The sequence below is a fragment of the Streptomyces sp. NPDC054796 genome (genome assembly GCF_053611545.1).
On sequence record NZ_JBSHAO010000048.1, the window covers coordinates 1 to 56806 of the forward strand.

The following is a 56806-nucleotide window of genomic DNA, read 5'->3' on the forward strand; positions in this document are numbered from 1 at the left end:
CGGCGTGAAGCTTTCGTTTTCGGCTTTCCGCCGTCGTTCGTCTCGACCTGCGGGGACACCCCACCGCGTCCCCGTCCCGCCGGTGGCCCACTGCCGCTCCGGGTGGGCCGGGGCCCACCCCCGGCGCGGGACCTGCGGTCCCCACTTCACGGGCTGACCGTCCCGCGCAACTCCCCCGTTTCCTTCCGCAGCCTCGCGAAGCGGAACCGTTCAGAGATGACCGACCGGACGGTACGCTGACGGCCCCACCCCGCCCCGCCCCCCGCCCGCACACCCATCCGCACAGAGGTGGAGGTCGTGATGCACTCAGTCGTAGGGACGCGCGCCCGCTTCCGTCCCCGGCCACCGGCCAAGGAGGAGGCCACTGCCGTGCTGCACCGCTCGGCGCGGCCCCTGCTGGACCGGCTGCCGGAGCTGGCCGACCGTGTGACGGCGCTCATCGAGAAGCACGAGCCCGCGTACCGCGCACCCGCCGTCGACCCGGTCGAACTGCGCCGCGAGGTCCACCAGTCGCTCAGCTACAGCGTCGGCTCGCTCATCAGGCCGCGCGAACTGCGCGAGGACGCGCACCGCTGTTCGCGCCGCATCGGCGCGGCGGGCCCCGCGCGCGGCCTGCCGCTCGACGCCGTGCTGCACGCCTTCCGGCTCGGCGGCGGCGCCGTGTGGCAGGACCTGCTGGAGATCGCGTCGCGCCAGGACCCGCAGAACATGCGGCTGCTCGTCCATGTGGCGGAGGACGTCTGGGAGTTCGTCGACGAGCACTGCACCGTCGTCGCCGACGCCTACCGCGCGGCCGAGCGCGAGCTGTCCTGGCGCCGCGTCAACCGGCTGCGGCTGATGACGGAGGCGCTGCTCCAGGGCAGAACGCGGGTGGCCGACCTGCCCGAGGTGGCAGCGGCGCTCGGGCTGCCCGAGCACGGGCGTTACGCGGTGGCCGCGATCTCGGGGCCGGGGCGTACCGCGTTACGCGCTCTCGCCGACAGACCTGGCCAGGGAACCGGGCGCGGACCGCAGCCGCAACACGGGCCCGCCCCCACCCCCGCCGTCCCCCTTCTCTGGCACCCCGCACCCGGCGGCGAGGGCGACGAGGGCACCGACTTCGTCATCGCGCTCCTGGACGGCCCCGGGCTCGCCGGGCTCGACGGCGACGCGGGCCCCGAGGCGCTGGCCCGCACCCTGCGCGCCCTCCACCCCCGGCCGGGCGGCCACCCCGCCCGCCCTGCCCCCGACCCCCGCGTCACCCCCCTCCGTACCGGCGTCGGCGCGGCGCTCCGTGCCGGCGTCAGCACGCCCGTCGAGGGCCTGGCCGCTGTCGGGGAGGCCAGGGCGCTCGCGGAGACCGCGCTGCGCTCCTGTCCGGCCGACGGCGAGATCACGCTGCTGCACGACAACCTGCCCTCGGCCCTGGTCGTCTCCTCGCCCGAGCTGGCGTCCGTGCTCACCGAGCGTGTCCTGGGGCCCGTTCTGCGCCTGGAGCACACGGACCGCGCGCTGCTCCTGGACACGCTCACGGCCTGGCTGGAGTGCGACGAGTCGGCGCAGCGCGCGGGAGAGCGGCTGAGCTGTCACCGCAACACGGTGCTCAACCGGCTGCGCCGCTACGAGAAGCTGACAGGGCGTTCGCTCAGCAGCCCGCGCGAGACCGTCGAGCTGTCCCTCGCGCTCACGGCCCGGAGGCTGCTGGCGGCAGGTGGCTGAGGTAGCCGTCGAGCAGGGCCTCGCCGAGGGTGGTGCGGCTGTGCAGGACGCGGTTGCCGTGCCTCCGTGAGGCGACGAGTCCCGCCTCGCGGAGCACGGAGGTGTGACGGCTGGCCGTGGACAGCGACAGGCGCAGCGCGATGGCCAGTTCGCTGGTGGTCTTCGGCTGCTCCAGTACCTCCAGCAACTGGGCGCGCGAGGCGCCGATGAGCTGCGAGACGGGCAGTTCCTCCGGCTGCCCCTGCGCCGCAGCGCCGTACCGCGCGTCCCGTCCGTCAGCTTCCGTGCCCGGCCTGCGCGGGGCGCGCGCGAGCCAGCCGGGCGCGGGGGAGAGGGGGTGGACCAGTACGGGCCGCAGGTCCTGGTCGGCGAGCGTGATGGGTGCCCGTACGCAGAAGAAGGACGGGATCAGGGTCAGCGCGCGCCCCTCCAGGCGCAGTTCGCGCGGTACGGGGTAGGGGGCCGCGAGGGCGCCCTCGTCGGGGTGCCAGTTCAGGAGGGACCCGTAGCTGGTCAGCAGTCCGGACGGGCCCTCGGACAGCGCGGCCTCGGCGCGCCGGGAGCGGTCGGCGCTCACCTCGCCCCGGATGGCGGGCAGATACGGCTGGACGGCCACCGCGTAGTAGCGGCGCAGCGCCTCGCCGAGCCGCCGCAGCGCCTCGGGGTCGCCTTCCGCGATGCGCTGGGCCCCGGGCGGCAGGCGGCCCCCGCTGGAGTCGTAGAGCCGGGTCATCTCGGCGCCCATGCGGGCCTTGGGCGTGCTCAGCACCGTGTCGATGCCGGTCTCCAGCGCGGCTTCAGGGCTGCCGGGTACCTCACCTGGCGGAAGGGACTCGGGGGTGAGGAAGTCGGGGAAGTAGACGGCGTGCGGATACAGGCGCATGAGGGACGAGGTCGTGCGGAGCAGTCCTTCGCGGGCGAGCGCCGCCCTGACCTCGTGGCGCCAGGGGTCGAAGGCGAGGGCGGCCTGGCGGTTCTGGAGAAGGTGCAGGCTGAGGGCGATCTCCCACATCGGGTCCGGGGTGTCCGCGAGTCGCAGCCTGTTCAGTTCCGCGCTGCTGAACTCGATGCGCAGCACTCGTGCTCGCCCTCCCTCCACGGTCCCGCTTCGCCCGGGTCTCTCCGCCGTGTCGTCCCACGGTAGGGAAGGAAGAGCGGAATCAGGGGTTCCGTTTGCTTTCTCCACGAAACCGCCGCGATTCGTCCGCGACCGCGCGAGGCTTTCCTTGCGGTGGCGGAGCCGTCCTCGGGGGAGGCGGTTCTCGCCACCCCTTCTCTGTGCCCCCTCTCTGTGCCCCTCCGCCGTGTCCCCGTCGCAGCACCCCCTTCTTCGCGCCCCGTCTCCGCGCCTCACCCGCCGCGCCGTTCTTTTTCGCGCCTCGCCGCTCGCGCACGGGTACTTCCCCGCCCTCCTCCTGGCCATTCGCCCGTTTCCTGGAGGGCACAGCGCGGGCCGACACGCCTCCGGGACCTGTGCCCCTCTTCCCGCGCCCCCGCCGATGCGGGACGCTCGCCTGTGAACAATTTCCGGCGGGGGGCCAGCGAGGAGGCATCAAGTGGTTGACGCACACCGGACGTTCGTCATCATCGGCGGAGGGCTCGCCGGGGCGAAAGCCGCGGAGACCCTGCGCGCGGAGGGGTTCACCGGCCGCGTCATCCTGATCGGCGACGAGCGCGACCACCCCTATGAACGGCCACCGCTGTCCAAGGGCTATCTCATGGGGGCCGACGAGCGCGACAGCGTCTTCGTGCACGAACCGGCCTGGTACGCGGGCGCGGACATCGAACTGCACCTCGGCCAGCCCGCCGTCCAGCTCGACCGCGAGGCCAAGAGCGTCCGCCTGGGCGACGGCACCCGCGTCCACTACGACACGCTGCTGCTCGCCACGGGCGCCGAGCCGCGCCGTCTCGACGTGCCGGGCACCGGGCTCGCCGGGGTGCACCACCTGCGGAGGCTCGCGCACGCCGACAAGCTGCGCGGACGCCTCGCGGCCCTCGGCAAGGAGAACGGGCACCTGGTCATCGCGGGCGCGGGCTGGATCGGCCTGGAGGTCGCCGCAGCCGCGCGCTCCTACGGTGCCGAGGTCACCGTCGTCGAGCCGGAGCCGACCCCGCTGCACACCGTCCTCGGGCCCGAGCTGGGCACCCTCTTCGCCGATCTGCACCGCGAGCACGGCGTCCGCTTCCACTTCGGGGCCCGGCTCACCGAGATCGCGGGCCGGGACGGGATGGTCCAGCACGTGCGCACCGACGACGGCGAGGAGCACCCCGCGCACGACGTGCTCGCGGCCATCGGCGCGGCGCCCCGCACCGCGCTCGCCGAGGCGTCGGGCCTGGAGCTGGCCCCGAGCCCAGGCGGCGGCATCGCGGTGGACGCCTCGCTGCGCACCTCGGACCCGGACATCTTCGCCGCGGGCGACGCCGCCTCCGTCCAGCATCCGCTGGTGGGGGAGCGGCTGCGCGTCGAGCACTGGGCGAACGCGCTGAACAGCGGCCCCGCCGCGGCCCGCGCCATGCTCGGCCGGGAGATCAGCTACGACCGGGTGCCGTACTTCTTCTCCGACCAGTACGACGTGGGCATGGAGTACAGCGGCTACGCGCCGCCCGGCTCGTACGACCAGGTGGTCTGCCGCGGTGACGTCGGCAAGCGCGAGTTCATCGCCTTCTGGCTGCGCGACGACCGGGTGCTGGCCGGGCTCAACGTCAACGTCTGGGACGTCACGGGTCCCGTCCAGGAGCTGATCCGCTCGGGCGACGCCGTGGACCCGCACGCCCTCGCCGACCCGGCGGTGCCGCTCACCGCGCTCAAAAAGGGGTAAAGGGGATAAATTGCCGTAGTCGGGAGTCGGAACCCGGTCCGGGGTACCCCGGACCGGGGACTCCGGACGGACGGCCCCACCCGCGGCCGGACTCCTCCGCACGGAGGGGCCCGGCCCACGCATGGGTCCGGGCCGTACCGGTAAGGCCCCCGAGCGACCCCAGAGCAGAAGAACACGCGGCGAAGGGCAGTGAACAGCGATGGCGAAGCAGACCGTGGCCGAGCAGTACGTGGACACCCTGGTGCGGTCCGGGGTGAAGCGGCTGTACGGGGTCGTGGGCGACAGCCTCAACCCCGTCGTGGACGCCATCCGCCGCAACTCCGCGATCGACTGGATCCAGGTGCGGCACGAGGAGACCGCCGCGTTCGCGGCCGGGGCCGAGGCCCAGGTCGCGGGCCGCCTCGCCGCCTGCGCGGGCTCCTGCGGCCCCGGCAACCTCCACCTCATCAACGGCCTCTTCGACGCCCACCGCTCCATGGCCCCGGTGATCGCCCTCGCCTCGCACATCCCCAGCAGCGAGATCGGCACCGGCTTCTTCCAGGAGACCCACCCGGACCGGCTCTTCAGCGAGTGCAGCCATTACAGCGAACTGATCTCCAGCCCGGCCCAGATGCCGCGCGTCCTCCAGACCGCGATCCAGCACGCGGTGGGCCAGCAGGGCGTCAGCGTGCTCGCCCTGCCGGGCGACCTCGCGGCCGAGCAGGCACCCGAGAGCCCCGAGGAACACGCGATCGTCACCTCCCGCCCCACCGTCCGCCCGGGTGACGCCGAGGTCGACGCGCTGGCGCGCATGATCGACGACTCCGAGAAGATCACCCTCTTCTGCGGCAGCGGCACCGCCGGGGCCCACGAGGAGGTCATGGAGTTCGCCGAACGCGTCAAGTCCCCGGTGGGCCACGCGCTGCGCGGCAAGGAGTGGATCCAGTACGACAACCCGTACGACGTGGGCATGAGCGGACTGCTCGGCTACGGCGCCGCCTACGAGGCCACCCACGAGTGCGACCTGCTGATCCTGCTGGGCACGGACTTCCCGTACAACGCGTTCCTGCCCAAGGACGTCAAGATCGTCCAGGTCGACGTGCGCCCCGAGCACCTCGGCCGCCGCTCCAAGCTGGACCTCGCGGTGTGGGGCGACGTACGCGAGACGCTGCGCTGCCTGACGCCCAGGGTGCGCGCCAAGGCCGACCGCTCGTTCCTCGACCGCATGCTCAAGAAGCACGCCGACGCGCTGGAGGGCGTGGTCAAGGCGTACACCCGCAAGGTCGAGAAGCACACCCCGATCCACCCCGAGTACGTCGCGTCCATCCTGGACGAGGAGGCCGCCGACGACGCGGTCTTCACCGTCGACACCGGCATGTGCAACGTCTGGGCGGCCCGCTACCTCACCCCGAACGGCCGCCGCCGCGTCATCGGCTCCTTCACCCACGGCTCCATGGCCAACGCGCTGCCCCAGGCCATCGGCGCCCAGTTCGTCGACCGGGGCCGCCAGGTCGTCTCCATGTCGGGCGACGGCGGCTTCTCGATGCTGATGGGCGACTTCCTGACGCTGGTCCAGTACGACCTGCCCGTGAAGGTCGTCCTCTTCAACAACTCCTCGCTCGGCATGGTCGAGCTGGAGATGATGGTCGACGGCATGCCCGCCTACGGCACCGGGTACCGCCACACGGACTTCGCGGCGATCGCCGAGGCGGCCGGTGCGAAGGGCGTACGGGTCGAGAAGCCCAAGCAGATCCGGGGCGCGTTGCGGGACGCGTTGCAGCACAAGGGGCCGGCGCTCGTCGACATCGTGACCGACCCGAACGCGCTGTCCCTCCCGCCCAAGATCACCCGCGAGCAGGTGAGCGGGTTCGCCCTCTCGGCGGGCAAGACGGTGCTGGACGGGGGCGTCGGCCGCATGATCCAAATGGCCCGCTCCAACCTCCGCAACGTCCCCCGGCCGTAGGGCTCGCCCCTGCACGGGGGTGTTGCGCGGGATGGTTGGCCGGTGTGGTGGGCGCCGCAGGGTCCCGCGCTGGGTTTTCGCGGGTTCGCCGTTGTTTTCCGGGTGCGGGTGGGTGGCTTCGGCGCGGCGTGTGGTTGCGGTGCGTTCGCGGCTGGCGCCGCGTGATTCCGGGTTTCCACCGTGGTTGTGGGCGCGTGGGCGCGTGGGCGCGTGGGCGCGTGGGCGCGTGGGCGCGTGGGCGGGGGGTGTCCGGTGCCGCGCCGTAGCCACCGGCCCGCAGCACGCGCCCGCAACCCCAAGAGGCACCAGCCAAGGCGCACCCCTACAAGAACCGGGCACCCCGTGTGGCGGTCAACCTCGCACCCCGTGTGGGGGCGCAGCCCGGTGAAGGGGTGACCCACCGTTCCCTTCCGCACCCCGCGAAGGGGCCCCGTACACTGCACTGCGTGGCTGGAAGGATCAATGACGAGGACGTGAAGGCGGTCAGGGACGCGGTCCCGATCGACGCCGTCGTCTCCGAGTACCTTCAGCTCCGCAACGCGGGCGGCGGCAACCTCAAGGGCCTGTGCCCCTTCCACGACGAGAAGTCCCCCTCCTTCCACGTCAGCCCCAGCAAGGGCCTCTACCACTGCTTCGGCTGCCAGGAGGGCGGGGACACCCTCGACTTCGTGATGAAGGTCGATCACCTCTCCTTCTCCGAGGCCGTCGAGCGGCTCGCCGCCACCGCGGGCATCACGCTCCGCTACGAGGAGGGCGGCTACGGCCGGGCCAGCCAGCAGGGGGAGCGCACCCGCCTCGTCGAGGCCCACAAGGTGGCAGCCCAGTTCTATGTGGAGCAGATGAGCGGGCCCGAGGCCGAGATCGGCCGCCGCTTCCTCACCGAGCGCGGCTTCGACCAGGACGCGGCCCACCACTTCGGCATCGGCTACGCCCCCGCCGGCTGGGACCACCTCACCCGCTTCCTGCGCGGCAAGGGCTTCTCGGACAAGGAGATGATCCTCTCCGGGCTCGCCCAGGAGGCCCGCAACGGCAGGCCCATCGACCGCTTCCGCGGACGGCTCATGTGGCCGATCCGCGACATCACCGGCGAGGTCGTCGGCTTCGGCGCCCGCAAGCTCCGCGACGACGACAACGGCCCGAAGTACCTCAACACCCCCGAGACCCCGATCTACAAGAAGTCCCAGGTCCTCTACGGCATCGACCTCGCGAAGAAGGACATCGCCAAGGGCAACCGCGCCGTCGTCGTCGAGGGCTACACGGACGTCATGGCGTGCCATCTGGCCGGGGTCACCACCGCCGTCGCCACGTCGGGCACGGCCTTCGGCGAGGGCCACATCAAGATCCTCCGGCGGCTGCTGATGGACAACTCGCAGTCGGAGGTCGTCTTCACCTTCGACGGCGACGCGGCCGGGCAGAAGGCGGCCCTGCGCGCCTTCGAGGACGACCAGAAGTTCGCGGCCCGCACCTCCATCGCGATCACCCCCGGCGGCATGGACCCCTGCGACCTGCGCCTGGCCGAGGGCGACGAGGCCGTCGCGAAGGTCGTCGAGTCCCGCTCCCCGCTCTTCGAGTTCGCCATCCGCACCTTCGTCGACCAGCACAATCTCGACACGGCGGAGGGCCGTTCGGCCGCGCTGGAGCAGGCGGCGCCCATCGTCGCGCAGATCAAGGACGTCTCGATCCAGCACGAGTACGCGGTGCGGCTGGCCGGGCTGCTCGGCATCCTGGACACGCAGTTCGTCGTGCGCCGCGTCAGCCAGCTCGCCCGCTGGGCCCGCGAGCGCGGGAACACCCCGCCGCGCGGCCAGGCGCCCGCGCACGCCCCGGGCGCCGGACGGCCGGCGCCCCCGGCCGCCGCGCCGCAGCAGGGCCCGGCCCTGAACCTGCGCAGCCCCGCGCACCGCGTGGAGCGCGAGCTGCTGAAGCTGGCGCTCCAGCGGCCCGAGCTGGTCTCTCCGGCCTTCGACGCCTACGGTGCCGACGAGTTCACCGGGCCGCCCTACGCCGTCGTGCGCCAGGCCATCGAGGCCGCGGGCGGCGCGGCGGGCGGCGAGTCGGACAGCGGCTATCTGGCCCGGGTGCGCGAGGCGGCGCCCGACGACTCGGTGCGCACCCTCGTCACCGAGCTGGCCGTGGAGCCGCTGCGCAGCGCGCGGGGACGCGATCCCGACGAGGTGTACGCGGGCATGCAGCTCGTCGCCGTGCGCCTCGCGGCGGTCAACGCGCGCATCGCCGATCTGGAGAGCGCGGCCCGGCGTCTCGAAGCCCAGCGGGACTACGAGCAGTCGGCTTCCGTACGGCAGCAGATCTGGACCCTCCAGCAGTACGGGCGTGCCCTCCGGGAGCGGGGCGCGGCGGCGCTCTGAGCGCCTCGGCGGCGTAGCGTCCCGCCCCGGCCGTCGCCCCGGCCGCCGGACGGCCGGACTCCGTGCGCGCCCGCAGGCGCCCCCGAACCGTCTCGCGGACCCCGCTTCCGCGCCCGGGAGCGCGTGGCCGCGCCGGAGGCATGTGCCAATCGGCGCACTCGGGGCCGGTTCGTAACCGTTCGTACTCATTGGGTCACGGTTCATCCCAAAAACTGGGCGCACGACCCTCGTGGCAGGAGTGTGTCGTACTCCACACTGGTTTGCGGTGCCTGAGTCCTCGGAGCGCGGCGGTGCTGGCCAGGAGGGGCCGGAGTCCCCCGCGGATCCGCACAGCAGATACGGACGGAGTGCGGCCCGGCCGCGGCCGTCCCCGTCGCGCACGCCGCCCCCCGAACCGGCAGCGATCACACTGGAGGTCGCCCCCGTGCAGACCCAGACCCTGACCGGCGCGGCCTCCGCCGCCCCAGAGGTTTCCACCGCTTCACCGGCGTCATCCGTGTCCCCGGCGGCCCACGCGGCCGCCGCTGCCCCCGGCGTCACCGTCGCACCCCCGCACTCCGAGGCGCCCACCGAAGCGGAACCGGCGGACACGGAAACGGAGGCGGCCGGGGCCGGGTCCGTCGAAGTCCTCGGGGCCGTACCGGCCCAGCCGGGCCCGCCCGAGCTGGAGCGCACGGCGGCTCCGGACCCGGAGGGCGAGCGGGAGCGGGAGCACGAGCGCGAGCCGGAGATCCCGCGGCAGGAGTCGCCCGGCGCTGGCCCCTCGGCCGACCTGTTCCGCCAGTACCTGCGCGAGATCGGCCGGATCCCGTTGCTCTCGGCCGCCGAGGAGGTCGAGCTGGCCCGCCGCGTCGAGGCCGGACTCTTCGCGGAGGAGAAGCTCGCCAACCACTCCAACCTGGACAGTCAACTCGCCCTGGATCTGGACCAGTTGGTCGTCCTCGGCCGGATGGCCAAGCGCCGTCTCATCGAGGCCAACCTGCGGCTCGTCGTCTCCGTCGCGAAGCGCTATGTCGGGCGCGGTCTGACGATGCTGGACCTCGTCCAGGAGGGTAACCTCGGGCTGATCAGGGCGGTCGAGAAGTTCGACTACGCGCGGGGCTACAAGTTCTCCACCTACGCGACGTGGTGGATCCGCCAGGCCATGTCCCGCGCCCTTGCCGACCAGGCCCGCACGATCCGCGTCCCCGTCCACGTCGTGGAGCTGATCAACCGCGTCGTCCGCGTCCAGCGCCGCATGCTCCAGGAGCGCGGCTACGAGCCGACGCCCGAAGAGGTCGCCGTCCAGCTCGACCTGACCGAGGAGCGGGTCACCGAGGTCCTGCGCCTGGCCCAGGAACCGGTGTCGCTGCACGCGCCCGTCGGCGAGGAGGACGACGTCAACCTCGGCGATCTCATCGAGGACGGCGACGCGGCCTCACCCGTCGAGTCCGCCGCGTTCCTGCTGCTGCGCGAGCACCTGGAGGCGGTGCTGTCCACGCTCGGCGAGCGCGAGCGCAAGGTGGTGCAGTTGCGCTACGGGCTCGTCGACGGGCGCCCGCGCACGCTGGAGGAGATCGGCCGCCTCTTCGGCGTCACCCGCGAGCGCATCCGCCAGATCGAGTCCAAGACGCTGAACAAGCTCCGCGATCACGCCTTCGCCGACCAGCTCAGGGGCTACCTGGACTGATGGAAGGCGGCCGGTCCTGCCGAGACCGACGGCAGCGGCCCGCCGCCCCCGTCCTCGCCCGCGCTAAACGCCGCCGCCGTACGTTCCGCCGTACGTCCCGTCGTACGCGCCGCCCGTCTCCCCGGGATGCCCCGGCATCCGCTGGTCCGGCACCTGCTGCTGCCCCGGCCCGTGCTGCTCCCGCGCCTGGCCGACGACGGGGCCAGGACCGAACGCGCCGGGGTGGGTCTGTTCGCGCACCGTCACATACTGCTGCCGCACGGCCTGGCCCACCGGCAGCTCCTCGCCCGGCTCGAACGTCTCGGCCGCCGCCGCCGGCCACTGCGGCGGCTGTCCGCCGCCGCTGAGCGCCCACGCCGCCTGGCGGGCCGCGCCGAGCGCGGTGTAGTCGGCGGGCTGCGGCACGACGACCTGGGCCCCGAACAGCGCGGGCGCCGCCTCCCGCACGGCGGCCAGCCCAGCGGCCTGCCCCAGCAGGAAGACGCGCCGCACCTGTACGCCACGGCCGCGCAGCACGTCCAGCGCGTCGGCCAGCCCGCACAGCATCCCCTCGACGGCCGCGCGCGCCAGATGCTCGGGCTTCATGCTCTCGCGGCGCATCCCGTGCAACGAGCCCGCTGTGTGCGGGAGCTGCGGGGTCAGCTCGCCCTCCAGATAGGGGAGCAGCACCATCCCGTACGCGCCCGGCGTCGAGCGCAGCGCCAGCTCGGAGAGCCCGTCCAGGTCCGTGCCCAGCAACTCGGCCGTGCCGCGCAGCACGCGCGTCGCGTTCAGCGTCCGTACGGCGGGCAGGTGCATGCCCGTGGCGTCCGCGTACGAGGTGATGGTCCCCGACGGGTCGACGAGCGCCTCGTGGTGCACGGCGAAGACGGACCCGGACGCGCCCAGCGAGATGACCGCGTCGCCGATGCCGACGCCGAGCCCGAAGGCGGCGGCCATGGTCTCGCCCGTGCCCGCCGAGATCAGCAGCCCCTCGGGCGTGGACCCGGCGGAGTCGGCCGGGCCGACGACCTCCGGGACCCTGACCTGGTGCCCGAGCGCCAGCTCGATCAGGTCGGGGCGGTAGGACTCCATGGCGGCCGACCAGTAGCCGGTGCCCGACGCGTCGCCGCGGTCCGTGGTCCTGCGGGCCGGGCGGCCGAGGAGCTGCCAGACCAGCCAGTCGTGCGGCTGCATGAGTTCGGCGACGCGCGCCGCCGCCTCCGGCTCGTTGCGCGCCATCCAGCGCAGCTTGGAGACGGGGTGCGCGGCCTGCGGCACGGCGCCCACCGCCTGCGCCCACGCCTCGCGCCCGCCGAGCGCGTCCGCGAGGTCGGCGGCCGAGGTCTGCATCCGCTTGTCGTTGCCGAGCAGCGCGGGCCGTACGGGAGCGCCCGTCGCGTCCATGGCGATGAGGCCCTGCTGCTGCGCGGAGACCCCGATGGCCTGGACGTCGGCGAGCTGGCCCGTGCTGGCCGCCTTGCCGAGCGAGATGAGCCAGGACTGCGGGTCGTCACGCTCACCGGAGTGCTCGGCGTACCCCTGCTTGACGACGGCACCCGTATCGGCGTCGCAGACGATGATGCGTGTGTGATCGGCTGAGCTGTCCAGACCGGCGACTATCCCCATGCCCGGAATGATGCCTTACGTGTGCGCGCCGGCGGGGGCCGGGCTGTTGACGGGCCCGCCCGAGCCCTGGTCCGCCCGCCGGCCGCCCCCTGTCCGCGCGGCCCGTGAGGATCTAGCGTGGCGACGTGGCCAGCTCTCCTCTCTCCCGCCCCGGCGACGGCACCCCGTCGCCCCCCTCGCGTCCGTCCCCGGTGTCCCCTGTCGCTGATGTCTCCGCCCGGGAGCCCAACCCGTTGCGTGCGTGCACCCTGGACGAACTGCGCCGCCGCACGAGCATGAAGTGGCGCACGTACCCGCCCGACGTGCTGCCGCTGTGGGTCGCCGAGATGGACGTGCCGCTGGCCGGGCCCGTCGCCGAGGCACTTCGCGACGCGATCGCGCGCGGCGACACCGGCTACCCGGCGGGCACGGACTACGCCGAGGCGCTGTCCGCCTTCGCCGGGCGCCACTGGGACTGGGGCTTCCCGCCGGAGCGGACGGCGGTCGTGCCCGACGTGATGATGGGCATCGTCGAGGTGCTGAAGCTGATCACGGGGCCCGGTGACACCGTCGTCGTCAATTCGCCCGTCTACACGCCCTTCTACCAGTTCGTCTCGCACATGGACCGCCGCGTCGTCGAGGCACCGCTGACGGCGGAGGGGCGGCTCGATCCGGACACGCTCGCCGCCGCGTTCGCGCGGGCCACGGCCGGGTCCGGGCCGACGGCCAGGTCCGGGTCCGGGAGTGCCGCGTATCTGCTGTGCAGCCCGCACAACCCGACGGGCACCGTCCACACGCCGGACGAGCTGGCGGCGGTGACCGAGCTGGCCCGCGCGCACGGTGTCCGCGTCGTCGCCGACGAGATCCACGCGCCCGTCGTGCGGCCCGGCGCCCGCCACGTCCCCTACCTCTCCGTACCGGGCACGGAGCGCGCCTTCTCACTGATGTCCGCCTCCAAGGCGTGGAACCTCGCGGGCCTGAAGGCGGCCGTCGCCGTGGCGGGGGAGGACGCCGCGGCCGACCTGGCCCGGATGCCGGAGGAGGTCGGCCACGGCCCCAGCCACCTCGGCGTCATCGCCCACACCGCCGCGCTCCGGCACGGCGGCGACTGGCTCTCGGCCCTGCTGTGCGGCCTGGAGGAGAACCGGAGACTGCTGGCCGGGCTGCTGGAGCGACGGCTTCCGGAGGTCGGCTACCGCCCGCAGGACGGAACCTTCCTCGCCTGGCTGGACTGCCGCGCGCTGGGCCTGGGCGACGACCCGGCCGCGGCCTTTCTGGAACGGGGCCGCGTAGCCCTCAACCCAGGCCCCGCGTTCGGCACCGGCGGCGCGGGCCACGCGCGGCTGAACCTGGCGACCTCGCCCGAGGTCCTGGAGGAGGCGGTCAGCAGAATGGCGTCCGCGGTCTGACGGGCCCGACTGCCGGGCGGGGCCCGACCCGGTAGGCGGGCTGACGGTTCGGCGCGGGGCGTGGGGGCGGTCGCCGGGGGGACGCCAGGACGACCGGGCCGGCTAGAAGCCGTTCGGCGGGAAGCCCCAGCACTCCGGGTGCGCGGCCAGGTCGTGTGCCAGTGCCTCAGTGGTCGGGTCCACCACGTCCCACAGGTGCGCTGAGGGGTGCTCGGCGTGCAGTCCGCACGCGTCGCCCTTGCACTCGGCGTCGCACCAGGTGAGCGTGGCGAAGCGGTGGCCCGTGTCCGACCACAGGAACCACACGGCGCATTCGGGCTCGGGGCTGTCCCACATGTGGTTGGCGTGTTCGCCCTCGGTGTGCGCGCCCAGTTCGCATACCGCGTACCCGCTGGCGACCCCTGCGAGGTCGTCGGGCGGGTCGTCCGCAGCGAGGATCTGCGTGAGCGTTTCGCGGGCGGGCAGTTGCCGCACGGCTGTGCACTGCAACATGGGTCGTCCTTGGTGGTGGTGCGGAGGCGCGGATGCCCCGTCCGGTGGGCGGGCGGCTCAGGGGGCTGGGCTGGGTGCGACGGTGGTGAGCTGTAGCGTGCGTCCGCCGACGAGGGGTGCGGTGAGGATGACGGTGCGGCCGTCGTGTTGCAGGGCTTTGCCGATGCGGGTGTGGCGGGCGTGCCACCAGTGCCGGGGCACAAGGACGGTGGACACGCAGTCGCGGGTGGTGCCGTCCACCGTGATGCGTTCGCCCTTCTCGCGCAGGCGCAGGGGGTGGCAGGCGTGGGCGGTGAGGAGGGTGGCGAGGTTGCCTTCCATGATCTCGATGGTCTGGCCTCGTGGCATGGGGCGCGGGTAGCTGGTGAGGCAGGCGGTGCCGTGGGGGAGTTCGTACATGAGGCGTACGGCGCGGTCCTGGATGCGGCGCATGACGAAGTGCTGCTGCTGGCCGTCGAGTACGGCGACGGGGAAACCTGCGGTGGTGGCCCAGCCGTGGGGGTCGTAGAAGACGTCTTCGGGGTCGGCGGGGATGAGGACGGTGTGGTCACGTGGCACGGGGCTGCTCCAGGTCAGTTGCGGGTGGGAGTGACGGTGTGCGCACCACGCGCAGGGTGGGCGCGGGTTCGGGTTCCTGCTCGGGGTCCGGCTCGGGCTCGGTCGCCTCGGTATCGGCGAGGCGATTCCCGGCGCCCGTGAAGACGGCGATGGCGCGGGCCACGCTCTCCCCGGTGACGTGGGCGCGGACGGCGGCGATGGGAAGGTAGGTGCCGTGCCGGGGGCACAGCCACACCGGTGCGTGCCACGGGTAGCGCGCGGTGGCCACGTACCGGACTGCCGGGCCGAGGTGGTTGCCGCCCTCCACCTCGCACGCGTGGCCGGTCACCGATCTGTCTCCGGTGTCCGCTGGCGTACGGCTTCCAACGCGGCCCGCAGCGCCTCCACGTAGCCCGGCAGACGCGATCGCCCGTTCACGTCGGCCCCTCCCGCCACATGGCCCACGGGCGTTCGGTCACTTCGGCGTAGCTGGTGTGCTCGGGGAACTCCCGCATATGGGCAAAGGCCCACGTCTGCGGCTCGGTCGGATCATCGCTCGCGGGTGACTTCGCGGCGCACTCGGTGTCGTCGTCGTTGAGCGTGAGACACCGGAACGTGTACGTGGTCGGCGGAGCGTCGTCGTCCTGGTCCGGCCGTAGCCGCCAGTCGAAGAACGCGAACTTGCGGCGGGCTGTCACAGAAGCTCACCCCGGCTGCGCGCGTTCGCGCGGTCGGTCTCCGCACGCAGACGCTCCATGGGGTCTACGGGGCGGACGCGCTCGGGCTCTGCCTCCCACTCAGCCCCGCCGCTGAGCGACCGCAGTCTCCAGCGGGGGCCGACGACCGCGCGGAACTCCCCGAACATCACGTGCTGGGTGTCCACGACCAGCGCGCCTACGGAGGGCGGTTCCAGATCTGTACTCACTCGCCTGCGTCCTTTCCGCCGCGAACCGGGCTGCTCACTAAAGGCAACCGGCTGATCACGGTCGGCGGTACCGTTGGGAAGGGGGGCAGGAGTTAAGAGCGTTAAGCGCTTGGGGCACTCATACGTGGGGAGTTGAACGACCGTGGGCATCAGCGAGCCGAACACAGCGTTAGAGCGTCTGTTCCGCGAGACCGGGTGGACGCTGCGACAGTTCGCCCAAGAGGTCAACCGCCTCGGGACCGAGCGTGGAACTCCTCTCAAGTACCAACAGCCTTCAGTCCACCAGTGGTTGGCCGGCCACCTGCCGAAGGAACCCGTCCGGCCGCTGATTCTGGAAGCACTCGCTCGAAGACTGCTCCGGCCCATCACGCACACCGAAGCAGGCTTTCCAGCACCCTCGGAAGAGTCGAACAGCCGCTCAACTACCGTGGAAGGGCTGATTGACCTCGGGAGGCAGGACATGGACCCCTCACGCCGAAGCGTCCTCAGCGCAGGACTGTTCTCCGTTGCGCTCACCATTCCAGATTGGCCTGACGTTATCGGACGTATGGAGGCTGTTCAAAAGGGGCAGACGCAACGTATAGGGATGGCCGACGTAAACATGGTCGTCGCTATGACCGAGCGAGTCTCCAGCCTTGACGACCAATTCGGGGGGCGTCACGCACGGCCGATGGCAGCCGCCTTCTTAGTGAATACCGTAGCGCCCTACTTGCGGGCAAGCGCACCCGAATCCGTCCGTAAAGCCATGATGGCTGCCGCGTCGGACCTTTGCTATCTGACTGGATATATGGCCGTGGACGAGGGCGTTCACGGGATCGCCCAAGGCTATTACCTAAAAGCGCTAGAACTCGCGGGAGCTGCCGAGGATCATCTAACCTACTGCACTACACTGCGAGGCATGAGTGTGCAGGCGGTGGACCTCCGGCATGGGAGGCACGCACTGCGACTTGCCGATGCGGCCGCCGCAGCCTCTCCGAAGGCGGGGCCGCGTATGCGGGCATTCCTCGCCGGGCAACAAGCGCACGCCAGCGCCCAAATGGGTGACCGTCAAAATTCTATAAGGTATCTTCGTGAAGCCGAGATCGCCGTAGAAAAGGCGGAATCCCGCTCCAAGACATTCGGCTCATACAATTCCGCGACCCTCGCGTACCATGCCGCCCAAGTACGTTTTGAACTCGGCGACGTGAGCGGTAGCGTTGAATCTTTGCAGGAGCATTTCCACCTCCGGGATTCCAGTGATAGTCGAAGGTCCGCCATTCGTTTCAACTTCATGCTTGCGGAACGGAAGTTGGGAATAGGTCATCTTGAAGCGGCGTGCGCAACCTGGAGCAATGTCCTGGAGGAAGTGCCGACTATCCATTCCGGCAGAGTGGACGCGCAGGTTGCAAAAATCGTACCCCTTTTGCGCCCTTTCCGGGCAAATGCAGCGGCTTGTGAAATCTATGACCGCTGCCGTGCCATGTAGGCGGAAGCGTGAAAGAAGCCTCCGTGTCCGCCACTCTGGTTGGGTGACGAGCAGGGGCTCTGTGACTTCTTAGGGTCAGTCCCACACGTCTGAGTCGTCATCGTCGCCGGGCTCGGGGTCGTAATGGCGGTGTGGGCGCTCGGCGAAAGACCCGACTCTCTGATGCTGGGAAGGGAGCAGGAGTTAGAGCGTTAAGGGCTTAGGGCACTCATGCGTGAGGAGTTGAACGACCGTGGGCATCAGCGAGTTGAACTGCCACCCAACTACGGTGGAAGGGCCGATTGACCTCGGGAGGCAGGACATGGACCCCTCACGCCGAAGCGTCCTCAGCGCAGGACTGTTCTCCGTTGCGCTCACCGTTCCCGGATGGCCGGATGTCGTGGGCCGCATGGAAGCGGTTCAGACTGGAAAGTCCGCGCGTATAGGAATGGCTGAAGTGGATATGGTCATTGCCATGACGGAGCGCGTATCCGACTTGGATGACCAATTCGGGGGTCGTCACGCACGGCCGATGGCAGCAGCATTCCTCGTGAATACGGTCGCGCCCTACCTTCGAGCCGACGCCTCCGATGAAGTCCGCAAGGCGATGATGTCGGCGGCTTCCGATCTCTGCTACCTCACCGGATACATGGCTGTTGATGAGGGTGTTCACGGTCTGGCGCGACAGTATTACTTGAAAGCGCTAGAACTGGCAGGGGCATCGGAAGACCATCTCACCTACTGCACGACGCTACGGGGAATGAGTGTCCAGGCCGTTGATCTCCGACATGGAAAAGTGGCCATGCGTCTTGCCGACGCCGCCGCATCTGCTTCGCCGCAGGCTGGTCCCCGAATGCGCGCTTTCCTGGCTGGGCAACAAGCGCACGCATCGGCTCAGCTTGGGGAACGAGCGAACGCGCTGATGTACCTCCGAGAGGCTGAAGTGGCGATGGAAAAGGCCGAGTCACAGACAAAGACTTTCGGCTCGTATAACCCTTCATCCCTTACCTATCATGCAGGACAAGTCCGTTACGAGCTCGGAGATATTCGCGGGTCGGTCCAGGAATTGGAAGAGTCCGATAAGCTGCGGCACAGTTCCTTCAAAAGGAATCGAATCCGCTATCTCTCATTGCTCGCAGAGCGTCAACTGGAGATTGGGCACCTTGAGAGTGCGTGCGGCACGTGGGGTAAAGTTGTCGATATCTACCCGCATGTGCAATCAGGGCAGTGCGATCAAAGCATTTCCCGGATGCAGGCTCGAATTCGCCCTTACCTGAAGAATCAAGCCGCCCGGAACCTCTATGAGCGTGCGCGTCTCGCCACCCCGCCTTCAATGGCGGTGAGGTAGGACGCATTCGGCGACCCATCCGCCCGGCTGGTGCTTCGCGGTTTCGCGGTCGCGGTACGACGTGCCCTTCGGACGAGACCGCGCGTTCGGATCAGCAATGCCCCGAGCGGTCAGCGCACGGCGCGCCTCGGGGAAGTGGTCGGTGACCGTCGCCGTCTTGCCGCACAGCACGCACCACAGAGGCGCGCACAGGTAGCGGCGCCGCACGTTCCGCCATTGTCGCCCGTACGCGCTCGTCCCTGGGGTCCTCCCACTGTAGCGACGACGCTTACTGTGGGCACGAGCTGACCGCCGCGCATCAGAGGGGTGCCGACCGGGCACGCCTGGCTCGGCAGCTCGGTCGAGCGCTCCTTTGCCCGCCTCAAGGACTGGCAGATCTCCCTGTCATGGCCACTGCAACCGCAACCGCCTCGCGTCAGTGGTTCGAGCCGCCGTCACCCTGGAGAGGCGCCGCTGACGAAACCCATTGAACTCTTTGTGGCGTGACTGCGTTGGTGTCTGTTGGTAGCTGCTCGACAAGGACTTCGCCCCCGTGGTCGGTGATTTCGACGAGCCGCACTGTTGGCTTCTCCGACATGAAGGGATCGAGTGGGTAACCATGCCCCACACGAACGCGCACTCCAGCAGTCACAGGCACACCCGGCAACGAGCGCTCGGTGAACCGGTACCCGACGCGACCAGAGACGAAATATTCCATTACTTGCATTCTTCGGGACGGGCGCTGGAAATCCTGGAAGATATCAACTTGTATCGTGACAGTACCAGTGATATTGAGATTCTCTGGGCTCCACCGGGAAAGGATCTCTGCTACGACAACAAAATCTGGGTCGATATGGCCCAGAATGATCCGCGTAATACGGCAGTAGCCGTCGGGCATGAAATTAGCCACCTGATGGCGAGCGTCACCGGGGCATGCGCCGATTGGCGCTCAATGACGCGTGAGGAATACGTCCAGGTGTCGACGGACGAAGAGATCAACGCTCACGCCGCATCGTACGTGATCCATATGCAGGCAACCCGGGAGTCCAGTATTAGCCAAAGTTATCGACGAAATAAGCCAGTGGCGTTCGATGACTTCCAGAATTGGCGGAGGACAATCCCTGCCGATCAGCAGGGAACTTGGGATGATATCGAGGAACTCGCCAAAGACTGGGTGGAGGACCAGTACCGCAGCGGTGCATGGGTGATGGCCACCACCGGCCAGAATTACTACCACCATTTCGCACAACGCTATGACGATCTCCGGCGAGGTAGAGCTGTGGAAACTGGCAACACCCACTCTTCTCCCGCCATGTTGACGGTGTCGCAAGCGGCCCGGTTTTACCCACCGGGGAACGGGGTACGCAATGCGGCGGCCTCGCCGCCGTCACGGAATTCAGCGGGCCCCAGGAGCTACCAGGGTTCCTCCCCTCTTTCCCGCGGAGAGGTGTCCCGGCCGAAAAGTCCCGGAAAATAGGCGCACCAGTACTTCTGGGCCGAACGCCCGCCAGACCCGGGAGACGGCCGACTGCGACATGCCGGCAGCCTGGGCCATCGGCTGCGTCGACCAGCGCGAATCACCCGAAGGGGGCGCCCGGCCGAGGGACCGGGCGCCCAGGGACTCGACCTGCTCGTCCGTGATCCCGCGCCGGGCACCGGAGCGCGGAGCGTCGGCCAGACCTCAAGGCGGTCGGCGGCGAACCTGGACCGCCACTCACGCACTGAGCGTTTTCAGTGTGTCCACTGATCGGGTGACGGGATCGGTGCCCGCAACGCACGAGGCTCCCGTGCCGTTGGGGGAGGTGTTCGAAGTCTCAACCCACATGCACAGGAGCCGCGTTGGTTCCGTATTCTGCCGCACTCGACCTGCCTCACGCTCTGGTCGAGTGGGTCACCATGCTCATCGTCACCCGCGAGGGTGACCGCCGCTGCAAGCTCCCACCGCACCAGCGTGCCCTGGCCGGCCTGGTGTATCTGCGCCGGCACGACACCCTCGCCCAGCTCGCCGTCGGCTTCGGCATCTCCGTCGGCACCGCCCACGCCTACACGACAGCCGTCATCGCGCTACTCGCGGACCGCGCACCCGGGCTCCTGCGGGCTCTGCGCGAAGCCGACCCCGACTACGTGCTGGTCGACGGAACCCTCGCGGAGTGCGATCGAGTCGGCGACAGCCGGGCCGACTTCTCCCACAAGCACCGCCGACACGGGGTAAACGTGCAGGTGGTGACCGACCCGGCTGGACAGTTGCTATGGACCTCGCCTGTCCTGCCCGGTCGCGCACACGACCTCACCGCGGCCCGCACCCACCGGATCATCCGGATCTGCGAACGCCAGGGCGTCCCCATCCTCGCCGACCGCGCCTACGTGGGAGCCGGACCCTGGGTGACGACACCTCTCAGACGCCCGCCGGGACGCGACCTCACACCGACCCAGCAAACCGTCAACCGTGCGCTATCGGCGGCACGGGCGCCGGTCGAGCGCGGCGTCGCACGGCTGAAGTCCTGGCGGATCTTCCGCAGGTCGCGGTGCAGTCCGAATCGAATGTCGCCAATCACCGCGGCCACCTCACCCTGGAGCGGCAACGCTGAAACAGCTCACTGCCTAGGGTCGAGATGCCGAGCACCTCGCGCCCTGCGCGTTCGGACGGCCCTCGGCGCATGAGCCGCAGCAACCACGCCCACCTGCGCGGTCGGCACAGTAAGGGCACCATCGCCGAACCTGACGATCAGCGCGCCAACCGCCGGCGCCGCGGCCGGATAGGCGGCAGGCCACCCGTCTTCGACCCAGGTCAGTACCGTCAGCGCAACGCGGCCGAACGGCGCATCAGTATGTGGAAGCAGTACCGCGCAGTGGCCAGCCGCTACGACAAACGCGACTACGTCTTCAACGGTGCCCTCGCCGTCACAGTCATCGTCATCTGGCTCTGCGACACCGTCCAAGAGCCATCAGAAACGCCCTGCACCGGGCGCGTCTCTACGGAGCACGGCCAGACGGGGCCACGCCTCCACGGGCCACGCCCCCACACCGCACCGTGTTACGCGGCCGTACGCAGGTCCGCCAGCACCAGTTCGCGGACGTCCTTCGGCTCGACGCCCAGTCGCGCGAAGACGCCCTGGCTGATCCTGTCGTCCGCGCGCAGCAGCGCGAGGACCACGTGCTCGACCCCGATGTGCCGGTCCTTGCGCGCGATGGCCTCGCGCAGCGCCAGCTCCAGCGTCTTCTTGGCCCGGCCCGTGAACGGGATGTGCCGCCCGCCGTCCGCCGCGCGGCCCCCGCTCGCGGCGGTCCCGTCGCCGCCGCGCTCCGGTTCGCCCCGGCGCCGCCGCCCGAAGGGCAGCGTCCTGCGCGGCTTGTCGCCGTGCCCCGGCGGGGGCGTGTCGAGGGCGCCCTCGCCGAAGGCGCTCTCGGCCCTGCGCCTGATCTCGTCGAGGTCGATGCCGAGGGCCTTGAGCGCCTCCGCGTCCTCCGGGCCCAGCGCGTCGCGCTCTCCGCCCGCCACGCCCGCGATCGCCGCGCGGCAGTTCTCCGCGGTGACCCCGAGCCGTACGAGCGTGGCCGCGCCCGGCTCGTCGGGCCGCCGCAGCGCCGCCAGCAGCAGGTGCTCGGCGCCTATCCACCCGTGCCCGAGGCCGCGCGCCTCTTTCTGCGCCCCGATGACGAGGGACCGCGCCTGTGCGGTGAACCGTTCGAACATCGTCCCTACCTCCTCGCGTGCTTCTTGTGTACGGCCTGCCTGCTCACGCCGAGTGCCGTCCCGATCTCGTCCCAGGACCAGCCCTGTGCGCGGGCGCTGTCGACCTGGAGCGCCTCCAGACGCTCGGTCAGCCGCCGCAGCGCGGCCACCGCCCGCAACCCGACACGCGGATCCCCGCTGAGTGCGGCCTCCGCGGTGTCCACCGCTTCCTTCGCTTCCGATCCGGCCATGTCTGTCAACGTAGGATGACAAGCGGGCACCTGTCAACCATGGTTGACGCGACGGGTGTGTCGCACCCGGGGCAGACGCACTCACGCCGGGCGCCGCCCCGGTCGCCCCGGTCGCCCCGGACCGTCGAGTGCCGGAGTGCTGCCCTACGGCCGCCTTCGCCTCGTCACCACGAGGGCCGTTCCGATCCCCGCGGCCAGCAGTCCGATCCCGCCGAAGATCAGCGGCAGCAGCCACAGCGAGGCGAAGCCGTTGATCCGCGCGTCCTCGGGCGCGTCGGCGCGGTACAGCACCTCCACCCGCTCGCCCCGTTCGTACGAGGGCGGGTTGGATCCCGTCGAGCTGTGGAACGTCCTCGGCGTACCGTCAGCCGAGGTGAACTCGACCACCGGGTACGCCGAGGGCTTGTCGTCACCGTGCTTCTTGCGGGACGACTCCGTGTGGCTGACGCGCCACTCCAGATCGACCACCGTGCCCTGGGCGCGCTCCGCGCTCGTCAGGAACGAGACCGATGTCCCCGCCACGATCAGTCCGATGACCAGGAACAGCGTCCCGAACGCGATCACCCCGAACGGGACCCACCGGGGAACTCCCCGCCCGCGCACCTGAATCCGCACATCGTTCCTCTCGCCTGCCCCGCCTGTCCGTCCCCCGCCGACTCCGGGCCGGTTGCCGGAAGCCGGAGGGACGCTATACCAGGTGCCCCGTACAACTGCCGCCGCCCCTCCTCGGCCATCCGGCCCCGTCCGGCCCTCTCTTGACTCCCGTTCAGAAGTCTGCCTATAAACCCTCATGACCTCGTCTCCGGAAAATCCCGCCCGGGCCGAAGAGGAAAATCCACCGACGACGATCTCCTCTTCCTCTCCTCTCAACTTCCCCAGCTTCCGCTATTTCTGGCTCTCCCGGACGGTTTCCGGACTGGGTTCGGCGATGTCGATGGTGGCCTTGCCTGTGCTGGCCTACCATGAATCGCAGTCCGCTTTCATGGTCTCGCTCGTCGCTGCTGCGGAGACCATTCCCTATGTGGTGTTCGGGCTTGTCGCGGGCGCCGTCGCGGACCGGTTCAACCGCCGTCTCATCATGATTCTGGCCGATGTCCTCTGCGCGGTTTCCCTGGCGAGTATCCCGCTGGCCCATATGCTGGGCGCGCTCACCGTCTGGCACATCGTGATCGCCGCCATCCTTTCCTCCAGCGGCGCCCTCTTCTTCGAAGCGGGGGTTTACGGCCTGGTCCCCGCTGTTGTAGGGAAGGAGAACATCACCAAGGCCAACAGCTATCTGTACGGCTCCTCGACGGTGGTCCGCATTGCCGGTACCGCTGCGGCGGGCGCGCTCATCGCCCTGGTGGGCGCGGCCAGTTCCATCGCCGTCGACGCGCTGACGTTCGTCGCCTCGGCCCTCTGCATCCGCGGCGTCACCTATCGCGAGCCGGCGGCCAGCAAGGGCATGGCGAAGTGGCCCGGTTACCGCAAATCCATCAAGGAGGGGCTGAGTTTTCTGTGGGTGCAGCCGACGCTGCGCATCATGACCGTCGTCGGCACCCTCCAGTCCATTTCCGGCGGAGCGATCATCGGGCAGCTCGTCGTCTTCGCCAACCGGGGCCTCGGGCTGTCCGGTTCCGACGCCCGCATCGGCCTCCTCTACACGGCCTGGAGCGCCGGTGGCATCGGCGGTGCGCTGCTGCTGCCGAAGGTCAGGCAGCGGCTCGGCTCGTTCCAGGTGCTGCTGGTGGTCCTGCCGCTCGGCTCCCTCCTCGGCCTCTTCGTGGTGCTGACGACGGACTGGCGTGTCGCGATGGTGGCCATCACCACCTGGGGAGTCGTCTATCTGATGGTTCTCGTGAACACGATGAACTACTGCCAGCAGGTGACCCCGCCGGAAATGCAGAGCCGCGTGAACACCACGCGAAGGACCTTCTCCTCCGGGCTCGGCGTGCCTTTGGGCGCCCTTGTGGCAAGCTCGTTGACCACCCATTTCAGTATCCGGGTCGGGATTTCCACCGCGGTGTTCTCCGTCGCTCTCGCGGCACTTCTCGTCTGGGCGGTGCAGATAAAGAGGAACCTCGCGCCCGCCGCCGTCGCCGAGTGACGGGCTCAGCCGGGAAAGCCGGGACAGCCGGGACAGCCGGAATCAGCCGCCGGAGAATGCCACGGACGACAGCGCCCGGTGGCCGTGGACGCTGACCACGCCCCCGTGCCCCGGCGGAAGATGGCGCACCATGCAACCGGCCGGGCGCTGATCGAAGAGGAAGGGGCTGAAAACGGGGAAGACCTCGGCCTCAAAGGTGCCGGGGCCTTCGCCTTCGGCGAATTCCATGGGGTACGGGGACGGCTGGACGTATTCCTGCGCGATGTAGTCGCCGTTCGCCGTCGCGTCGCGCACGGTGTCCCGCCACAGCCGCTCGTCGCAGGCGCGCCCGAGCAGAATGTTCTGTCCGCTCATGCCGATGGCGGGCTTGAGCACGAACTCCTCGGGACGATCCAGGAGCAGTTCCGGGATTTTATGGGTGCCGCCCCGCCATGAGGTCGGCCGGTCGGCGACGACGCGGGTCCACGGCAGATACCGTTCGACGGCCTCGCGGTCCAGGGCCGTCATCCACGGACGCCCCTCGGAAATCCAGGCCAGCACCTTTTTGTTCGCTATCAGATAGGCGGTCTGGGTCGCGAGGAGTTTCAGCCCCGAGTCGAGCGCGGTGCGCAGGGGTGACAGGTCGATGCCGAGCGTGCGCCACTCCGGGATGGTGAAGTGGCGCAGCCCCACTTCGTAGCGGAGCCCCGACGGCTCCCCGATGCCCTCCAGCAGGTCCTCCGGTTCAAAGAACTCGGCCTCGACCCCGCGCCGTCGCAGCGGTTCGAGCTGCACGTCCCAATAGCGGTGCGGGCGGCTGCCCTTGAGGTCCCGGGTGGTGCCGACGACGGCGACGGCCGGTTTGGCCCCGAGGTCCTCCACCGCGCGCACCAGCGCGTCGGCGCGCACGGCCAGGGGGTCGGCCCCGTGGAACGGGGCCAGGGCCGCGCCGCCGAAGCCCTCGGTCCATGCCGCCGAGTGCAGCGACGTGTCCACGACGCCGCCGAGGCCCGAGCCGATGTTGAACTCCAGGAACTTCGGGCCCTCCGCGTCGACGACGAGGTCGGGACGCGCGCTCCACGTCGCGTACTCCTCCTCGATCTGCCCCTCCATGACCAGGGGGTAGACCGCCTCGTCGGCGCGGAGCGCTGCGATACGTCCTGCCGCTGTCGGCGCCGCCTCCAGCAGCGTCCGGCGCAGCAGGCCGAGCAGGTGGGACGTGGCCGTGAACAGCTCCCGGTAGGAGGCGTCGGGCAGGACGAAGGGGCGCACGGCGGTCGGGGACATCGGGACGACGTGCACGTATTCGCCGTCGTCGACGGCCTGGACGAGGTCGTGCACCAGCTCCGGCACCGGGCGCCGCGAGCCCAGCGGCAGCGACGCCGACCCGTACCAGGGGGAGGGGGACGGGCGCGGGGGAGGGGACGGGGGCATCACGAGCGCGTGTTCTCGTCGGTGCGCCGGTACACGGCGATCCGGTTGTCGCTGTCCTCGCGCAGCGGGCCCTCGGTCCAGTCGGCGTACTCGGCCTCCAGCTCCAGGCCGGCGCGTCGCGCCATGGCGTCGAGCTGCGGGGGGAAGAGGTACTGGAACCGCAGCGACCGGAGCCGGACGTCGCCCGGCTCCTCCACGATCATGCGCTGCACCCAGAGCACCTGCTCCGGCACCTCCCACTTGCGTGAGGTGAACTCCACGCGGGAGCCGGTGAGGTGGGTGGTCTCCGGCCCTGTCAGCGTCGAAGCGGCGGGCGGGCGGGGCACGAACGCCTCGACCACGAACGTCCCGCCGGGCAGCAGATGAGCCGCCACCCGGTTGAGCATGGCCTGCTGCGCCGCGTTGCTGTCCAGTTGGAAGAGGGAGTTGAAGGTGACGTAGGCGAGCGAGAACTCGCGGTCGAGCCGGAACGCCGCGCAGTCCTCCAGGACGGTCTCCACGGGGAGTGACGCGCCCTGCTCCGCCATGACCTTCAGCATGGCCGGCGCGTTGTCCACCCCCGTCACATGGACCCCGCGCGAGGCCAGCGGAATCCCGATGCGGCCCACTCCGGCGCAGAGGTCGAGATAGGTGCCGCTTTCGCCGCCCCTTTTCAGCAGGAAGTCAATGACGTCGCGCGCGTTCTCCCGGTCCGCATAACGACGTGAATACTGCTCGGCCCATGCCGCGTCGAACCCGCTGGGCCCGTCCTCATCAGTGGAACTGTCAGGCGAACGACCCGGCATTGCCTTTCCCCCTGTGAATCTAGAAATTTGGCGGAACGGAACTACCCCGGCCCACCCCCCGGCGAAACCTCCCCTCCATGTGACGCAGATCACTGTGCACGAGGAGCGGAAAACTTGTTGCGCCCGCAGACCCGCTCATGGTGCGATCGAAATCAGTCGGTGCACGGTACAACCTCACAGTCATGCGTAAAGAACGCTAACAATACGGGGTAAAAGTGGACACTGCTGGGCAGGGCACGGTAACCGAGAGCACGCGCACGAAAAACGGCAAGGCGGAAGCCAAGAAGGAAGGTTCGGAAGTCCCCGAGGAAATCGGAGACGACCTCTCCGCTGGGCTTGCGGGATGGACCTTCTCCGGCGGGGTGTACCGGACATTCGACGAGCATATTTCTCGCAGCGTCCCCATGTACGCGGAATGCCACGACCTCATTCTCGAACTGTCCGACTTCTTTGTCCGCAAGGACAGCCTGATCTACGAACTGGGCACGGCCACCGGCACACTCGCCGGACGGATCGCGCAGCGGCACGCGAAGAAGATCCGCCGGGTCATCGGCATCGACATCGAGCAGGCGATGGTGGCCGAGGCCGCCCGCAAGTGCGGGATGATACCCGGCGTCGAATTCGTCGAGGCCGATCTCATGGCCTACCGGTTCGAGCCCTGTGACCTGGTGATCTCCTACTACACGCTCCAGTTCCTGCGCCTGGAGGAGCGGCACGACGTCATCAGGTCCATCTACGACAGGCTCGCCAGGGGAGGCGCCTTCGTCCTCTTCGAGAAGGTGCGCGAGCCCGACGGGCAGTTGCAGGACCTCATCGGCCAGCTCTACCTCGACTACAAGCTCCAGCACGGCTTCACGCCGGGCGAGGTCATGGCGAAGTCGCGCAGCATCCGCTCGGTCCTGGAACCCTCGACCTCCGAGGAGAATCAGGACGCGCTCCGTGCGGCCGGATTCAGGTCGGTCGGGATCGTGCACAAGAGCCTGTGCTTCGAGGGATATCTCGCCGTCAAGTGATCGCGCCCTCGGGGGAAAGCGGAGGATTCGGCTGTGCGCAAGACCATCACATGGATATATCAGTCCGGCGACTATACGGCGTCCGCTGCCGCGCGTTTCGAGAAGGGGCTCACGGAGAAATACTCGGCCGTCGCCGAGCCGCGCGGTTTCGACTTCCGGGTGATAGGCGCCGCCGAGCTGATACCGTCGTGCCTCGGAAAACCCGTGCTGCGTCATCACGGCGAGGATCTGCTGGCGCAGCGGCAGTGCTTCATCGTGGGCGACAAAAGCCTTGACCCGCAGGCGCTCGCCGCCATGCGGGCCGTATACCGGACAATAGAGGCCAGCGATTCCGTCCTGTTGAACCGGGCGATATCGGGCCCCGACTATCTGGAGCGGGACAAGCTGTCACTGTTGCAGCATGCCGCAAAACTCGGGGTGCCGACCGCAAGCACCATAGCGGTCCCCTTCGGAAGGTACGCGCACCTCGTGCTCGACGAGGTGGAACGCGAGATCGGCCCCGGGCCCTACATCGTCAAGCCCAGGGAACTCACCATGGGCATCGGCGTCCTGCGGGTGGATTCCGCTCAGCAGCTCGTGTCGGCTCTCGACATCGTGGCCCAGAGCGGGCTCCCCTACATCATCCAGCCCTACCTTCCGCACACCGCCGACATGCGCGTGTATGTCGCCGACGGGGAGGTGGTCACTTCCCTGAGCAAGCGGCCGCAGCCGGGCGGATACATCTCCAACATCAGCCTGGGCGGTACGTCAGAGGCCACCCAGGAGCACCGGCAGGTGGTCGGCCACTGCCGCGCGCTCGCCGAGAGCCTCCAGGCCGAGTACCTGTGCGTCGACTGGCTGCTGACGGAGAACGGCCCGGTGCTCAACGAGTGGAGCACGGCGCACGGGGGGTTCCTGGTGCTTCCGGAGCCCGAACTGACCATGGTGGCCGACGCCTTCTTCTCCTGGATCGAGCGCAAATTCAACGGAAACCAGCGCCGTAAGGCTTCGAAAAGGACGGGACATGCTTCTTGAGGGCGCGCTTGCTCACTACTACGGACAGGTGCAGACCGCGCTGAGGGAACTGCTGCCCCCGTCCCAGAAGGGCACAGGTGACTTCACGCCCGGCGTCGAGCTGCCCGAACTCACCCCCGCCGTAAGGGAGTTCCTCAGCGCCTCCGCGCTCGCCCACTCCCCGATGCGGCCGTACAAGGGGCGGAACCTCGCGCTCCTCGACCTGACGCGCAACCCGGCCACGATGACCACCAAGACGTTCGCCTCGCTCGTCATCGTGGCCCGCGCCGTCCGCTTCATCCAGGACACGGGCGAGCGCGTCACCATCGTCACCCCCTCGTCGGCGAACAAGGCCATCGCGCTGCGCGACGCCGTGCTGCGGGCCATCAACACGGGCCTCGTCGGCGCCGACCAGCTCAACATCACCACCGTGGTCCCGGCCGGGTCCGTGCCCAAGCTGCGCAGGACGGAACTGTTCACCGACCCCGACCTGCGCGCGCGCAACCCGGTCGCCGTCCACCACGGCGCCGAGCCCGGCGAGGTCAAGACGCTCGCGCGCGGCGTCATCGACGAGCACCGCACGGCGCTGGAGCGCGGCGGCAAGACGAACCTCTGGTACACCCTCCAACTGGAGAACTACCTCGCCGCCGACGTGGTCCGCGCCCTGGCCGAGGACGAGTTCTTCCCCGCGACGGGCGGCGCTCCGCGCCTGCATGTGCACGCCGTCTCCAGCGCGTACGGGCTGCTGGGCCACGCGTACGGATGGCAGCGGCTGCCGGAACTGTCGCGGCTGCCGCGACAGTCGCGTACGGAGGCGGGGACGGAGCCGGAGCCCGCGCGCACACCGCCCCGCTACTTCCTCGTCCAGCACCTCGGCGCCCCCGACATGGTGCTCAGCCTCTACAACGACGGCGCGACCGACCCCGCCCTCGCGCCCCGCTACACCTACGAGAGCGTGTCGGGGCTGTACGCGCAGGCGGAGAACCCGCGCTTTCCCGCCGTCACCTTCGACCCGCAGGAACGGCTCGACAGCACCTTCTACACCCGCAGACCGCCGACGTCGGCCCGGATGAACGAGCTGATCGGCAAGCAGGGCGGCGGCGGCATCGTGGTCTCCCTGGCCGAGTGCCTGAACCGGTACGCGCAGGTCAGGTCGATCCTCGCCGACGCGGAGGTGCGGCTGCCCGCCGATCCGCGCGAGGTGCGGGAGTGGTCCCTCGTCATGGCCGTGGTCGGCGCGCTCAACGCGCTCGACCGCGACCTCGTGCCGGAAGGGGGCCCGGCGGGGAGTCCGGCGGGGAGTCCGGAGGGGGACATCCTCGTGCACGGTTCTGGGAGCTACGCCGTCGGCGACTTCGACGCGCTGTCCGCCACGGAGCTGCACCGGGTCGACGGCGTCGACGACCTGCGGAACGTCGTCCTCCAGGCCACCGCGCTGTGACCGGCGTGACTGGCGTGACCGGCGCACACCGGCACTCGCCGAGCCGCCCGCCGCAGGACCCGTCGAGCCGTCCGCCGCACCCTCCGCACCCGCCGCGTTCGCCGCTGGGGCAGCGGCTCCGTATGCAGGCCGGATACCGCTGGCGCAACAGCGACAGCCCCCTCCTCGTCCGGCTGCGCACGGAGTGGGACACCCGGGACCGGGCGCGCTTCCCCGCCATCCGCTCCGAGCTGGGTGGGCTCTCGGTCGCGTACGCGGGCCTCGCGGAAGGTCTCGCGTACACCCTGGAGTTCACCGAGCTGCGCCGCGAGGGCGGCGAAGGCGGCGAAGAGCGCGCCCAGCGCAGTTCGGAGCTGGTGACGGGCCGGGCCCTCACCAGGCCCGAGGCGCTGCCCGACGCCGACATCGTGATCGTCGGCACCAGCGCTGCCCGCGCCCGCAGGCTACCCTCGACGGCCTCCCTCATCGTGCCGATGCGCGTGCACTTCGTCGTCGACACCGACGCCGACGCCGAGACCGTCAGCCGACGGTTCTCCAAGCGCGAGCGCTCGCAGCACCGCCGCAGCCTGCGCGAGCGGGACTGGAGCTGGGAGGTGTGCCAGGACCCCGCCTGGTTCGACGCCTTCTACGACCACTACTACCGGCCCACCATGCTGCACCGGCACGGCAAGCGCGAGCGGACCGAGAACAAGCCCACGTCCTACGAGTGCCTCTTCAGGGGAGGCCGCCTGTTCATGCTGCGCGAGGGCGGCGAACCCGTCGGCGGGGCGCTCTGCCACTGGGACCCCCGCTCGGGCACCCTGACCCTCCGGCTGCTCGGGGTGCGGGACGGGGCGCAGGAGCACTACGACAGCGGTGCCTTCAAGGCGATCTACCACTTCCTGGTGGGGTGGGCGGCCGACAACGGGGTCGACCACCTGGACTTCCAGGGCACCGAGCCCTTCCTCAGCAAGGGCACGTACCAGTGGAAGCGGCGCTTCGGTACCCGGGTCGTGCTGCCGCCCAACCACTTCGGCGGCAAGCGGCTGTGCCTGCGGGTGCGCCATGACACTCCGGCCGTACGGGACTTCCTCGTCGCCAATCCGCTGCTCGCCGAGGCACGGGGCGGAGGCGGCGGAGGAAGCGGAGGAGGCGGGAAACTGGAGGCCGTCTACTTCCACGACGCCGAGCGGCCGGCGCGCCTCGACTACTCGGCGAAGTCGCCGGGCGTGGAGCGGGTCCGGCTGATCGACCTCGACACCTTCCTCCAGGCGCCGTCGTCCCGCACCGCCGCCCCCGCTCCCGCCCCGGCATCCTCCAGGAGGTAACCCCCGTGTCCGCACAGGACATCGCCTACATCGAGCTGTACACCGCCGACGGTGCCGCCATGGTCGACTACTTCGTCTCGGCCATGGGCTTCACCCGGACCGGCCACCGTCCCGGCACCGGACGCGGCTCCGTCCACCTGGCGCAGGGCGACGTACGGCTGGTCGTCACGTCGGGCCCGGAAACCTTGGGGTTCCTCGACCGGCACGGTGACGGCGTCGCGGACATCGCCCTGACCTGCGACGACGTCGACGCGACACGGGACGCGGCCCTCGCGGCGGGCGGTCGTACCGTCGGCTCAGGGAGCGGAGCCCCGGCCGTGCTCGGCTTCGGCGGCGTACGCCACACGCTGCTCCCCGCACCGCCGTCGCCGTCGCCGTCGCCACGGCCCACGGGCGCGGAGCGGATCCGGCTCCTGGACCACGTGGCCGTCTGCCTCGAAGGCGGCACGCTCGACCAGTTCGCCGACTTCTACCGCGACGCCTTCGGGCTCGCCCGCTACTCCTCCGAGTACGTGGACGTCGGCGGGCAGGCGATGGACTCGATCGTCGTGCGCGGCGCGTCGGGAGGCATCACCTTCACGCTGGTCGCGCCGGACCCGGCGAAGGGCTCCGGGCAGCTCGACGCGTTCCTGGAACGCAACGGCGGCCCCGGCGTGCAGCATCTCGCGTTCCTGACCGACGAGATCGTCCCGGCCGTGCGCGAACTGCGCGCCCGTGGCGTCGAGTTCCTGGAGACGCCGGGCTCGTACTACGACATGCTCCAGGAGCGGTTCACCGAGATGCCGGAGAGGATCGCGGAGCTGCGGGACGTGCACGTACTGGCCGACCGCGACGAATGGGGCTACCTGCTCCAGCTGTTCAGCCGCTCACCGTACGAGCGCAACACCCTCTTCTACGAGCTGATCCAGCGCCGGGGCTCCCGGGGGTTCGGCAGCGCCAATATACGGGCGCTGTACGAAGCGGTGGAGCGCGACCGGCAGGCGGCGCTGTGACGGACACCGGCCCCGGTCCCCTCACCCTGGCCGACTACGCCGAACGCGCCCGCGCGGCCGTGCCCGTGAAGACGTGGGACTTCATCGAGGGAGGCGCGGGCGACGAACGCACACTCCGCTCGAACGCGGACGCCTTCGAGCGGGCGCGACTGCTGCCCCGGGTGCTGGCGGGCGTCGGCCTGCCCGACACCGGTACCCGTGTCCTCGGACGCACCTGGGCGGCGCCCGTCGGCGTCGCGCCCATGGCGTACCACACCCTGGTCCACGACCAGGGCGAGATCGCGACGGCGCGGGCTGCCGGAGCCGCCGGACTGCCGTTCGTCGTCAGCACCTTCGCGGGGCGCACCTTCGAGGACATCGCCGCGGCGGCCACGTCCCCGCTCTGGCTCCAGGTGTACTGCTTCCGTGACCGCTCCCTCACCCGGGAGCTGATCCACCGCGCGGAGCGCGCCGGGTTCGAGGCACTGGTCCTCACCGTCGACGCACCGCGCCTCGGCAGCAGGCTGCGGGACCTGCGCCACGGCTTCACGCTCCCGCCGACGGTCCGCCCGGCCAACCTCGAGCAATCCGGTACGGGGTTCGGCTCGCCCATGGAGCACGCGCTCGCCGAGTTCGACGCGGCACTGGACTGGTCGGTGATCGGCTGGCTGCGGTCGGTCAGCTCGCTCCCCGTGCTCCTGAAGGGGGTGCTCGGCGGGGCCGACGCCCGACGGGCCGTCGACGCGGGCGTGGACGGCCTGATCGTCTCCAACCACGGGGGACGCCAGCTGGACGGCGCTCCGTCCACGCTCGACGCGCTGCCCGAGATCGCCTCCGCCGTCGCGGGTGCCTGCCCCGTCCTCATCGACGGCGGCGTCCGGCGCGGCGCCGACGTCCTGACGTCGCTGGCGTCGGGCGCCGACGCCGTGCTCCTGGGGCGGCCCGTGCTGCACGGGCTGGCCGTCGGCGGGGAGGAGGGCGTGGCGCGGGTGCTGGGGCTCGTCGCCGACGAGCTGACGGAGGCGATGGCGCTCTGCGGCACCGCCTCGGTGTCGGACGCGGGCCCGGACCTGCTGGCACCGCGAACGGCTCTGCCCGCGCAGGGCCCGTCCGCGCGGGACGGCCTGCGAGGGGGAGAGGCGCGCACGGAGGAGCCGCGACGAGAAGAGCCGCGACGAGAAGAGGCGCGAGGGGAGGAGGCGCGAACAGCGAAGCCTCGGGGAGAGGAGGCGCGGACGGAGGTCCTGCGAAGGGATGACCTGCACGGCAGCGTCCGTGACCCCCTCCTGGGCACGATGAACTTCCTCAACGAGATCACCAGCCGCTACCCCGAGGCGATCTCCTTCGCACCGGGCCGCCCCTACGGCGGCTTCTTCCGCTCCGAGCAGATCTTCGACCACCTGCGCCGCTACCTCGACCACCTGACGGCCACCGGCCACTCCCCTGACCAGGTGCGGGACACGGTGTTCCAGTACGGCCCGACCAGCGGTCTGATCCGCGACCTGGTGGCCGACACGCTGCGCCGCGACGAGGGCATCGACGTACCGCCGGAGTCCATCGTGGTCACCGCGGGCTGCCAGGAGGCCATGCTGCTCGCGGTGCGCGCGCTGATCGCCGGGCCCGACGACGTGCTGCTGGTCCCCGACCCCTGCTATGTAGGGATCACGGGCGCCGCCCGGCTGCTCGACGTCGAGGCCGTCGCGGTCCCCGAGCACGCCGGCGGCTTCCGCTGCGCGGACCTCGAAGCGGTGCTCAGCGCCCAACGCGCACGCGGACGCAGACCCCGCGCCTTCTACGTCACGCCCGACCACGCGAACCCCTCGGGCGCGACGATGCCCGTCGAGACGCGGCACGAACTCCTCGCGCTGGCGGCCCGCCACGACCTCCTCATCCTGGAGGACAGCCCGTACCGCTCCGTCAGCCCCGGCCGGCAGCTGCCGACCCTGAAGTCCCTGGACCGCACCCGCAGCGTCGTCCACCTGGGGTCTTTCTCCAAGACGCTGTTCCCCGGCGCGCGGATCGGCTTCGCCGTGGCGGACCAGCCGGTGCACGGCGACGGCGGGGGCGCGAGCCTGCTGGCGGACGAGCTGGCGAAGATCAAGAGCATGGTGACGGTCAACACGTCGGCGGTGAGTCAGGCCGTAGTGGCGGGCATGCTCCTCGCCGCCGACGGCCGCCCCTCGGACTTCAACGCCGACACGGCCGCGTACTACGGCAACGCGATGCGCACGGTACTCACCCGCCTCGAAGAGCGCTTCCCCCCAGCCGAACGCACGGCCCTCGGCATCCGCTGGAACACCCCCACCGGCGGCTTCTTCCTCACCCTCGACGTCCCCTTCCCCACGGACAACGCGGCACTGACCCGCTCGGCGGAGGACTTCGGCGTCATCTGGACCCCGATGTCGTACTTCTACTTGAACCAAGGCGGCGAATCCGCCCTCCGCCTGTCCATCAGCTACCTCACCCCGGACTCCATCAAGGAGGGCATCGACAGACTGGCCCGCTTCATCAAATCCGAGTCGGGGACGGACGGGACGAGCTGAGAGAGCCCCGCGGGGCGGCGCGGGGAGCACTGCCGGGTCAGCAGTTGCGGATGGACCAGACCGGGGACCAGTCCTGGGCGTGGTTGGCGGCGTCGGGCTGGAACGACTTCAGGACGTTGCCGCTCTGCCCGTAGAAGTAGGAGGTGACGTTGCCGGTCTGGCCGTTCCAGTAGTTGCCCGTTCCCTCCCAGTCCGACAGGGCGTACTTCTGGCAGGTGTAGAGGAAGAAGACCTTGTAGTCCGAGGTCGTCGGGTCCCAGACGACCGTGCAGAGGTTGCCCGCAGGGCAGACGTAATCGTTACCCGGTTGCCCGTGCTCGGTGCGGACCTCCGGTGTGATCGTCGGTGATACCGCCGCAGAGCGGGCTGCGGAGGCGTCGTCGGGTGCCGGGGGCAGAGTGAGGACGGTGCCCCCGTCCGCGTGCTCGGAAGACGTTGCGGCCTGGGCGGGACCGGCCGCGAGGGCCGCTGCCAGCATCCAGGCAAGGACCGCGAGAACACCGATGACCGAGCGCTTGATACGCATATGTGCAACTCCCCCTGATGTCATGGTGGCTCGGCGCCGGTGTCCGTCACCGGGCTCCCGTGCCGGACGGAAGCGCTGTTCGTCGCAGCGGCCTCCGCCGCAACAACGATTGCCGTAGGTGCCCCGCGCGTCAACGACACCTTTTCGGCCTCACCTTGCCCGGGAACACCCCGTTCCCCCTCGCCGCCTGGGCTTTCTCGTCAGAGCTGAAAAGCCTGGCCGCCCCAGCACGGAGCCGGAACTCTGGAACCGGAAGGTCATGGAGGCGGAGGCGGGACGGCCCCCGCCATGTGGAAGTGAGGGGTTACTCGATGGGCAAGCTGCATCGGCTGTTCGGCGTGACGGTCGTCTCCGCGACCCTGCTCGGATCCCTGGGCGCGGCGCCCGCCCTGGCGGCGGCCGAGAGTGCGGACTCCGTGCGGGGCGTGCAGGGGCTGTGTCCCGGCGATCCGCTCGGTCTGCGGGCCAGGGTGACCGCGGATTCGGTGGCCATCAAGAAGAATTACGACAGTTCGTCCGCCACGCTGAAGACCGTCTACAAGGGCGCCACCATGGCCATCTACGGGCTCCACGGCTCGTGGACCAAGGTGCAGTACTCGGACCGCACGAACGACTGGTGCGGCTGGGTCCCCAGCAGCTCGATCGAAACGTACTCCTAGCGCGATTCCCCAGCGCGATCAGGCCGGTCCGGGCCGGGCCGGTTCCGCGAAGGCCAGGAACTTGGCGATGCCGTTGCGCTGGATCTCCGACGTCCCGGTCAGGACGCGGAACATGCGGATCTTCCGGAAGAGGAACTCGATCTCGTTGCCCTGCGTGAGCCCTTCCTTGCCGAAGATCTGCACGGCCTCGTCGAGGACGCGGAAGGACGACTCGGCGACGAACAGCTTGCACATGAACGCCTCGTTGTGGACCTCGCGGCCCTCGTCGAGGGCCGCGAGCGCGTCGTACGTCATGGAGCGGGCGGCGTAGAGCCCGGTGGCCATGTCGGCGACCTTGTGCTGGATGGCCTGGAGCTTCAGCAGCGGCCGGCCGCCCGCGACCTTGCGGTTGCGGGTGCGGTCCAGGGTCAGGGCGAGGGCGCGACGGGTGGCGCCGAGCACGGTGGGGCAGTGCAGCAGCCGGTTGGTGGTGACCCGCCCGAGGGCGATGCGCATGCCCTTGCCCTCCTCGCCCAACAGGTTGGCGGCCGGGACATGGCAGTCGTCCAGGACGATGTCGCTCTCGATGTGCTCCCCGGACATCGGCGTCGCACCGTCCTCGACACGGCAGCCGGGGCTGTCCAGATCGACGAGGAAGGCGGAGAACTCCGGCTTCTCGCCCTCCCGCTCGCCGGTTCCGGCCATGCGCGCCACCACGATCGCGAAGTCGGCGAACGGTCCGGCCGAGGAGAACACCTTGTGCCCGGTGAGCCGGTAGCCGTCGTCGCCGTCCCGCACGGCGACGGTGCGCATGGAGCGTACGTCGGAGCCCGCGTCGGTCTCCGTCAGGGAGAAGCAGCAGGCGCGCTCGCCGCGGATCAGCGGCAGCAGGTACGTGTCCAACTGGTGCGCGGTGGCGTGTTTGAGGATGTCGCCCGCGCGCAGCGGCCCGCCCATGTCGCCGAGCACGCTGTGCGACAGGACCCGGCCACTGGCACCGATCTCCTCCTTGAGGGAGGCGAGTCGGCTGAACGAGAGGTTCTGCCCGCCGTACTCCTCGGGCAGGTGGATGCCGTAGAAGCCCAGCTCGCGGCTGCGCCGCCACACCGGTTCGAGGTCGGCGCGGGTGAGGCGGCTCTCGCGGGTGAGGCCGCGCTCGCGCTCGTAGTCGGCCAGCTCGCCGTCGAGGTATGTGCGCAGCCGCTCGACGAGTTCGGCCAGGCGCGGGTCGTGATCGTAGGTGGGGTGCAGGCTGAACGGCACGGTGACTCCAGGATCGGGGGCGGAAGCGGAAGCGGGGAGGGGCAGGCGGGGGTCAGTTGACGCGGCGTGCGGCGTCGGCCCAGTACGGTTCGCGCACGGCCTTGCGGTCGAGCTTGCCGTTCCGGTTGTGGGGCAGTTCGGCCACGAAGTCGACGGAGCGGGGCTTCTTGAGGCGGTCCAGGCGCTCGGCGCAGAAGCCGGTCAGCTCGTCGGCGGTGACGGTCGCGCCGGGCTGCGTGACGACGACGGCCTTGACCGCCTCGCCCCACTTCTCGTCGGGGACGCCGATCACGCACGCTTCCTGTACGGCGGGATGCTCGTAGAGCGCGGCCTCGACCTCGGTGCAGTAGATGTTGAACCCGCCGGAGATGATCATGTCCTTCTTGCGGTCGACGAGGAACAGATAGCCGTCCTCCCGCATCCACGCCAGGTCCCCGGTGTGCACCCAGCCGTCCCGGAAGGTCTGCGCGGACAGCTCGGGCTCCTTCCAGTACTCGCGCACGCAGTCGGGCCCCCGCACGATGATCTCGCCGACCTCGCGCGGGCCCAGCTCCCGGCCCGCCTCGTCGACGACGCGTATCTCCGTGTCGTACGCGGCACGCCCGCACGACTGGAGCAGTTCGGCGTCCTCCTTGACGGCGCGCGCGATCTCCTCGCTGCTCAGGCCCGCGACCACGCTGGTGGTCTCGCCCAGCCCGTACCCCTGCGCGACGACGGGTCCGAAGAACTCCACCGCGTCGCGCAGGCGTTGGGGTGAGATGGGGGCGCCGCCGATGCGCACGCTCGTGAGCGACGACAGGTCGCGCTCGGCCGCGCCGGGGTGGGCGAGCACCATGCTCAGCATGGCGGGCACCAGGAACGTCGCGGTGACGGCCTCCTTCTCCACCGTCGCGAGGAAGCTCTCCGGGCTCCAGGCGGGCAGCACATATGTCGTGGCCCCGCCGAAGACACCGGCGAGCAGGCCCATTCCGGTCGCGTGCGTGATGGGACCGCAGGCCAGATAGCGGCTGCCGGCGCGTGGCCTGGACTCGTCGCTCATGAGCTGCTTGCGCATGTTCGCGAGCCGGTTGCCGACGGTCTGCACGGCTGCCTTGAGCGCGCCGGTGGAGCCCGAGGTGAAGTTCAGGACGCAGGGCTCGTCCTCGGTGACGTCCACGCTGAACGGGTCGTCCGCGCCCTCGGCGAGCAGCGCGTCGTAGGCGGCCTCGTCCGCTCGCGGGGTTCCGGACGGGTCCGTCGACGGGTCCGTTGACGGGTCCAGCGGGACGGGCAGGCAGCCGGTGCCCGCGGCGGCGATGGCGGCGAGCGCGTCCTCGCGGTGCGCGGCGTCGAAGACCAGGGCGCGTACGGGGGCGTAGCGCAGGATGTGCTCGATCTCGCCGCGGCCGAGGCGGGCGTTGATCGGGGCGCGGGTCAACCCCGCCTTGTAGAGGGCGAACTCGACCTCCACCAGCTCGCCGCGGTTCCACGCGAGGGACGCCACCGCGTCACCGGGCCGCAGGCCGCGGGCGGCCAGCGCGGAGGCGAGGCGGTTCGTGACCCTGTCCAGCTCGGCGAAGGTCGAGGACCGTTCCCCGCTGACCAGGGCCGTCTCCTGGGGCCAGTAGCGGGCGCTGCGGGACAGATAGGTGCCGAGGTTCATGAGGGCGTACTCCCGGTGCGGTGGTGATGGCGGTGGCGGTGGCGGTGGTGGCAGTGGCCTGGCGATGAGCGGGGGCTTACAACACGATCAATTACATACAGGCTGTTCATTAACTGCTTGGGTGTCAAGGCTCTCCTACACTGGTGCGCGCACCGAAGGCGGCAGGCGAGGAGAGGGCACGATGGCCGAGGACAGACGGATCAGGCGCTCGCGACGCCTGCTGGGCGGGGCCCTGGTGGAACTGGTCCTGGAACGCGGGTTCACGGCCCTGACGGTGGAGGACATCACCGAGCGTGCCGACGTCGCGCGTGCGACGTTCTACGCGCACTTCCGGGACAAGGAGGACCTGTTCGCGCGTGTGACGTCCGACCTGCTCGAAACGCTGGCCGAACGCCTGGCCCCCGCGGTGGCCGACAGCACGGTGGGCTTCACCGGCAAGCCGGTCCTGGAGATGCTGCGGCACGCCCGCGAGGAACGCGACCTGTACCGGATCGTGCTGCGCGGCGAGGGCGACGGTAAGCCGCTGCAAATGTTCGTCGACGCCTGCGCGCGGGCCACGGCCGAGGAGTTCCGGGCCCGCGCCGAGCGCAACGGCGTACAGCCGCGCATCGACGCGGACCTGCTGGCCCGGGTCTGGGTCGGCGAGCAGGTCGCGGTGCTGCGCTGGTGGGCGGAGCAGGACACGCCGTCGCTCCCGGCCGAGGAGGTCGTACGGATGCTTCTGGATCTGGCGATGCGCGGGCGGTACTGGGCGAGCGGCTTCGACGCCCAGGACTGAGCGGGCCCTCGCCTGACCGGGCACGGGGCCGTGCGGGCCCGGACCCGCTCAGGCGGCGGAGTCCTTGAGCAGCCCCAGGCGCCGCGCGTCGCGTTCGGGCCTGATGGTCAGCAGCGCCACCAGGCCGGTCAGCAGCATGACGGCCGCGGTCAGCAGGAACGCGCTGGTGTAGCCCGCGCTCTGCGAGTCCGCCGTGTCCAGCATGTGCCCGGTGAGGTAGGGGGCGATCAGGTTGGGCAGGGTGCCGCTGGCCGCGACGATGCCGAAGAGCGCCCCGCGCTGGAGGGGCGGTACGACGGCGGCCGTGGTCATGTAGTGCAGCGGGAAGACGATGGCGTGGCCGCCGAACGCCAGGGCGAGCAGCACGATCGCCAGCACCTGCCCGTCGGCGAACGAGAGCGTCGCCATGGCGACACCGGCGGCCATGACGGCGATGCCCTGCGGCACCCCGCTCGACCAGCGGGTGGACACTCCGCGCCGGTTCAGGAAGTCCACCAGCGGTGAGACCGACAGGAGCAGGACGAGGCTGAAGGCCGCGATGGCGCTGATGAGCGTGGCCGCCGTGCCCGGCGTCAGGCCCAGTTGGGTCCGCAGATAGACGGGCAGCCACGCGTGACTCAGGGCCATCGCCCACGAGGCGCCGAAGGCGCCGGCGATGCTGCCGATCACGGTGCCGTTGGTCAGCAGCCGACGGTAGGGGAGCCGCTGTTGGGGCGGCGCGGGAGCGGCACTCTCGCGTACCGCACCCTTGCGTGCCGCACCGTCACGGGTCGCCCCTGCGCGGGCGGGGCGGGCGGCGCCGTACGGCCCGTCGCGCCCCACCTTCCACCAGATCGCGCTCCACACCACACTCGTCGCGGCCAGCGCGGCGAACGCCGAGCGCCAGCCGAAGCTGGTGATGAGCCATGTGACGACCGGCGCCGCGATCAGCGTGCCGAGTGCGGCCCCGCTGATCTGCAACGCCGACGGCAGGCCGCGCCGGTCCAGCGGAAACCACTTGTACAGGGCGTGCATCGACATGGACGTGGCGGGTCCCTCGGCGGCGCCGAGCAGCACCCGGCCCGCCACCAGCGTCGACACCGATGCCATGACCAGGACGGGGAGCTGGGCCACCGCCCACAGCATCGCCATGGTGAACAGCAGCACCCGGCTGGAGATCCGCGCCGAGACGAACCCGACGACCAGCCCGGACAGGCTGAACAGGATCGAGAACGAGCTGGATATCGCGCCGTACGTGCTGTTGCTGATGTCCAGTTCTTCCATGATCGGTACGGCCGCGAGGCCGAGCACGGACTTGTCCGCGAAGTTGATGATCATGAACGTGACGATCATCGCGGCGATGAGCCAGGCGTGCCGCCGGTCGAAGACGGGTGCCGACGCCGCCTCGGAGCCGGAGGCAGGGCCGGTATCCGCGTCGGCGTCGAGGGGTGCGGTGGACGGTGGCGGGTTGGCCATGGGTACTCCTGCGACTCGGAGAGAAGGGTCGTACGGCCGTCGCTGCGCATGTCCCCCCGCGCAGGTCGCAGGCCCGACGCACGAATTTTCCAAACAAGTTGTCCGGTAGTGAGCAACTGATTTGGCAACGTAACGGTCGGTCGTCTTCCGGTCAACGACTCCGACCGCACCCTGTCCAATCTGCTGAACAATCTGTACGTTAACGAGAGCCACGTACGGAAGTTGTGAACTGAACCTGAACGGAACGGGAGCGCACCCCATGCCCCACACGGCCCCGCTGGGCGAGCTGAAGTGGACCCGCGGATACTCCGACCCCGACTGGATCCGCCGCTTCACATCAGCGGGCCGCGAACTCTCGCCGAGCCGACGCGTGTGGCGGGGCCGTGAGCAGCGCCGGGAGCTGCCCGAGCGGGACGGGGGCATCGACTCCGTCGCGATCACCGCACCCGACGGGCGCACGCTCAAGCTGCCCGAACTGTTCGCCGCGGCGCAGACGGACGCCCTGCTGGTGCTGCACCGAGGCGCCGTCGTCCACGAGACATACCTGCACGGCACCCGTCCGGAGACCGCCCACTTCAACGCCTCGGCGGCCAAGTCGTACCTGGGGCTCCTGGCGGCGACGCTCGCCCACCAGGGCGAACTGGACCGCTCGGCCCGCACGTCCGCGTACGTCCCCGAGCTGGCGGAAACCGCGTTCGGCGCCGCGCGGATCGACGACCTGCTGCACATGGGCACCCAGATGAGCTATGCGGGCCGCACCTTCGACAAGGCGATCGAGGCCCAGCGCTACCAGGCGGTCATCGCTCCCCAGATGCGGCCCTACGGCTACCACGGCCCGACCAGCATCCGCGAACACCTCTCCACCGCGCGGGCCACCGGAGCGCCCGGCACCGCCTTCCGCTACGAGAACGGCAACGTCGAGGCCCTCGCCGAAGTCCTGCGCAGGGTGACGGGGCTGACGACGTCCGCGCTGCTCAGCGAGCTGATCTGGTCCCGGCTCGGCGCGGACGAGGACGCGTACTACGTCCTCGACAGCGAGGGCGTCGAGGCCGCCTGCGGCGGGTTCAGCGCCACCGCGCGCGATGTCGCCCGGCTCGGCGAGATGCTGCGCTGCGGCGGAGCGGTGGGCGGGTGCCAAGTGGTGCCCGAGGCCGTCGCCACCACCATCGTCAGCGGTGTCCCCGACGGTTACGCCCGACGGGTGCGCTTCCCCGCCGCGCCGCCCGACTCGCCCGCCAACCTCTCGTACCACGACCTGTGGTGGGTCCTCAACGACCCCTACGGCTCCTTCATGGCCAGCGGCATCCACGGCCAACGGCTGTTCGTCTCACCCCAACTCGACCTGGTCATCGTCCACTTCGCCTCCCAGGTCATGTCCCCGTCCGTCCCGCCCGCCCCGCTGGTCCCCGCCTTCCTCCAGATCGGCACACACCTCGACGCGCTGGGCTGAGGGCGGGGGCCGCGTCCTTCAATCGCCCAGTGGCAGAGGCCGCACCATCGCCAGCAGCGACGGTGCCCCGTCGAAGGGGCGACATGTTCCGACGGGGCGGTAGCCCCACCGCTCGTAGAGCGCCACCACCCGTGTGTGCTCCGCCTGCACCAGCAGCGCCACCCGCCGCTCCGGCCGCCCCTCCAGCAGCTCCCGGTGCAGCCGCTCCGCCAGCCCAGTGCCCCGGTGCGCCTGGTCGACCAACAGCTCCGAGAACCCGAAAGTCCGCCGGCCGTCCTCCGCCACGAACGCCTCGTCCGGCCGGGGGCTGACGCCGTCCCACCACTTTGAGCCCGCCCTCAGCGGAGCCCCGTACGCGTACCCGACCAGCCGCCCGCCGACCGTCGCCGCGACGGCCGCGAAGTCGTGCCGCGCGGACCAGTGGTCCAAGAACGGCGCGAAGGCCTCGCGGGGCTCCAGCGCGTCACCGCTCCCCGCGTACACCTCGTCATGCAGGTCCAGCAGCCGCTCCCGCTCCGCACGGGCCTCCGCTCCGCCCAGGCGCCGCAGCACCGGCTGCCCGGACCGCTGGCCGCTCATCCCGCACCGCCCGCGTGCTGGAGACGTGTCTCCAGCACCCGCAGCCGCCGTGCGACGGCGGGGCTGGAGACGCGGTCCACCACCGCGCCAGGGCCCGCCCGCAGCCCCGCTACCGTGGCCGTCGCCGCCTCCCGGTGTCCCTGCGTCCACTGGAGTTCGGCGGTGACCACGCCGTAGTACAGCGCGTTCCGCGCCATCCCCGCCGCCGACGTCAGGGCCGCCGCTTCCATGGCCATGGCCTCCGCCTGCCCGTACTGCCCCGCCGCCCGGTGCGCCAGCGCCCCCAGCCCCCGCAGTTCTCCCGCGCCGAGAAAAGCCAGCCACGACGGTTCGCCCGCGCGCTCCTGGCGGCGGTCGTCGACGCGCTCCGCCGCCGCCAGATGACGCCCCATCGCCCGCACATCCCCGCTTCCGGCCGCGTAGTCCGCCAGTCGCGCGTGCAGCAGCGTCGCCATCGCCGGATACGAGCGCACGTGCCGGTCCGCCAGCGCATTACGGCAGATCCGTGCCGCCTCCCACGGCCGCCCCTCCCGCTCGACCTGCACCGCCAAGTCCCCCCACGCCCGCATCACCGCCAGACGGTCACCTGACAGCAGCGCCGCCGTCAGCGCATCGTGCCGCATCCGCCCGGCCTCCCGCCGCCTCCCGCAATCGGCCGCCGCCCAGCCCGCACCCCCCGCCGCCGACGCCATCGCCGCGTACAGCTCGCTCTCCGCCCGCGGCCCGTATGTACAGCCCCCCGCTGTCTCCCGCAGCCGCACCAGCAACTCCCTCGCAGCCGCGCGGGTCGCTCCTCCACCCATCCCGTTGAAGTGCGCGCTCAGCCGCGCCAACGTGCCGTTCAGCCGCTCCATGTCGGCGGCAGCGAGATGCCCACGCACGGGCAACTCCTCCAACCGCAAAACCCCCGCCACGGCTCCCGCGAGTACCGTGCGCCGCCGGGGCCCGGCCCCCGCGACGACGGGAGCGGGCGGCAGGGGCGCAGCGGGTGTCGGCACCGCGCTGCGCGGCACGAACCCCATCGCCTCTGGCGGCACGCCGAGCACCTGTTGCAGCGGCACGAGATACCGCTCCTGCGGCCACCGCACCTCACCCGACACCCAGCGCCGCACATGCCGGTCCGTACACACGACTGGCACACCCCGCTGCGCCGACGCCGTGCACACCGCATCCGCCAGGCCCGCACGCGTCCACCCGTCCGTGCGCAACAGCTCCTCCAGTGCCCTGTTCCGCTGCCGCTCGCCGCTCATGTCCGTGTCCCTTCTTCCGATTCGACGGTAGACCCGCCTATGGGCCCTGAAAGGCAAAACGTCCGGTCCGAGCGCACGAAACGGCTCCGAAACGCCCGGCCTGGCGGACCGGCTCACGCGGTTATCTGGTCAACAAGCTCCCCGAAGGACCAGGAGGCCCGACTGTGCCACTCACTACCCAGTGGTCCCCGCCTGCCGGGGTCGCCGCCGAGTTGTTGCCCGCGGGGGTGTGGTGGGATGCCGCCGTCGTGCCCGCGTATCTGGGGGAGCGGGTGTTGGTGCGGCTCGGTCGTGAGTCGGGGGCGGTCATCCGGGACCCGTACGGGTACCGGCTCACCTGGCTGGTACCGCCCGGCACGACACAGGGGTGGGTGGTACCGGAGACCTCGTGCGTACAACTGCTCAGCAGCACACAGCACCTGACGGTTCCGCCTGGCTGGTGCACCCGTTCGTCCTTCACGCACTGGGTGCGGGGCTGGGCGGAGCATGGGCTCACGGACGCACGGTTGCTGTACGTGGTGCTGGATGCGGTGATCCGGGCCGAGCACGGGCCCCGCGAGAGTGGGGCCGGGCGGTGAGCCCGCGCTGTTTCCGGTGCTGTCGGGTGCCCGGCACGCAGACGGTCCTTGAGCTGTACTCCGGTGACGAGCGGGGCGCGAGCCCGCAGACACGCACGCGCACTGTTCCGGTGAAGGTGTGTGACGGGTGCGCGGCCGACATCGCCGCTGAGGACGAGGCCCGCGCCGCGAGGCCGGAGGCGGACCGGTGACCCGCCCCCAGTGCGAGGTGGAGAGCGGCGGCCACGTGGGCCCCGTCATGCGCTATCTGCCCACCGCGCGCTATCCGTGGCATGAGCCGGTGTGGCTGTGTCCGGGGCACGGTGCCTACCTCCCCCTCGCGGCGATCCGCGCCGAGGTCACGGGGGAGACCGTGGCCCGTGCCATCACTGTCTTCACTGGCGCCGGAAAACGCCGCGCCGACGACACCGAAGCCGCGCCCGCCCTGCGCGCACCGTGACCCCCACCCGCAACTGATCTGGAGCAGCCCCGTGCCGCGTGACCACACCGTTCTCATCCCCGCCGACCCCGACGACGTCTTCTACGACCCCCACGGCTGGGCCACCACCTCCGGGTTCCCCGTTGCCGTACTTGACGGCCAGCAGGCGCGCTTCGTCATGCGCCGCATCCAGGACCGTGCCGTACGGCTCATGTACGAGCTGCCGCAGGGGCCCGCGTTCCTCACCAGCTACCCGCGCCCCCTGCCGTCCGGGCAGGTCATCGAGATCATGGAAGGCAACCTCGCGACGCTCCTCACCGGCTACGCCTGCCACGCCCTCCGCCTGCGCGAGAAGAGCGAACGCATCGCCGTCGACGGCGAACCCCGCGACTGCGTGTCCACCCTGCTCGCGCCCCGCCACTGGTGGCAGGCCCGTCACACCCGTATCGGCAAGGCCCTGCAACACGAGGGACGCACCGTCATCCTCACGGCACCCCTCGTCGGCGGACGCACACTCCAGCTCACCACCGTCGCCCCATAGAACCCCCGTCCCCTGGGGAAACCGTCGGCAGCGGTCCAGGGGACGGGCCCCACGTCCCGGCGTGGGCGCGACGGCGCCCGGACCCGCGCCAGGGCCCACGCCGGGGCAGCCGGGACGAAGAGCGGCTACAGCCGGGCGCCGATTCCGGTCAGCGCCCGGACCTCCATCTCCGCCTGCTTGTCCGGATCCGCGGGGCGCCTGCTGAACACGGTGCCGAGGAAGCCCAGCACGAACGAGAGCGGGATCGACACGATGCCGGGGTTGACGAGCGGGAAGAGGTGGAAGTCGACACTCGTGAAGATCGACGTGGAGGTGCCCGAGACCGCCGGTGAGAAGACGATGAGCACGAGGCAGGACACCAGGCCGCCGTAGATGCTCCACAGCGTCCCCGACGTGTTGAAGCGTTTCCAGAACAGCGTGTAGAGCATCGTGGGCAGGTTGGCGGAGGCGGCGAGGGCCAGGGCCAGCGATACGAGGAAGGCGACGTTCTGGCCGTCGGCCACGATGCCGCCGACGATGGCCAGGAGGCCGACCACGACCGCCGTCAGCCGGGCCACCCGGATCTCGGACCGGGGATCGGCCTTACCGCGCCGTATCACGTTGGCGTAGACGTCATGCGCGAATGACGCCGAAGCGGCCAGGGTCAGACCGGCCACGACCGCCAGGATCGTCGCGAAGGCCACCGCCGAGACGACTCCCAGGAGCACGACTCCACCGATATGGAAGGCGAGCAGCGGCGCCGCGGAATTCTCGCCGCCCGGGGCTTTGACAATGGCGTCGGAACCGACCAGCGCTGTGGCGCCGTAACCGACGACGAGAATTCCCAGGTAGAAGATGAACATCGACCAGGAGCACCACACCACCGACCGGCGCGCCTCCTTGGCATTCGGCACGGTGTAGAAGCGCATCAGCACATGCGGCAGGCTGGAGATTCCGAGGACCAACGACAGGGCCAGCGAGACGAAGTCGATTTTGCTGATCGCGTTCTGGCCGTAAGAACTGCCTGGTTCGAGCAGTCGGCTGCCCAACGGGCTGTTCTCCGTGGCCTGTTGCAGAAGCGCGGAAAAGCTGAATCCGAACTTGCCGATGATGAACACGCTGATGAATGACACGCACACCAGGAGCAGACCGGCCTTGATGATCTGCACCCAGGTGGTGCCCTTCATCCCGCCCACCAGCACGTACAGGAGCATGACGGCGCCCACGCCGCAGATGAGCAGCGCCCGCCCGCCCCTGGTGTGCACGTCCAGCAGCAGGGCGATCAGTCCGCCCGCGCCGGCCATCTGGGCGAGCATGTAGAAGAACGTGATGACCAGGGTGGCGTTGGCGGCGGCGGCGCGCACCGGACGCTGCTTCATGCGGAAGGCCATCACGTCGCCCACGGTGTAGCGCCCGGTGTTGCGCAGCCGCTCGCCGATGAGCAGGAGGGCGACCAGCCAGGCGACGAGCCATCCGACGGAGTAGAGGAATCCGTCGTAACCGTGGACGGCGATCGCCCCGGAAATGCCCAGGAAGGACGCCGCGGAGAGGAAGTCGCCGGACATCGCGATGCCGTTCTGCACACCGGTGAAGGCGCTGCCAGCGGCGTAGTAGTCGGATGCCGTCTGGTTTTTGTTGGTGACCCTGTAGACGATGAGCAGGGTGATGATGACAAAAACCAGGAACACGCTCAGATTGAGCATGGGGCTGCCGATGGCGTCGGATGCGATCTGCCGTTTCATTGCTTCTCGACTCCCGCCAGTTCGTGGATCCTGTCCACTTCCGGATCAATCCTCTTCCGGGCGAAACGCCGGTACGCCAGAACGATCACGATCGTGGACACGAACTGCAACAGACCGAGGATGGTGCCCATGTTGATTTCGCCCGTGACCTTTTGGCTCATGAAGCCGTGGGCGTAGGCGGAAAGCAGAGCGAACGTCATGTACCAGCAGAAGAAGAGCGCGCTCATCGGGAAGACGAACAGCCGGAGCCGTCTGCGTAGCTGGACGAACTCCTCGCTCTGCTGAATCGCGGAGTAGTCGGGCTCGCCTTGGCGACGGGGATCGGTGAACTCCCGTCCGGCAGGCCGCTCGGACACTTCAAAGGGGGGCGACCCTGCCGGCCTGGTCACGTTCCTCTTTCTGTGGATTCGGGCAGGAGGGCGCATGGGCGCTCCTGCGGCGAGCGGGCGAGCGATGGAAAGGAGCAAGCCGTAGCCCCTGGGCGGTGGAGAGTGTAGCGAGCCGCCACACACCGTCAACCAGTGCCCCACGGCTCACGCGGCGAGCGTCGAATCCCGCGTGGGTGCCCAGACGCACCCCGAGAACCGTTTCGAACCATTCAATGCCCGCAATGGCTCCGAACTGAGGGCGACTTGATCCTATTTTTGCCCAGCATTTACCGAACCCGCATGGTGTCGTCGACCGGACCTCCGAATGTGGAGATCATGTGCGTAAGGGTTTGGTTCGTCGACGACTGGGTCGGGGGGCCGCATTGTTGCCGTTCGTCTGGCTGTCCTAAACTCGCCTGGGTCCCACAGCGCTTGACAGGTCGGCACACGGCATGCGGGGATCGGTTCGCATCCGAGGATTGGGAGAGGGAACAATGGTTTTCCTTGGGCGCACCCGCGACGTCGCCGGGTCGGTTGAGGGCCCTTGGGTGAACCCTCCCTTAGTTTTCGAAATGCAACTATCCAATGCCCGGGACATATGCCCGCTCCTGGGGTCGTGCATCGTGGCGTGACCGCAGGCAGTCGCGCCATCCCCCTCCGGCACCACTCTGTGCTGCCGGGCGTCCCCGTCCTGCTCAGGTGAAAACCCGGGAGAAAACAGCATCGTGACAGGTACCAGCGAGCAAGCTCTTCCGAGTACGGAGTTCATACCGTGAGCGCGGCCAGGCATGCGGCCACGCGTCCGGCACGGCCGTCGCGGTGGGCTTCGCTCGTGCAGTGGCGGAACTGGCGGCTGCTGGTGAAGCTGGCGGCGGTACTGCTCGTGCCGGCCCTGCTCGCTGTCGGTCTCGGCGTCGTGCAGATCCATGACGACGTCACGCGTGCGAACTCGTACGCGGATATGCAGCGGCTGGTCAAGATGCGCGGTGAGCTGCGGACTTTGCTGAAGGCCCTGCAAATGGAACGCACGATGTCCGTCGAACGACTGAGTGCCGCCGACGCCGACGCAGACGCCGACGCCGACGCAGACGCCGACGCAGGCGCAGGCGACGCCAATGCCGACGACGCGGACGCCGCCGACGCCGCCGATCTGCGGAAGCAGCGGGAGAGCGTCGACAGCGCCAGGACCACCGTCGCCCACACCAGGAAGCAGGAGGTCTCGCTCACGGACGTCGCGGCGCATCGTTACAGCGACGCCCTCGGCCTCATGGACCGCCTGCCAGCCCTGCGCGCACAGGTGACGTCGGGCGACGTCAGTTCCTGGTCCGCGCTCAACGGCTACGGCAAGGTCATCACGGGGGTGCTCGATCTGGACCAAGCACTCGTCAGCGGCTTGCAGACCCCCCAACTCACCAGGGCGGCCACCGCGTTGTACGTCCTGGAGGCCGTCGAGGAGCAGATCCACCTGGAGCACGCGATCCTGATGCAGGCAGCGGGCCGGGGCCGTTCGATGACCCCGACGCTCACGAAGGCGCTGCGAGAGGCCGACGTACGCCTGCGGGACAGGCTCGCCGACTTCCGGGCCGTGGCCACCCCCGCTGAGCTGAGCGAGTACAAGCGGACGGTCACGGGCCCCGCCGTCACCCGGCGTGCGGACGTGGTGAGCACCGTGCTGGCCCAGCCCCTCACGTCGGGCACACAGCAGGACGCCGCGTCGCTGCCCGTCCCGGCCGACAGGTGGAACCGAGACTCGGAGACCGCGGGAGACCTCGTCGACAAGGTGTCGGGCGGCTTCCTCCACAAGCTGCGCACCTCGTCGGCCCAGGCGCAGGACGAGACGAGCGACCGCGCGGGCGCGGCCTCCGTCATCCTCTTCGCCGTGCTGCTGCTCGCCCTGACCATCGGCCTCGGCATCGGCAGGCATCTGCTGCGGTCGCTGACCGTCCTGCGCTCGACGGCGCTCGACGTAGCGGAGAACCGGCTGCCCGCCGCCGTCGAGAGCATGCGCGAGGGGCGCAAGGCGGACGGCGTGGTCGACGTCGTGCCGGTGCACACCACGGAGGAGTTCGGCCAGCTCGCCAGGGCGTTCGACACGGTGCACGCCGAGGCCGTGCGCCTGGCCGCGGAGCAGGCCGCACTGCGCGGTGACCTCAGGAGCACCCTGGTCAACCTCTCCCGGCGCAGCCAGAGCCTGGTGGACCGGCTGCTGCTGATGATGGAACAGCTCGAACGGCACGAGGAGGACCCGGAGCAGCTGGCCAGCCTCTTCACGCTCGACCACCTGGCGACGCGCATGCGGCGCAACAACGAGAACATGATGGTCCTGTGCGGCAGCAGCCTGGTGCGCCCTGCCCACGGCGCGGCGCTGGACACCGTGCTGAGGGGCGCGGTCTCCGAGATCGAGCACTATCAGCGCGTGCTGGTCCAGCCCAGTCCCGCCGTCGACGTGGTCGGGTACGTCGCCGGTGACCTGGGGCGGCTCGTCGCCGAACTGCTCGACAACGCCACGACGTTCTCCCCGCCGCATACTCAGGTGGGCATCGGCGGCATCCGGCAGGCCGACGGCTCGCTGCTGATCGAGATCCAGGACGGGGGGATCGGGATGAACGAGAGCGACCTGGCCAGGGCCAACCAGCGCGTGGCGACGGACACCGCCTCGGACGCGCCCGCGTCCCGGCAGCTCGGGCTGTTCGTGGTCGGCCGCTTGGCGGGTCGGCACGGCATCGACGTCAGCCTCAGCTCGCAGCCGGGCGTCAGGGGATTGCGCGCCAGCGTCGTGGTACCGGCCAAGCTGGTCACGGCACAGTCAACGGCACCGTCCCGCACGGACCAGCCGGGCGCCGTGGCCGGACGACGCCCCGCCGCCGCGCTTCCGACGCGGACGCCCGGCGGCCGGACGAACAGCGGCCGGACGGACGGCGGTCGGACGGGCGGCGGCAAGGCGGACGTCGGCAAGGCGGCGTCGGGCCTGCCGCAGCGGCCGGTCTCCGGTGCCGCCGTGACGACAAGGCCCGCTCCGGGCGGCAGGGCCGCGTCTCAACAGCCCGGCGGTCCCTCGTGGTTCGACCACCCCGCGTCGGCGGCGTCTGACCATGGCGCGAACCACGGCGCGGGGAACGGCGCGAACCACGGCGCGGGGAACGGCGCGAACGCACAGGTGCGGCGCCCCGCGCCGGAGAAGCCCGCACCCGCATCCGCCCCCGCGCCCGCAGCCCGCCGCCCGGCCTGGGACGGTGCGCGGGAGCCTGACCAACCGGCCGGGCTGACGGAGAACGGGCTGCCCAAGAGGGTCCCGCGAACGCGGCCCGCTCCGGCCCGGACCGAGCGGCCCGCCACCGGGGCCGGAGACGGGAACGGGAACGGGAACGGGAACGGGGACGGGAATGAGAACCGGGACGGGAACGGGAACGGGAACGAGGGCGCCGTGAGCAAGAACGCCAGCCGCGCCCACAGCTTCCTCAGCAGCTACCAGTCGGGCATCCGTCGGGCTCAGCCTGATCAGACGCACAATCCATCGGCGACGGGCAGGGAGACCCCATGACAGCACCCCACTCCCCGGAGGTGAGCCAGTTCGGATGGCTGGTCACCAACTTCACGGAGCGAGTGCCCGACGTGGCGCACGCCGTGGTGATCTCGGCCGACGGACTGCTGCTCACCGCATCGGACCAACTGGCACCCGAACGTGCCGAGCAGCTCTCCACCATCGCGGCGGGTGCCGTCAGCCTGGTCCAGGCCGTCGCCGACTGCATGGAGACCGGGAACGCGCTGCGCACCGTGATCCAGATGGAGCACGGCAACATGCTGATGATGTCGATCAGGGACGGCTCGTGTCTGGTCGCCCTGGCGGCTCCGGACTGCGAAATCGGCCAGATCGCCTACGAGATGACGGTGCTCGTCGACCAGGCCGGTGAGATGCTGACTCCGGAACTCCGAACCGAGTTGCAGCAGTTCCAGCAGACTGCTGCCCGATAGCCGGACGGGGAGAACATGAGCACCGGTGGAGGACCGTCCGGCCCTCGAAGAGATCAGGACGCGGAGGACGAACAGACCTTCGCCGACGTGCTCAACGCGTTCAGTTTTGGTACCGGACGGCGTAAGCGGAAGACCTCCGGCGATCGCGGCACGCCGGAGGACACGGCACACGGCGAGCGCGGCGAAGCCCCGCGGCCCCCTGCCCCTGCCCCCGAGCCGCGCGGTCCGGCTTTCCCGGAGGCGGAGGGCCACCAGCCGCCCGCCTGGGAAGCGGGGAACGCGGAGCCCGGCGCACCGGCCTCCTTCGTCCGCGCCTACGCGTGGACGGGCGGCCGGACGAGGTCGCACCACCACTTCGAGGTCGAGACCCTGGTCACCGCCACCGACCCGAGCGGTGTCCCCGCCGCCGCCACGCAGTGGGACCGCGCGGTGCTCGACCTGTGCCGGGAGCCGAGGTCGGTGGCCGAGGTGGCGGCACTCGTCGCGGTGCCCCTGGGGGTGGCCAAGGTGCTCCTCGGCGACATGGCGGACCGCGGGATGATCGTCATCCACGAGGCGGCGACCGACGCCGACGACACCCCGACCCAGGCCCTGCTGGAACGGGTTCTGACGGGCCTGCGCCAGCTCTGACGGGCGCCCCTCGCCCGCCGGGAACACCGCCCCCGCGCCCGCGCCCGCCCCGGGCCCCCTGCCCCCGGGTTCCCCGCACCCGCCCCGGCTTCCCTGCCCCTTGCCCCGCCGTGCGTTCCGCCCTCCCAGAGGAGGCCACGCTCGCGCGCTCCGTTAAGGCTGCCTTTAGAGCTGAGGCGAACCCGGATTTAGGCGTGCGTGTTTGCCTTGATCCGGCACCTGATGACTGCGACCGCGTCCTGGCAGGCGGGAAACGAGGAGATCGTTCATGTCGAAAGTCCTGGTGATAGGCGGTGGCCCAGGCGGCTCGCTGGCGGCAGCACTGCTCGCACGGGCGGGCATCAGCGTCACGCTCCTGGAACGGGACGTCTTCCCCCGATACCACGTCGGCGAGTCACTCACCTCGTCGTGCCGCGTGATGATGGACATCGCCGGTGTCCTCGACAAGGTGGACGCCGCCGGATTCACCAGCCGTCGTGGCGCGTTGCTCCGCTGGGGCGCCGAGGACTGGACCATCGACTGGGCCGAGCTCTTCGGTCCCGACGTGCGGGGCTGGCAGGTCGAGCGCGCTGACTTCGACGAGATCCTGCTGCGGCACGCCCAGGAGCAGGGCGTCGAGGTCGTGGAGGGCGCGCACGTCAAGGACGTGGTCTTCGACGGAGACCGGCCGGTCTCCGCGAAGTGGGTGGACACCCGGCGGGGCAACGCGCAGCGGGAGACCGGGTTCGACTTTCTCATCGACGCGTCGGGCCGGTCCGGGGTGCTCTCGGCACAGAAGTTCAGGAACCGGCGGGCCCACGAGATCTTCCGCAACGTGGCCATCTGGAGCTACTGGGACGCGGGCGAACTGCTGGAGGGCACCCCGCCCGGCGGTCTGAACGTCGTGTCGGCACCGGACGGCTGGTACTGGGTCATACCTCTTCGGGAGGGTCGTTTCAGCGTCGGCTTCGTCTCGCACAAGACGCGGTTCGTGGAACGGCGCAAGGAGTTCGGCTCGGACGACGAGATGATCCGGGCCCTGGTGGAGGAATCCAGCACGGTGCGGGAGCAGCTCGCCATGGGCGCTTTCTGCGGGCCCACCCGCGTGGAGCAGGACTATTCGTACGTGGCCGACAGCTTCTGCGGGCCGGGCTATTTCCTCGTCGGTGACGCCGCCTGTTTCCTCGACCCGCTGCTGTCCACCGGGGTCCACCTGGCGATGTACAGCGCGGTCCTGGCCGCGGCCTCGGTCATCGGCGTCGACGCCGAGCAGATCGACGAGACGGAGGCCCAGGGCTTCTACGAGTCCCTGTTCCGCAACGCCTACGCCCGCCTGATCGTGCTGGTCTCCGGGGTCTACGAGCAGTACAAGGGCACCGAGAGCTATTTCTGGCTGGCGCAGCGGCTGGTGCGGGAGAAGGAGACGTACGACCGGCCGAACGGTGCCTTCGCGGAGATATCGGCGGGCCTGACCGATCTGCGCGACGCCGAGGACACGCGGGGCGTGAGGGCGCTGCCGGAACTGGTCGAGGAGGCCGACCAGGCACGGAAGCGCGCCGACGAGGAGGCTCCGCAGGGGCAGGCGGCGAACCTCAGCGCACTGCGCATCGAGCCGAATGACCTCTACGACGCCGCGTCGGGCCTGTACCTGGTGACCAAGCCGCGTCTCGGCATCAGGCGGGCCCGCCAGCCTGCCGGAGCCTGACGACGTTCGTCGCCCTGATGTTCCCGTAATGCCCGTAATGCGGGCAAGGACCGTAACGCAGGCAAGGAAAGGAAACCGTCAGTATGCCCGCGCTCACACTTCCGCCCGACGTGATCAATTGGGTCTACGAGCAGAACCCGGACGTGGAAGAGATAGACCCGGACCTCGACCTGTTCGACTCCCGGCTGGTCAACTCGCTGTCGCTGATCGAGTTCGTCATCGTCATCGAGGAGGCGAGCGGCCGGACCATCGACCGCCGCAATCTCAAGACGGACCAGTTCCAGACGCTGCGCACCATCCAGGAAACGTTCTTCAACGGTGCGTCATAGTCCGGGTGGCAGACCGTGACCTCGGCAGAAAACGGTGACCTCGGGAGAAAGCAGTGCCGACTGTAGAAGCAGGGGGAACCCAGCTCTCCTACCAGGTACGTGGAAGTGGCGTCCCCCTGGTACTGATCGCTCCCGCGGCGTCACCCGCCGCCGTGTGGGACCGCTGTCAGGTACCCGCGCTCGTGCGGGCCGGGCATCAGGTCATCACCTTCGACAACCGGGGAAGCCGGCCGTCCGCCGTCCCGCCCGGCCCTTACACGCTGGAGGACTTCACGGCGGACACCATCGGCCTGATCAAGGAACTCGGCGTCGGCCCCTGCCTGCTGGCGGGCGTGTCCCTCGGGGCCATGATCGCGCAGGAGGTGGCGAGCGCGTACCCCGAACTGGTACGCGGGCTGGCCCTCATGGCGACCCGTGGCAGAGGTGACGCGTTCCGCGAGGCACTGGCGCGGTCCGGCGCGGAGGCGATGCGGGCCGCTGGCCGGATCCCCGCCGAGTTCGCGGCTGTGTCCACGATGAGCCAGCTCTTCGGGCCCGCCACCCTCGCCGACGACCGGCTGGCGAAGGACTGGCTCACGACGTTCACCCTCTTCCCGCAGCACGGGGAGGGATGGGCAGCGCAGTACGAGTCGACGATCGCGGGCGACCGGCTGGCGGGGCTCGCGGCGGTCCGCTGCCCGTCACTGGTGCTCGCCTTCGAACACGACGTGGTGATGCCGCCGGTGATGGGCCGCGCCGTGGCCGACGCCATACAGGGCTGCCGTTACGAAGAGCTGGCGGGCTGCGGCCACTTCGGATTCCTGGAAAGGCCCGACGAGGTGAACCGCATCCTCACCGACTTCTTCCGCACCGTGGTGTGACGCGTGGCGGCCAGACCTTCAGGAGCGTTCCATGCCGTACTCGCCCCCGCGGGCACCCGGCGCCCGCACCCGCGAGCGACTGGGGCTGCCGCGCCCCGGCGTACTCTCCTTCGCTCTGGAGAGCACGCCCCACGAGCCGCCCGGACCCGGCGAGGTGGGGATCCGCGTCCACGCGGCCGGGCTGAACTTCACCGATGTGCTGACGGCCATGGGGCTGTCCGGGACCTTCTACGACCACGTCCCGCCCCTGGGCCTGGAGTGCGCCGGAGTCGTCACCGGGACGGGGCCCGGCGTGCCGGGAGTGAAGGCCGGTGACCGGGTCGCGGCCGTCGTCGAGGACGCCTTCGCCTCCCAGGTCAACGCACCTGCGAGCGCCGTCGTGCCGCTGCCGGACCAGATGGACTTCGCCCAGGGCGCGACGCTCCCCGTCGCGTACCTCACCGCCTGGTACGGGCTGAGTCACCTGGCCCGGCTGCGCCCCGGCGAGCGGGTGCTCGTCCACTCCGCCGCCGGCGGGGTCGGTTCGGCCGCGACCGCGGTGGCGGCCTTCCGCGGCGCGGAGCTGCTGGCCACCGCCGGAACCCCGGAGAAGCGCCGTCATCTGAGCGAACTCGGCATCCGGCACGTCATGGACTCCAGGGACGGGACGTTCGGCCAGGAGACGCTGCGGGCCACGGGCGGGGAGGGCGTCGACGTGGTCCTCAACTCCCTCCCCGGCGACGCCATCCGCACGGGTCTGGAACTGCTGCGGGTGCGGGGGCGGTTCGTCGAGATCGGCAAGCGGGACATCATGGCCGACGCGCCCTTGGGGATGCTGCCTTTCCAGCGGGGCATCAGCATGCACAGCCTCGACCTCAGACTGCTCATGACGGAATGCCCGGAGCTGATCGGCTCGCTGCTGGACGAGTTGGCACCGCTGTTCGCCTCGGGCGAGCTGGCTCCGCTGCCCTGCTCCCCGTTCCCGGTGAAGGACGCCGCCGCCGCGTTCCGCAGGATGAGCGGGGGGCGGCACATCGGGAAGACCGTGCTGACCTTCGCCTGAACCGGGGGCGGGCGGCCCGGAGGCGGGCGGACCGGCTCCGCTCAGGGGCGGCGGCGCAGCATGTTCATGATGGTGAGGGTCATGACGGTCTCGTCACGCTGGTTGAGCACGGCGACATCCGTGTGGACCATTCCGCGGTCCGGCTTGGACCGGGAGGGGCGGGCCCGGACCACGGTGGCGCGGATCGACAGGCTGTCACCGGGCCGGACCGGCCGCAGCCAGCGCAGCTCGTCGATGCCGGGGGAGGCGAGAGAGGCCACCTTGCTGAGGTAGTGGTCGGCGTACAGCCGCATCATCACGGCCGTGGTGTGCCAGCCGCTGGCGATCAGGCCCTCGAAGGGGCCCTCGGCCGCCGCCTCGGGGTCGGTGTGGATGCTCTGGGTGTCGAAGC

At 70.3% G+C, this 56806-nt stretch carries 51 protein-coding genes and 1 pseudogene (1 of these 52 cut by a window edge); 31 read left to right on the plus strand and 21 right to left on the minus strand.

Features of this window, described 5'->3' with window-relative positions; genetic code table 11:
• The first annotated feature begins 300 nt into the window (after positions 1–300).
• Positions 301–1698 (plus strand): PucR family transcriptional regulator, encoded by a 1398-nt coding sequence (locus ACWGJ2_RS30625; protein WP_453349528.1) that lies wholly within the window; start codon positions 301–303, stop codon positions 1696–1698.
• Here the strand turns inward: ACWGJ2_RS30625 and ACWGJ2_RS30630 are convergent.
• Entirely contained in the window at positions 1664–2776 is a 1113-nt protein-coding gene (locus ACWGJ2_RS30630; protein WP_453349529.1) for an ArsR/SmtB family transcription factor, read from the minus strand. The two genes, ACWGJ2_RS30625 and ACWGJ2_RS30630, sit on opposite strands and share 35 nt — an antisense overlap.
• 478 nt (positions 2777–3254) lie before the next feature.
• Here ACWGJ2_RS30630 and ACWGJ2_RS30635 point away from each other — a divergent pair, with 478 nt between their 5' ends.
• The 4 genes from ACWGJ2_RS30635 to ACWGJ2_RS30650 all read left to right on the plus strand — a co-directional run bounded on the left by ACWGJ2_RS30635 (position 3255) and on the right by ACWGJ2_RS30650 (position 10494).
• Positions 3255–4517 carry an NAD(P)/FAD-dependent oxidoreductase gene (locus tag ACWGJ2_RS30635; protein WP_453349530.1) on the plus strand — a complete coding sequence of 421 codons (1263 nt, stop codon included), beginning with the start codon at positions 3255–3257 and terminating at the stop codon, positions 4515–4517.
• A 199-nt stretch (positions 4518–4716) separates the two neighbouring features.
• Entirely contained in the window at positions 4717–6459 is a 1743-nt protein-coding gene (locus ACWGJ2_RS30640; RefSeq protein ID WP_453349531.1) for a pyruvate dehydrogenase, read from the plus strand.
• Between the two features lie 446 nt (positions 6460–6905).
• Entirely contained in the window at positions 6906–8825 is a 1920-nt protein-coding gene (dnaG, locus tag ACWGJ2_RS30645) for a DNA primase (protein ID WP_453349532.1), read from the plus strand.
• Between the two features lie 265 nt (positions 8826–9090).
• The gene (locus tag ACWGJ2_RS30650; protein WP_453349533.1) at positions 9091–10494 is read left to right on the plus strand and encodes an RNA polymerase sigma factor; all 1404 of its coding nucleotides are present in this window, start codon (positions 9091–9093) and stop codon (positions 10492–10494) included.
• A 63-nt stretch (positions 10495–10557) separates the two neighbouring features.
• On the opposite strand, the gene ACWGJ2_RS30655 is transcribed toward ACWGJ2_RS30650, so the two are convergent.
• Complete coding sequence (locus ACWGJ2_RS30655; protein ID WP_453349534.1) at positions 10558–12102, minus strand: FGGY family carbohydrate kinase; 1545 nt, start codon at positions 12100–12102, stop codon at positions 10558–10560.
• Between the two features lie 275 nt (positions 12103–12377).
• On the opposite strand from ACWGJ2_RS30655, the gene ACWGJ2_RS30660 reads away from it, so the two are divergent.
• A complete protein-coding gene (locus tag ACWGJ2_RS30660; RefSeq protein WP_453349584.1) occupies positions 12378–13490 on the plus strand; it encodes a MalY/PatB family protein in 1113 nt (370 codons plus the stop codon).
• Between the two features lie 102 nt (positions 13491–13592).
• Here ACWGJ2_RS30660 and ACWGJ2_RS30665 read toward each other — a convergent pair whose 3' ends face one another.
• The 5 genes from ACWGJ2_RS30665 to ACWGJ2_RS30685 all read right to left on the minus strand — a co-directional run bounded on the left by ACWGJ2_RS30665 (position 13593) and on the right by ACWGJ2_RS30685 (position 15444).
• Complete coding sequence (locus ACWGJ2_RS30665; protein ID WP_453349535.1) at positions 13593–13982, minus strand: hypothetical protein; 390 nt, start codon at positions 13980–13982, stop codon at positions 13593–13595.
• A gap of 57 nt (positions 13983–14039) precedes the next feature.
• Positions 14040–14540: a hypothetical protein gene (locus ACWGJ2_RS30670; protein ID WP_453349536.1), complete on the minus strand. Its 501-nt coding sequence runs from the start codon at positions 14538–14540 to the stop codon at positions 14040–14042.
• Positions 14530–14868 carry a hypothetical protein gene (locus tag ACWGJ2_RS30675; protein WP_453349537.1) on the minus strand — a complete coding sequence of 113 codons (339 nt, stop codon included), beginning with the start codon at positions 14866–14868 and terminating at the stop codon, positions 14530–14532. The genes ACWGJ2_RS30670 and ACWGJ2_RS30675 overlap by 11 nt, the downstream gene beginning before the upstream one ends.
• Before the next feature lie 85 nt (positions 14869–14953).
• Positions 14954–15217: a DUF7848 domain-containing protein gene (locus ACWGJ2_RS30680; protein WP_453349538.1), complete on the minus strand. Its 264-nt coding sequence runs from the start codon at positions 15215–15217 to the stop codon at positions 14954–14956.
• Complete coding sequence (locus ACWGJ2_RS30685; RefSeq protein WP_453349539.1) at positions 15214–15444, minus strand: hypothetical protein; 231 nt, start codon at positions 15442–15444, stop codon at positions 15214–15216. The genes ACWGJ2_RS30680 and ACWGJ2_RS30685 overlap by 4 nt, the downstream gene beginning before the upstream one ends.
• Before the next feature lie 142 nt (positions 15445–15586).
• On the opposite strand from ACWGJ2_RS30685, the gene ACWGJ2_RS30690 reads away from it, so the two are divergent.
• The 4 genes and pseudogenes from ACWGJ2_RS30690 (at position 15587) to ACWGJ2_RS30705 (ending at position 20803) form a co-directional block, all read left to right on the plus strand.
• Positions 15587–16909 (plus strand): tetratricopeptide repeat protein, encoded by a 1323-nt coding sequence (locus ACWGJ2_RS30690; protein ID WP_453349540.1) that lies wholly within the window; start codon positions 15587–15589, stop codon positions 16907–16909.
• 232 nt (positions 16910–17141) lie between these two features.
• The gene (locus ACWGJ2_RS30695; RefSeq protein ID WP_453349541.1) at positions 17142–18236 is read left to right on the plus strand and encodes a transcriptional regulator; all 1095 of its coding nucleotides are present in this window, start codon (positions 17142–17144) and stop codon (positions 18234–18236) included.
• A gap of 700 nt (positions 18237–18936) precedes the next feature.
• Positions 18937–19692 (plus strand): hypothetical protein, encoded by a 756-nt coding sequence (locus ACWGJ2_RS30700; RefSeq protein ID WP_453349542.1) that lies wholly within the window; start codon positions 18937–18939, stop codon positions 19690–19692.
• Between the two features lie 362 nt (positions 19693–20054).
• A pseudogene (locus ACWGJ2_RS30705) lies at positions 20055–20803 on the plus strand (transposase).
• Between the two features lie 446 nt (positions 20804–21249).
• On the opposite strand, the gene ACWGJ2_RS30710 reads toward ACWGJ2_RS30705, so the two are convergent.
• From ACWGJ2_RS30710 to ACWGJ2_RS30720, 3 genes are all read right to left on the minus strand, one after another.
• Complete coding sequence (locus tag ACWGJ2_RS30710) at positions 21250–21909, minus strand: Clp protease N-terminal domain-containing protein (protein ID WP_453349543.1); 660 nt, start codon at positions 21907–21909, stop codon at positions 21250–21252.
• Positions 21910–21914: 5 nt separating this feature from the next.
• Positions 21915–22139: a hypothetical protein gene (locus ACWGJ2_RS30715; RefSeq protein WP_453349544.1), complete on the minus strand. Its 225-nt coding sequence runs from the start codon at positions 22137–22139 to the stop codon at positions 21915–21917.
• 144 nt (positions 22140–22283) lie between these two features.
• Positions 22284–22703 (minus strand): DUF3592 domain-containing protein, encoded by a 420-nt coding sequence (locus ACWGJ2_RS30720; RefSeq protein ID WP_453349545.1) that lies wholly within the window; start codon positions 22701–22703, stop codon positions 22284–22286.
• A 226-nt stretch (positions 22704–22929) separates the two neighbouring features.
• Here ACWGJ2_RS30720 and ACWGJ2_RS30725 point away from each other — a divergent pair, with 226 nt between their 5' ends.
• Positions 22930–24225, plus strand: coding sequence for an MFS transporter (locus ACWGJ2_RS30725; RefSeq protein WP_453349546.1), 1296 nt, complete (start codon positions 22930–22932; stop codon positions 24223–24225).
• Positions 24226–24267: 42 nt separating this feature from the next.
• Here the strand turns inward: ACWGJ2_RS30725 and ACWGJ2_RS30730 are convergent, their stop codons facing one another.
• Positions 24268–25638, minus strand: a complete 1371-nt coding sequence (locus ACWGJ2_RS30730; RefSeq protein ID WP_453349547.1) for a hypothetical protein — start codon at positions 25636–25638, stop codon at positions 24268–24270.
• On the minus strand, positions 25638–26423 hold the full coding sequence (locus tag ACWGJ2_RS30735; RefSeq protein WP_453349548.1) for a class I SAM-dependent methyltransferase: 786 nt from the start codon (positions 26421–26423) through the stop codon (positions 25638–25640). The genes ACWGJ2_RS30730 and ACWGJ2_RS30735 overlap by 1 nt, the downstream gene beginning before the upstream one ends.
• Before the next feature lie 404 nt (positions 26424–26827).
• On the opposite strand from ACWGJ2_RS30735, the gene ACWGJ2_RS30740 reads away from it, so the two are divergent.
• The 6 genes from ACWGJ2_RS30740 to ACWGJ2_RS30765 are packed head-to-tail and all read left to right on the plus strand — an operon-like array spanning position 26828 to position 34691.
• A complete protein-coding gene (locus ACWGJ2_RS30740) occupies positions 26828–27436 on the plus strand; it encodes a class I SAM-dependent methyltransferase (RefSeq protein ID WP_453349549.1) in 609 nt (202 codons plus the stop codon).
• 33 nt (positions 27437–27469) lie between these two features.
• Positions 27470–28450, plus strand: coding sequence for an ATP-grasp domain-containing protein (locus ACWGJ2_RS30745; RefSeq protein ID WP_453349550.1), 981 nt, complete (start codon positions 27470–27472; stop codon positions 28448–28450).
• Positions 28440–29870, plus strand: a complete 1431-nt coding sequence (locus tag ACWGJ2_RS30750; RefSeq protein WP_453349551.1) for a DUF6002 family protein — start codon at positions 28440–28442, stop codon at positions 29868–29870. The genes ACWGJ2_RS30745 and ACWGJ2_RS30750 overlap by 11 nt, the downstream gene beginning before the upstream one ends.
• A gap of 5 nt (positions 29871–29875) precedes the next feature.
• Positions 29876–31177 (plus strand): hypothetical protein, encoded by a 1302-nt coding sequence (locus ACWGJ2_RS30755; protein WP_453349552.1) that lies wholly within the window; start codon positions 29876–29878, stop codon positions 31175–31177.
• Positions 31178–31182: 5 nt separating this feature from the next.
• Positions 31183–32169, plus strand: coding sequence for a 4-hydroxyphenylpyruvate dioxygenase (gene hppD / locus ACWGJ2_RS30760; RefSeq protein ID WP_453349553.1), 987 nt, complete (start codon positions 31183–31185; stop codon positions 32167–32169).
• Positions 32166–34691 (plus strand): aminotransferase class I/II-fold pyridoxal phosphate-dependent enzyme, encoded by a 2526-nt coding sequence (locus ACWGJ2_RS30765; RefSeq protein ID WP_453349554.1) that lies wholly within the window; start codon positions 32166–32168, stop codon positions 34689–34691. Before hppD ends, ACWGJ2_RS30765 begins: the two co-directional genes overlap by 4 nt.
• Before the next feature lie 37 nt (positions 34692–34728).
• On the opposite strand, the gene ACWGJ2_RS30770 is transcribed toward ACWGJ2_RS30765, so the two are convergent.
• Positions 34729–35217, minus strand: coding sequence for a hypothetical protein (locus ACWGJ2_RS30770; protein ID WP_453349555.1), 489 nt, complete (start codon positions 35215–35217; stop codon positions 34729–34731).
• Between the two features lie 311 nt (positions 35218–35528).
• Here ACWGJ2_RS30770 and ACWGJ2_RS30775 point away from each other — a divergent pair, with 311 nt between their 5' ends.
• Positions 35529–35876: a hypothetical protein gene (locus tag ACWGJ2_RS30775; protein WP_453349556.1), complete on the plus strand. Its 348-nt coding sequence runs from the start codon at positions 35529–35531 to the stop codon at positions 35874–35876.
• 18 nt (positions 35877–35894) lie between these two features.
• Here the strand turns inward: ACWGJ2_RS30775 and ACWGJ2_RS30780 are convergent, their stop codons facing one another.
• Positions 35895–37118: an acyl-CoA dehydrogenase family protein gene (locus ACWGJ2_RS30780; protein ID WP_453349557.1), complete on the minus strand. Its 1224-nt coding sequence runs from the start codon at positions 37116–37118 to the stop codon at positions 35895–35897.
• Between the two features lie 52 nt (positions 37119–37170).
• Entirely contained in the window at positions 37171–38760 is a 1590-nt protein-coding gene (locus tag ACWGJ2_RS30785; protein ID WP_453349558.1) for a class I adenylate-forming enzyme family protein, read from the minus strand.
• 181 nt (positions 38761–38941) lie between these two features.
• Between ACWGJ2_RS30785 and ACWGJ2_RS30790 the strand changes: the two genes are divergently transcribed.
• Positions 38942–39538 (plus strand): TetR/AcrR family transcriptional regulator, encoded by a 597-nt coding sequence (locus ACWGJ2_RS30790; RefSeq protein ID WP_453349559.1) that lies wholly within the window; start codon positions 38942–38944, stop codon positions 39536–39538.
• Between the two features lie 48 nt (positions 39539–39586).
• Here the strand turns inward: ACWGJ2_RS30790 and ACWGJ2_RS30795 are convergent, their stop codons facing one another.
• Entirely contained in the window at positions 39587–40993 is a 1407-nt protein-coding gene (locus tag ACWGJ2_RS30795) for an MFS transporter (protein ID WP_453349560.1), read from the minus strand.
• 259 nt (positions 40994–41252) lie between these two features.
• Between ACWGJ2_RS30795 and ACWGJ2_RS30800 the strand changes: the two genes are divergently transcribed.
• Positions 41253–42443 (plus strand): serine hydrolase domain-containing protein, encoded by a 1191-nt coding sequence (locus ACWGJ2_RS30800; protein WP_453349561.1) that lies wholly within the window; start codon positions 41253–41255, stop codon positions 42441–42443.
• An 18-nt stretch (positions 42444–42461) separates the two neighbouring features.
• Here the strand turns inward: ACWGJ2_RS30800 and ACWGJ2_RS30805 are convergent, their stop codons facing one another.
• Positions 42462–43022: an N-acetyltransferase family protein gene (locus ACWGJ2_RS30805; protein WP_453349562.1), complete on the minus strand. Its 561-nt coding sequence runs from the start codon at positions 43020–43022 to the stop codon at positions 42462–42464.
• Positions 43019–44272 carry a hypothetical protein gene (locus tag ACWGJ2_RS30810; RefSeq protein WP_453349563.1) on the minus strand — a complete coding sequence of 418 codons (1254 nt, stop codon included), beginning with the start codon at positions 44270–44272 and terminating at the stop codon, positions 43019–43021. Before ACWGJ2_RS30810 ends, ACWGJ2_RS30805 begins: the two co-directional genes overlap by 4 nt.
• A 164-nt stretch (positions 44273–44436) precedes the next feature.
• Here ACWGJ2_RS30810 and ACWGJ2_RS30815 point away from each other — a divergent pair, with 164 nt between their 5' ends.
• The 4 genes from ACWGJ2_RS30815 to ACWGJ2_RS30830 are packed head-to-tail and all read left to right on the plus strand — an operon-like array spanning position 44437 to position 45809.
• Positions 44437–44850 carry a hypothetical protein gene (locus tag ACWGJ2_RS30815; protein WP_453349564.1) on the plus strand — a complete coding sequence of 138 codons (414 nt, stop codon included), beginning with the start codon at positions 44437–44439 and terminating at the stop codon, positions 44848–44850.
• A gap of 26 nt (positions 44851–44876) precedes the next feature.
• Entirely contained in the window at positions 44877–45041 is a 165-nt protein-coding gene (locus tag ACWGJ2_RS30820) for a hypothetical protein (protein WP_453349565.1), read from the plus strand.
• The gene (locus ACWGJ2_RS30825; RefSeq protein ID WP_453349566.1) at positions 45038–45289 is read left to right on the plus strand and encodes a hypothetical protein; all 252 of its coding nucleotides are present in this window, start codon (positions 45038–45040) and stop codon (positions 45287–45289) included. Before ACWGJ2_RS30820 ends, ACWGJ2_RS30825 begins: the two co-directional genes overlap by 4 nt.
• 31 nt (positions 45290–45320) lie before the next feature.
• A complete protein-coding gene (locus tag ACWGJ2_RS30830) occupies positions 45321–45809 on the plus strand; it encodes a hypothetical protein (RefSeq protein ID WP_453349567.1) in 489 nt (162 codons plus the stop codon).
• A 125-nt stretch (positions 45810–45934) separates the two neighbouring features.
• Here ACWGJ2_RS30830 and ACWGJ2_RS30835 read toward each other — a convergent pair whose 3' ends face one another.
• On the minus strand, positions 45935–47530 hold the full coding sequence (locus ACWGJ2_RS30835) for a solute symporter family protein (RefSeq protein WP_453349568.1): 1596 nt from the start codon (positions 47528–47530) through the stop codon (positions 45935–45937).
• Positions 47527–47919, minus strand: a complete 393-nt coding sequence (locus tag ACWGJ2_RS30840) for a DUF485 domain-containing protein (protein ID WP_453349569.1) — start codon at positions 47917–47919, stop codon at positions 47527–47529. The genes ACWGJ2_RS30835 and ACWGJ2_RS30840 overlap by 4 nt, the downstream gene beginning before the upstream one ends.
• An 811-nt stretch (positions 47920–48730) precedes the next feature.
• Between ACWGJ2_RS30840 and ACWGJ2_RS30845 the strand changes: the two genes are divergently transcribed.
• The 7 genes from ACWGJ2_RS30845 to ACWGJ2_RS30875 all read left to right on the plus strand — a co-directional run bounded on the left by ACWGJ2_RS30845 (position 48731) and on the right by ACWGJ2_RS30875 (position 56415).
• A complete protein-coding gene (locus tag ACWGJ2_RS30845; RefSeq protein ID WP_453349570.1) occupies positions 48731–51439 on the plus strand; it encodes a sensor histidine kinase in 2709 nt (902 codons plus the stop codon).
• Entirely contained in the window at positions 51436–51870 is a 435-nt protein-coding gene (locus ACWGJ2_RS30850; protein ID WP_453349571.1) for a roadblock/LC7 domain-containing protein, read from the plus strand. The genes ACWGJ2_RS30845 and ACWGJ2_RS30850 overlap by 4 nt, the downstream gene beginning before the upstream one ends.
• Before the next feature lie 15 nt (positions 51871–51885).
• A complete protein-coding gene (locus ACWGJ2_RS30855; protein WP_453349572.1) occupies positions 51886–52500 on the plus strand; it encodes a DUF742 domain-containing protein in 615 nt (204 codons plus the stop codon).
• Positions 52501–52768: 268 nt separating this feature from the next.
• Positions 52769–54184: a tryptophan 7-halogenase gene (locus tag ACWGJ2_RS30860; protein ID WP_453349573.1), complete on the plus strand. Its 1416-nt coding sequence runs from the start codon at positions 52769–52771 to the stop codon at positions 54182–54184.
• Between the two features lie 83 nt (positions 54185–54267).
• A complete protein-coding gene (locus tag ACWGJ2_RS30865; RefSeq protein WP_453349574.1) occupies positions 54268–54513 on the plus strand; it encodes an acyl carrier protein in 246 nt (81 codons plus the stop codon).
• 53 nt (positions 54514–54566) lie between these two features.
• Entirely contained in the window at positions 54567–55373 is an 807-nt protein-coding gene (locus ACWGJ2_RS30870) for an alpha/beta fold hydrolase (protein WP_453349575.1), read from the plus strand.
• Between the two features lie 31 nt (positions 55374–55404).
• A complete protein-coding gene (locus tag ACWGJ2_RS30875; protein ID WP_453349576.1) occupies positions 55405–56415 on the plus strand; it encodes a zinc-binding dehydrogenase in 1011 nt (336 codons plus the stop codon).
• 41 nt (positions 56416–56456) lie between these two features.
• On the opposite strand, the gene ACWGJ2_RS30880 is transcribed toward ACWGJ2_RS30875, so the two are convergent.
• Positions 56457–56806, minus strand: the 3' portion of a protein-coding gene (locus tag ACWGJ2_RS30880) for a MaoC family dehydratase (RefSeq protein ID WP_453349577.1). It continues 130 nt past the right edge of the window; the window shows 350 of its 480 coding nt (coding positions 131–480); the start codon falls outside the window, past its right edge; its stop codon occupies positions 56457–56459.

Excerpts from the sequence above, each read along its gene's own strand:
- ACWGJ2_RS30660 (WP_453349584.1), top strand. The coding sequence starts at position 12,378 with ATGAAGTGGCGCACGTACCCGCCCGACGTGCTGCCGCTGTGGGTCGCC.
- ACWGJ2_RS30790 (WP_453349559.1), top strand. The coding sequence starts at position 38,942 with ATGGCCGAGGACAGACGGATCAGGCGCTCGCGACGCCTGCTGGGCGGG.
- ACWGJ2_RS30625 (WP_453349528.1), top strand. The coding sequence starts at position 301 with ATGCACTCAGTCGTAGGGACGCGCGCCCGCTTCCGTCCCCGGCCACCG.
- ACWGJ2_RS30750 (WP_453349551.1), top strand. The coding sequence starts at position 28,440 with ATGCTTCTTGAGGGCGCGCTTGCTCACTACTACGGACAGGTGCAGACC.
- ACWGJ2_RS30715 (WP_453349544.1), bottom strand. The coding sequence starts at position 22,139 with ATGGCCGGATCGGAAGCGAAGGAAGCGGTGGACACCGCGGAGGCCGCA.
- ACWGJ2_RS30810 (WP_453349563.1), bottom strand. The coding sequence starts at position 44,272 with ATGAGCGGCGAGCGGCAGCGGAACAGGGCACTGGAGGAGCTGTTGCGC.
- ACWGJ2_RS30860 (WP_453349573.1), top strand. The coding sequence starts at position 52,769 with ATGTCGAAAGTCCTGGTGATAGGCGGTGGCCCAGGCGGCTCGCTGGCG.
- ACWGJ2_RS30795 (WP_453349560.1), bottom strand. The coding sequence starts at position 40,993 with ATGGCCAACCCGCCACCGTCCACCGCACCCCTCGACGCCGACGCGGAT.
- ACWGJ2_RS30740 (WP_453349549.1), top strand. The coding sequence starts at position 26,828 with ATGTACGCGGAATGCCACGACCTCATTCTCGAACTGTCCGACTTCTTT.
- ACWGJ2_RS30855 (WP_453349572.1), top strand. The coding sequence starts at position 51,886 with ATGAGCACCGGTGGAGGACCGTCCGGCCCTCGAAGAGATCAGGACGCG.
- ACWGJ2_RS30805 (WP_453349562.1), bottom strand. The coding sequence starts at position 43,022 with ATGAGCGGCCAGCGGTCCGGGCAGCCGGTGCTGCGGCGCCTGGGCGGA.
- ACWGJ2_RS30800 (WP_453349561.1), top strand. The coding sequence starts at position 41,253 with ATGCCCCACACGGCCCCGCTGGGCGAGCTGAAGTGGACCCGCGGATAC.
- ACWGJ2_RS30710 (WP_453349543.1), bottom strand. The coding sequence starts at position 21,909 with ATGTTCGAACGGTTCACCGCACAGGCGCGGTCCCTCGTCATCGGGGCG.
- ACWGJ2_RS30785 (WP_453349558.1), bottom strand. The coding sequence starts at position 38,760 with ATGAACCTCGGCACCTATCTGTCCCGCAGCGCCCGCTACTGGCCCCAG.
- ACWGJ2_RS30850 (WP_453349571.1), top strand. The coding sequence starts at position 51,436 with ATGACAGCACCCCACTCCCCGGAGGTGAGCCAGTTCGGATGGCTGGTC.
- ACWGJ2_RS30875 (WP_453349576.1), top strand. The coding sequence starts at position 55,405 with ATGCCGTACTCGCCCCCGCGGGCACCCGGCGCCCGCACCCGCGAGCGA.
- ACWGJ2_RS30730 (WP_453349547.1), bottom strand. The coding sequence starts at position 25,638 with ATGCCCCCGTCCCCTCCCCCGCGCCCGTCCCCCTCCCCCTGGTACGGG.
- ACWGJ2_RS30770 (WP_453349555.1), bottom strand. The coding sequence starts at position 35,217 with ATGCGTATCAAGCGCTCGGTCATCGGTGTTCTCGCGGTCCTTGCCTGG.
- ACWGJ2_RS30665 (WP_453349535.1), bottom strand. The coding sequence starts at position 13,982 with ATGTTGCAGTGCACAGCCGTGCGGCAACTGCCCGCCCGCGAAACGCTC.
- ACWGJ2_RS30655 (WP_453349534.1), bottom strand. The coding sequence starts at position 12,102 with ATGGGGATAGTCGCCGGTCTGGACAGCTCAGCCGATCACACACGCATC.
- ACWGJ2_RS30835 (WP_453349568.1), bottom strand. The coding sequence starts at position 47,530 with ATGAAACGGCAGATCGCATCCGACGCCATCGGCAGCCCCATGCTCAAT.
- ACWGJ2_RS30640 (WP_453349531.1), top strand. The coding sequence starts at position 4,717 with ATGGCGAAGCAGACCGTGGCCGAGCAGTACGTGGACACCCTGGTGCGG.
- ACWGJ2_RS30725 (WP_453349546.1), top strand. The coding sequence starts at position 22,930 with ATGACCTCGTCTCCGGAAAATCCCGCCCGGGCCGAAGAGGAAAATCCA.
- ACWGJ2_RS30865 (WP_453349574.1), top strand. The coding sequence starts at position 54,268 with ATGCCCGCGCTCACACTTCCGCCCGACGTGATCAATTGGGTCTACGAG.
- ACWGJ2_RS30735 (WP_453349548.1), bottom strand. The coding sequence starts at position 26,423 with ATGCCGGGTCGTTCGCCTGACAGTTCCACTGATGAGGACGGGCCCAGC.
- ACWGJ2_RS30775 (WP_453349556.1), top strand. The coding sequence starts at position 35,529 with ATGGGCAAGCTGCATCGGCTGTTCGGCGTGACGGTCGTCTCCGCGACC.